The sequence below is a fragment of the Leifsonia sp. 71-9 genome (assembly GCF_001898805.1).
Classification (GTDB): domain Bacteria; phylum Actinomycetota; class Actinomycetes; order Actinomycetales; family Microbacteriaceae; genus Leifsonia.
On the sequence record NZ_MKVJ01000020.1, the window covers coordinates 213,077 to 269,738 of the forward strand.

A 56,662-nucleotide genomic window follows, 5' to 3' on the forward strand; every position below is an offset into this window, starting at 1 on the left:
CCGGCACCGACATCTACCTCGACGCCGCCGGCGTCGGCTCCATCCCGCAGGCCGTCGCCGGCTTCGCCAAGCACGGCGCGACGCTCGGCATCGTCGCCGTGCACAAGCGCCCGGTCGAGCTCGACTTCGGCGGCATCCTGCCGACCGAGCTGACGATCGTCTGGTCGATGGGCTACCCGACCGAGATCTTCGAGGTCACCGACGACCTCATCGCGAACTGGCAGAAGTACGCGCTGATCATCAGCGACCGCCTCCCGTTCGAGAAGGCCCTCGACGCCCTCGCCCTGGCGGCGACCCCCGGTGCCGCGGACAAGGTGACGGTGGTCTTCGACTGAGGTGGGCGCGGGGTGCGCAAAAGGGGCGCCGCGCTCGCAACTGCGAGCGCGGCGCCCCCATCGCGGCTACGCGTATCGACGGACGGCCGCGCGGATGTCGTCGGCGAACCGGTAGATCTCATCCAGCGAGGCCAGCTCATGCTTCGTCTCGTTCTTGTCCTCGTCGAAGAGGCCGATGTGCTTCTTGGACTTGCCGTTGAAATGCAGGCGAGCGATCGGCTTCCGGTTGTTGTCATCGAGGAGGATCGCGAAGTACGACTTCGAATCGCGCTGAGCGATTCTCAGCGGCTTGACCTCGCTGCAGGCGATGGCCTTGACGATCTGATAGCCCTCCAGCTCCTCGAGCGTCGTCTCGATCTCGGTGTCGCGGTCCAGATCGCTCTCCGCGGGGGGCTGGCTCGTGAGTGCTTCCGGCTCGGAGGGGCTCGCCGAATACGTCGAACTGCCGAGAGCGGTTTTGAGGCGATCGTTCACCTGGTCGTTCAGGAACTGGCTCGTCGCCTTCCGCACCAAAGGGGTGAACTGGTCGCGCACCCGTTGGGTGATCGGCCCGTCGTAGACACGGCTCGTGAAGAAGCGGACCCATTCCTCGTCGGGCTCCCGGAACTCGCTGGCGAGAGCCCGCTTGATCTGACCGATGTACTTCAACTCGCCTGCGGCGTTGATGATCGAGTCGAGGTCGAACGCATCCTTGGTCAGCTTCCGCAGCTCCGGGATCAGCGTCTCGTCGATGTCGAGCAGGTCGAGAACGAGGAACGGCTTGTCGTCCATCCGGTTCGGCGCGTCAAGGTCGGTGTAGAAGTGGTAAACCTCTCCGTTGGTCAGCACCGCGACGCGAGCGTTCGTCACGGCGAAGTAGCGGAACAGCTGTGACGCGTTCTCGATCGTGAGTGACTCGTTCGACTTCTTGCATTCGATCAGCATCTGGACTTCACCGTCCCGCATGATCGCGTAGTCGATCTTCTCGCCCTTCTTGATCCCCACATCGGCGGTGAATTCCGGCACGACCTCTAGAGGGTTGAAGACGTCGTAACCGAGGACGTTCGAGATGAACGGCATCACGAAGGCGTTCTTCGTTGCTTCCTCAGTGTGGATGGCGTCGCGCTGATTCGCGACTTTCACTGCGATGGCGGCGAGCACCTCTGCAAAATCCATGGGTCTCCTTTGGGGTGGATCGTGATCCAAAGATACTGAAGAGTAGGTATCTAGACGTGACTCATTTCGGTCAACCCACCCGGAATGGGGGTGCGGGCGGACGGTAGCGCCGGAGCCCCTTTCCTGTACATCTCCAAACCTCCCTTCACCTCGCACCGACCGATTCCACAGCCCGGCTTGGAAGCGTAGACGGGTGTCTACTCACGATCCGAACCGTCCGCCGCTGATCGACCGCATCCTGGCGCCGGTCCAGCGGCTGGAGCCGCGCATGCCGCGCACCCGGGGCCGCGCGATCTGGCAGTTCCTGGGCTTCACGCTCGTCGCAGCGGTGCTCAGCTCGCTGTTCGTTCTTCCGGGTTTCCTGGGAACGGGCGTCGCGGCGGCCGCGGGCATCTCCGACTTCAACGCGCTGCCCGCGAACCTGCAGATCCAGCAGTTCGCGCAGAACTCGACCGTGTACGCGAAGCAGGGCGGTCAGGACGTGCCGATCGCCACGTTCTACGCGCAGAACCGGCAGGACGTGTCCTGGGATGCGGTGTCGCAGAACGTGAAGGACGCGGTGGTCGCCGCCGAGGACCCGCGGTTCTACTCCGAGGGCGCGGTGGATGTGCTCGGCACCGTGCGCGGTGCGCTCGCGACCGTGGTCGGCGGGGACGTGCAGGGCGGGTCGTCGATCACGCAGCAGTACGTCAAGAACGTCGAGGTCGAGAAGTGCGAGGCGCTGACCGACGCGAAGAAGGTGCAGGCCTGCTACGACGACGCGGCCGGGCAGACCCTCCAGCGCAAGGTGCAGGAGATGCGCTACGCGGTGGGGCTGGAGAAGAAGTACAGCAAGAAGGACATCCTGATGGGGTACCTGAACGTCGTCGGCTTCGGCGGTCAGGTGTACGGCATCCAGTCGGCGGCGCACTACTACTTCGGCGTCGACGCCAACAACCTGACGCTGGCGCAGGCCGCGACGCTGGTCGCGATCGTGAACAATCCGGCGAACCTCCGCATCGACGAGCCGGACAGCAAGACGAACGGCGCCGCCAACGGGTACGCGCTGACGAAGGCGCGCCGCGACTACGTGCTCGACCGGATGTACGTGAACCACAAGATCACGGCGGCCGACCGCGACGCGGCGAAGAAGACGCCGGTCACGCCGGCCGTCACGCCGACGACCTCGGGATGCGCGGCGGCGCAGCAGTACAACGCGGCGTTCTTCTGCGATTACGTGCGCGACACCATCCTGAACGACCCCGCCTACGGCAAGACCAGCGACGACCGCTGGGCGACCCTCAACCGCGGCGGGCTGAAGATCTACACGACGCTGAACCTCGACCTCCAGTCGGTCGCGCAGCAGTCGCTGAGCAACTACATCCCCGCGTCGAAGGCCGGCATCGACCTCGGGGCGTCGAACGTCTCGGTCGAGCTCGGCACGGGCCGCATCGTCACGATGGTGCAGAACCGCGCCTTCAACAACACGGACCAACCCGTGGACGGCACGACGGCGGTGAACTACAACACCGACGAGGCGTACGGAGGCTCGTCGGGCTTCCAGACGGGCTCGACGTTCAAGGCGTTCGACCTGGCGGCGTGGCTGGAGGCGGGGCACAGCCTGTACGAGAACATCAACGCCTCCCAGCACACCTTCCCGATGTCCGACTTCACGAGCACCTGCGGCGACATCTCCGGCCCCTCCTGGCAGGTGGCCAACGACGAGGGATCGGCGAGCCGGCTCTCCGTGATGTCGGCGACGGCGGAGTCGGTGAACACGGCCTTCGCGATGATGGCGACGAAGGTGGACCTCTGCTCCATCCTGAACGCGGCGAAATCGCTCGGCATCCACACCGCCGCGACCGGCGGCACGCTCAACTCGTACCCGTCGATGATCCTCGGCACCAACGAGGTCGCCCCGCTCACCATGGCGACGGCCTACGCGGGCATCGCCAACGGCGGCACCGTGTGCACGCCGATCGCGATCGACAAGGTCCTGAACGCCGACGGCAGCGCACACAAGGTGAGCGCCACCACCTGCACCCAGGGCCTCGACAAGAACGTCGCCGCCGGCGTGACCTACGCGCTCGAAGGCGTGATGACCGACGGCACGGCCACCAGCGCCAACCCGTGGGACGGTACCCCGATCATGGGCAAGACGGGCACCACCGACGACTCGCTGCAAAACTGGCTGATCACCTCCACCACCAAGGTCGCGCAGGCGACGTGGGTGGGCAACGTTTCCGGCCAGACGCCGCTGCGCAGCCTCAGCTTCGACGGCGTGGGCGGCGGCAATGTGAAGTTCTCGATCGTGAAGCCGATCCAGAAGGCGCTCGACCAGCTCTACGGCGGCGACGACTTCCCGAAGCCGGAGAGCACCTCGCTGTACGGCAGCAAGGTGACGGTCCCCGACGTGGCCGGCAAGACCCCCGACCAGGCGCAGAAGCTGCTCGAAGCGCTCGGCCTCGACGTCACGGTGGACCAGACGCCGGTCGCGAGCACCGAGCCGGCCGGGACCGCCGCAGACACCGACCCCGCCGCGGGATCGGCGGTCGAGGGAGGCGCGAGCATCACCATCCAGCTCAGCAGCGGACAAGCCTCCACGACCCCCACACCGAGCACCGGACCCAAATCGACGAGTCCCCCCGCACCGACCCCGGGCCCCGACAACAACAACGGCTGACCCGCCCGCGAGCACAGGAAAAGTGCGCCGAATCCGCCTGGATCGGCGCACTTTTCCTGTGCTCGGCGGCTAGGGGCTGGGTGGGTGCGGCGTCAGCGCAGGGCGAGTTCGGAGAGGAGCGCGCGGAGGGCGTGCTCGTCGTCGGCCAGCGTGGTGACGCGCTGCGGGGCGGCCAGGAGTTCGCGGGTGGCGGCGTCGGCGTCCGGGACGCTGCCGAGGGCCTCGGCGATCGTCTCGGGGAACTTCTGCGGCTTCGCCGTCTCGAGCACCAGCATCGGCACGCCGGGCTCGACGTGCTCGCGCGCGATCTTCACGCCGTCGGCGGTGTGCGGGTCCAGGATGACGCCGCAGCGGTCGGAGACGGCGCGGATCGTGGCCAGCCGGTCGGCGTGGGTGCTCGTGCCGCTCACGATCCCGAACTCAGCGCTGAACCGATCGAGCTCGGGGGAGAGGTCGAACTCGTCCTGGGCGTCCAACTCCCGCCACGCGGCCGCGGTCTGCTCCGCGGAGCGGCCGAGCAGGTCGAAGACGAACCGTTCGAGGTTCGACGCGCGCGACACATCCATCGAGGGGCTCGACGTCACGAAGGTGCGCGCGGCGGGCCGCGGGCGGTAGTGGCCGCTGCGGAAGAAGTCGTCGAGCACGTTGTTCTCATTGGTGGCCAGCACGAGCTTGCGCACCGGCAGCCCCATGCTGCGGGCGTAGTGCCCCGAGAGGATGTTGCCGAAGTTGCCCGACGGCACCGCGAACGACACCTCGAAGCCCTCGCGCTCGGCCGCGGGGAGAGCGTCGGTGATCCGCAGCCACGCCCAGATGTAGTAGGCGATCTGCGCCGAGATGCGGCCGAAGTTGATCGAGTTGACGGCGCCGAGGCGGTGCTCGCGCTTGAAGGCGCCGTCCTCCGCGATGCGCTTCACGAGGCGCTGGCAGTCGTCGAAGGTGCCGTCGACGACGATGTTGTGCACGTTGTCGTCCAGCAGCGAGTACATCTGGGCGCGCTGGAAGGCGCTCATGCGGCCCTGCGGCGAGAGCATGAACACGGAGAGCCGGTCCCGGCCCCGCAGCGCGTACTCGGCGGCCGAACCGGTGTCGCCGGAGGTGGCGCCGAGGATGTTGAGGACCTCGCCCGACTGGCCGAGCACGAAGTCGAGCGCCTCGCCGAGGAACCGCATCGCCATGTCCTTGAAGGCGAGCGTCGGGCCTTCCGAGAGGCCGACCAGCGTGATGCCGTCGTCGAGCGCGTGCAGCGGGACGACCTCCCGCGACGCGAAGGCCTCGGGCCGGTACGCCGCGTGGCAGAGCCGGCTGAGGTCGTCGCGGGGGATGTCCGTCGCGAACAGTCCGATCACCTCGGTGGCGAGGCCGGCGTAGTCCAGCGGACGCCACTGCTCCAGCAGGGCGGCGCTGAGCCGCGGCAGCTCCTCGGGGACCGCGAGTCCGCCGTCGGGCGCCAGCCCTTCGACGAGGATGTCGCAATACGATCCGAGCCGGCCGCCGCGTGTGGAGATGTACTGCACGTGTCGTTCCCTCGTCCTTCGGGTGTGGTGTCGTTTCAGCCTAGGCGACGCGGAGGCCCGCGATCGTCTCGGACGGGCCGCGGCTACGCGGCCGCGGCGGCGCTCTCGCCGAGCCAGGCGGCGAGCACCTCGCGGCGCAGCACGTTCGCGCGCTCGGCGAAGCCGCGCTGCCGGCGCACGTACTCCGCCTTGCCCTCGGGCGTCTCGATCGCGACCGGCTCGGCGCCCCACGGCCGCATGTCGTACGGCGACGCCTGCATGTCGAGCCAGCGGATGTCGCGGGCCAGCTCGAACGCGTCCAGCAGCAGCTCGCCCGGCACGAGCGGGCCGAGCTTCATCGCCCACTTGTAGACGTCCATCCCCGCGTGGAGGCAGCCGGGCTGCTCCAGCGCGGGCTGCGTCTCCCGGGTGGGCGCGAAGCGGTTGCGGGGCACCGCGTCGGGCGTGAAGAAGCGGAAGGCGTCGATGTGGGTGCAGCGCAGGTCGTGCGCCTCCACGACCGCGTCGGTGCCGGGGCCGCCGAGCCGCAGCGGCACCTCGTGGCGCGTCTCGTCCTGCCGGTAGACCATGGCCCACTCGTGCAGCCCGAAGCAGCCGAACTGGCCGGGGCGCGCGGCGGTCGAGCGGAGGATGCGCTCGATGCCCCGCAGCAGCGACGTCTTCTCGGCCTCGAACGCGGTGCGGTCCACCACGAGCGCGCCCGGCGTCGTGCCGGGTGCGTACCAGCGCCAGGAGGCGCGCGGATCGTCGGCGGCCTCCGCCAGCTCGATGCCCGGCCCGGGATGCCACCGGCGCAGCACCCGGGGCGCGTACGAGTAGTAGGTGAAGAGGAAGTCCTCCACCGGGTGCTTCTCGCCCCGGCCCGACCGCTCCCGGTGCCCGGCCGTGAGCGCGTCGGCGCGCGCGGCGTGGGCCGCCTCGCGGGCGCGCCAGTCGGCGGGATCGAGCAGTGTGGTCACCCCTCGAGGATAGGTCAGGCGGGCGCCGCCGGGTCAGGCCGGCGACTCCAGCGGGTTCGCGGCCAGCTTCGCGCGCACGCCGCCGAGCACCAGCCGGTGCGCCTGGGTGTCGGGCTTGCGCTGCGCCTGATCGGCGACGCGCGCGCCGAACTCCGCGGCCAGGTCGAGCCTCGGGTACGCGGCGACGACCTCCCGGCGCAGTTCGAGCGGGACGTCGTCGGCGCGCGCGCCCGAGATGTCCAGCCCCGTGGCGGTCTCGAGCAGGTAGCCCTCCTCGTCGAACGCCGGGTCGACGGACGGCCAGTTGTGCCGCACGATCACCTCGTGCGCGCGGGTGCGTCGGGCGGTCTCCCAGCCGGCGCCCGCCGTGAGCGCGACCGCGACGTGGCCGCCCGCGTCCTCGTACGAGAGGGTCACGTTGTCGAACTCCGGCACGATCCCGATGTCGTGGAGCAGCGCCGAGACGTACAGCAGCTCGTGGTCGATGCCCGTGCGCCCCTCCACCTGCGCGAACGCCTCGGCCCACAGCCACGAGCGCACCACGTGGTTGAGCAGCGCGGGCGAGTGGTAGGCCGTGGCGAGCTCGCGCGCGGCGCGCGCCGCCTGCGTGTCGGGTGCGGAGGGGAGGTCGGAGAGCAGCATCCCCCCCATCCTGCCAAGGCGCCCGGACTCGCGCCGCTCAGATCCAGCCGGAGGCGGGGGAGATCGCGCCAGATGGCGCGAGCTCAGTCACGGGTCGGGTCGAGCACGGCGATGCCGACGGGCGGAGCGGAGGCGGCGGCGGGGAGCAGGAGGGCGGCCTCGGCGAGGCCGACGTGGGAGCCGACGAGCGCCCGCGGCGAGACGGCGCCCGACGCGACGAGGTCGAGCATCCCGGCGTAGTCGGCGGCGGCCATCCCGTGGCTGCCGAGCACGTCGAGCTCCCAGCCGATCACGCGGTCGAGGGGGAGCACCGGGCCACCGCCGGGCAGCAGCCCGATCTGCACGTGCCGACCGCGTCGCCGCAGCGAGTGCAGGGCCGCCCCGGCCGTCGCGGGCGAGCCCACGGCGTCGACGGACACGTGCGCGCCGCCTCCGGTCAGCTCGGCGATCGCCGACGGAGTCGCGTCGTCCGCCTCCAGCGTGTGCTCGGCCCCGAACGCGCGCGCCAGGTCGAGCGCGGCCGGGGATCGGTCGACGGCGATCGGGCGCGCCCCCAGGGCGGCGGCGATCATGACGGCGCTGAGCCCGACGCCGCCGGCGCCGTAGACCGCGATCCACTCGCCCGGCCGGGTGCGCGCCCGCGCCGTGACGGCCCGGTACGCCGTCGCGAACCGGCAGCCGAGGCTGGCGGCCGCGGCGTCGTCGATGTCGTCCGGCAGGGCGACGAGGTTGAGATCCGCGGCGCGCACGGCGACCAGCTCGGCGTGCGAGCCCCAGTGCGTGAAGCCGGGCTGCGTCTGGTCGGGGCAGACCTGAGCCTGCCCGCTGCGGCACCACTCGCAGCGCCCGCAGCCGTTGACGAACGGCGCCGTCACCCGGTCTCCCGGCCGCCACCGCTCCACACCCGCGCCGACGGACTCCACCACACCGGCGAACTCGTGGCCCGGCACCTGCGGCAGGTGGACGCTGTCGTCGTGCCCGGCCCAGGCGTGCCAGTCGCTGCGGCAGAGTCCGGAGGCCGCGACGCGGACGATCGCGCCGCCGTCGGGGGCGACGGGATCGGCGACCTCCGCCACCCGGACGGGTCCGGCGAACGTGTCGTACAGCAGGGCTCTCATGGGGCTCCCGGGGTCAGCGCCGCACGGCGCGGCAGGCGAGGTGGACGGCGAGGCGGGTCTCCGGGTCGCCGAGGTCGAGCCCGAGCAGTTCCTGCGCGCGGGCGACGCGGGTGGAGACGGTGTTGCGGTGGAGGCCGAGGGCGTCGGCGGTCGCGGCGATGCCGGACTCGTGGTCGAGGTAGGCGGTGAGCGTCTCGACGAGCTCGGGCCCGCGGGCGATCAGCGGCGCGAGCAGGGACTCCGCGGCCGGGACGAAGGTGTCGCTCTCGGTCCAGGAGAGCAGCAGCTGCTCGAGGCCGAGGGCGTCGATGCGGACGAAGTGCCCGGTCGCGGAGCGGTCGGCGGCGATCCGCGCGGCGTCGGCCGCCCCGTCGATGGTCGCGACCAGTCCGGCCGACCCGCTCTCCAGCGTGCCGACGCCGGTCGCGACGTTGAACACGCGGCGTGCGGCGGTGTGCAGCGCGTGCAGGGCGCGCACGTTCTCCTCCACCCGGCTCGGCGCGGGAGGCGCGGTGAAGCTGAGCCAGCCGGTCACTCCGCGTCCGCTCGTCGCGGCGTGCGAGTCGATCGGCAGGCCGGTCAGCTCGCGCGTCACGAAGCGGAGCAGCTGGAGGGTGTCGACGCGGGAGCGCCCGATCAGCCGGAACCCGAGGTGGTAGCCCGTCGTGCGCCAGCCGCGCTCCAGCATCCGCTGCTCGAGCTCGGCGTCGCGGCTGTCGCGCAGCTCCAGGAAGTCGCGCAGCAGCCCGGAGGAGACGGCGGCGTCGTTGACGTCCGCGACCTCGTCGATGAGGATGCGCGCCGCGACCGCGGGCATCGCCACCTCAGCGGCGACCGCGAGGGCGCTGAGCTGCTGCTGCCCGAGGCCGCGCCCGAAGACGGCCAGCCGCAGCCCGGCGCGGCTCGGGGAGTCCACGCGCACGGAGGCCGCCGCACCCTCGGGCAGCGAGACGGTGTCGATCCAGGGGCCGAAGTCGATCGCGGCGTGGACCGGGGCAGGCAGTGACTCTCCGGCCTCCAGGAGCACGCCTTCGCTGTCGATCAGGGCGACGCCGTGGCCGACGCTCGCCGAGAGGTGCCGCAGCAGGTCGGCGAGGTTGGCGGCGTGGTATTCGATGGACTGCGCGACCCGGCGCACATAGCCGAGGGTGAGGGCGTCCCGGCCCTCCAGCAGCTCCCAGCCGGCCCGGGCGAGCGCCATCGGCTCCCCGGTGTCGAGCAGGGCGAGGCCGAGGCGTTCGGCGAGCGCCCGGGTGCCCGCGCCGAACGCCTCCGCGCCGGGCAGCGCCAGCCCGCGGTAGCCGCGGTCGCGCACCCGGCGTACCAGCGCATCCTGCTGCCACGGGGTCGTGGGCGGGGCGACGGTGAGCACGGCGAGGGCGCCGTCGCCCTCGGGAGCGAGTTCCGCCTCGGCCGAGGCGACGACCAGATCGCGCCACACGACGGCGGGATCCGCGCCGGCGATGGCGCGCAGTCCGCCGTTCGCGGGATGCGCGAAGAGCGCGGCGAGGTCCAGCTGGTCGTTCACGCCGCCACCTCCAGCCCGGCCAGCCCGAAGCCGGCGGGCGTCACGTGGCGCAGGCGGTCGGCCGTCGCCGTCCACCACGCGGGAGCCGGGAGGGCGAGCACCGTCACATGCCGCGCGAGCGTGACCCCGTCCACCTGCAGGATGTCGCGGGAGATGGAGTCGACGGCCACGATGATCTCGGGGCTGGCGGCGGTGGTCTCGCCGTCGCGTACGACCGCGAGCAGCTCGGAGCGGGCGACGAGCCGAAGCAGTGCGCCGTCGTCGGCGTCGACCTGGATGGCGCTGACGTACGGGTCGTCCGGCAGGGGGACGATCGCGCTCACCCGTCCCGAGCCCAGCAGGCGGCCTCCGGTCGCCCCGGCCAGCTCGCCGGGGGAGAGGGCGCGGTCGGCGCTGGCGTCGCCGAGGGCGAGCGCCCGCTCGAACGTGCCCAGGACGGCGTGCTCGGCCAGGTCGCCGACCGTGAAGCCCGCGACGAGCACCGCACCGCCTCCGCCGGCCTGCACGATGGCGGAGCGCACCTGGCTCTCGACGTCGGCGGGGCGCTGCGTGTCGATCACGACGACTCCGCCCCCCGTGTCGCAGACCGTGATGACGCCGGGGACCGCGTCGACCAGGAGCGAGACCTGGTCCAGGCGGGGGAGGGCACGGCCCATCAGGTCGGCGTCGACCAGTGCGAGGCGGTCGGCCAGCAGCAACGGGGTCAGCCCGTTCATCCCGGCGCCCTCGAGCGCGCACACGGCCGCGGCGCGCACGCCGGTCCAGCGCTCGGCGGCGTCGACCAGCGGACCGAACACATCGGCGCCAGGGAGGCGCTCGGCGAGCAGGTACGTGGAGCCGGCGAAGGCGACCGCCACGCACGGCGTCGCGGGATCGAACTCGGCCGGGGTGCGCGAGGTGAGGGGCCAGGCGGGGGCGTCCTGCACCATCAGCTCGAGCATCGTCGTCCCGCCGCCTCCACCGGAGCCGAGCAGCGAGAAGCCCCTGGCGAGCGCGGGCAGGCGCTCCGGCCCGAGGGTTCTCATGCCCTCCAGGGTAGGCGGTGCGGGCGCCCGCCTGCGCGAGCGCCCGCGAGCCGTGGTGCTGCTCAGACCAGCGCCGAGGTCTCGACCGGGACGAACTCCTCGGTCAGCCCGAACGCGCGCGGGCCGAACGCCGCGAGCGCTTCGGGCGTGCGCATCATCTCCGGCGTGGAGATGCCGAGCACGCGCACCCGCTGGCCGTAGCGCAGGCCCTCGGTCGTGATCGGCTCACCCGACTCGATGTCGGTGACGCAGATGAGGTCGGGCACGATCGCGACGAGCTCGCCGTCGCGCAGGGCGATGAGGTTCTCGTTCTGGAAGCGGATCTCCAGCGTCTCGGAGGCGCCCGCATCCAGCGACGAGATCGTGGCGCGGCCCTTGGCGAAGCCCTCGGTCGTGCGCCGCTCGACATCCGTCACCTTGCCGGAGAAGAGCTCGCGAACCTCCGAGTAGAGGGTCGTGGAGAGGGTCTGCGCGATCGCCTCGAACGGCGAGCGGTGCTGCTCCCGCGCCTCCCGGATCGCCCGGCCCAGCGCGAGCGCCATCGAGAGCGTGCGGGGGACGGCCGTGCGCTTCACGTCCGCGCCGGTCATCGCGTACTCGGCGATGTGCCCGACGCCGCCGAGACGGATGGTCACGCCGCGCGCGAGCCACTCCATCTGCCGGTCGTCGTCGCCGGTGTCGATCACGACGGTCTCGCCGCGCTCGCCCGCGAGGGCCAGCGGGGAGCCGTGCACGCCGTAGACCGCGAACGTCTCCATCGAGAGCTCCGGGAAGGCGCGGCCCATGCCGTCCGCGTCCACCACCGGCAGACCGGTCTCGGCCGCGACGATCAGCGGGATCATCGAGTTGATGCCGCCGCACTCGATCGGCATCGTGGCGTCGGCGGTGCGGCCGAGGTGCGCCTCCAGCGTGCGCAGCGCGAGGGTCGGCTCGGTGCCCGCGGGGATCTTCTCGATCATCACGGTCGGCGCGCCCATCTGGGCCGTGGGGATGACGAACAGGTCGTCGTCGAGCTCGTCCGGATCGAGGATGGTGATGCCGCGCTCGCCGGGACCCTTCTGATCCAGCACGCGCGCGACGAGCATCTGCCCGATGTAGGGGTCGCCGCCGCCTCCCGTGCCGAGCAGGGTGGCGCCGCGGGCGAGGTCGGGGAGGTCCGCGGCGGTCAGCGTCCAGCTCATGCGGCGGCCTCCTCGAGGGTGCGCTCGGCCGTGCCGTCGAAGCGATGCGAGGGGAGGTCGTAGCCGAAGTAGCCGGGGCCGACCATCGCGAGCGCCTCGGCGCTGTGCCAGCGCGGGTCACTGGGTGCGGCGATCACCCGCACGCGTTGACCGTAGCGGAGGGCCTCCGTCGTGATCGGCTCGCCGCTCTCGGCGTCGAGCACGATGATCAGGTCGGGAGTGGTCACGAAGACCTCGTCGCCCGCCTGGGCGATCAGGTGCTCGTTCTGGAACGACAGCGCGAGGGTCGAGTCGGCCGCCGACCCCGTCGCCGTGCCCTCGATGCGGGCGCGCCCGCGGGCGAAGCCGGCCGTCGTGCCGCGCTCGACGTCCACCACCTTGCCTCCGAAGAACTCGCGGCCGCCGAGCAGCGAGACGGTCGCCGCGACCGGGTCGGCCTTGGCGGTGCGCGCCTCCGCGATGCCGGATCCGATGGCGACGCAGTGCGCGAGGGAGCCGGGGACGAGCGCCTCGCGGGCGACCGTGCCGGTCATCGGGAAGCCCGAGATCATGATCGAGCAGCCCATCTCGACGCAGGCCACACGCGCGATGCGCTCCGTCCAGTTGTTGTCGACGGTCTGCAGCACGCCGACGTTGCCCTTCTCGTCCGCGAACGCGAGCGGGGAGGCGGTGACGCCGTACAGCGTCGGGAGCACCATCTGCAGCTCCGGGAACGCGCGGCCCATGCCGTCCGCGTCGATGAGGGGGAGGCCGAGCGCGGCGGCGGCGGCGACCGGGATGGTGGAGTTCACTCCGCCGACCTCGGCGCACGCCACGTGCGTGACCGGCCGGCCCAGGTACGTTCCCAGCGCGGTCACGGGCGCGATGACCTCGTCGAGGCTGGGCAGCTTCTCGACCATGACGGTCGGGGCGCCCATCATCGCCACCGTGAGCACGAGGGCGTCGTCGGGCACCTCGTCGAGTCCGACGACGGTGACCGGTCCGTGCTCGGCCAGCGCCTGCTTCGCCAGCAGCGAGCCGATGTAGGGGTCGCCTCCGCCGCCCGTGCCGAGTACCGCGGCGCCGCGCGAGAGGTCGCCGATCGCGTCGGCGGTGAGCGTCCAGCTCATACCCGCACCTCCATCGCCAGATCGCCGACGGCCTTCACGCGGATGCGCGTCGCGTTGCCGGGCAGGTACGGGATGGGGACCTCGTCGAAATCGACGATCGCGACCGACGAGGGGGAGGCGCCGGCCGCGATCGCCTTGTCCACCGCCTCCGCCCGAACGGCGGCGATGGCCTCGTCGCGACGGCCGGGCTCGACGGCGTACACCTTGTCGATCTCGCCCCCGACCTGTGCGATGGAGGCGCCGATCGCGTTCGCGACGGCGTAGTTCTCCGGCCGGTGCACGGCGCCGAAGATCGGCAGCTCGTCCGGCAGGAGGATGGACCCGCCGCCGACGGCGACGACGGGGATGGGGTCGGGGGAGGTGCGCATCCGGTCGACGGCCTCGGCGACGCGCTCGGCGATCCGGTCGAGCACGCGCTGCACGAAGGCGGGGTCGAGGTGCGCGACCTTCGCGGGGTCGCCCACCTGCGCGCGTCCGGCGGCGACGGCGATGTCCGTCGCGGTGAGGGTCGAGCCGCCGAACACCAGCGCCTCGGTCGTCAGCCGGTAGCCGACCGACTCCGGGCCCACCTCGGCGGTCTCGGTGTCGACGATGGAGCCGCCGCCGATGCCGAGCGAGAGCACGTCCGGCATCCGGAAGTTGGTGCGGACGCCCGCCACCTTGACCTCGTTCGCCGTCTCGCGCGGGAACCCGTTGACCAGGAGGCCGATGTCGGCCGTGGTGCCGCCGATGTCGACGACCGCGCAGGTCTCGAGCCCGCTGGTGAGGGCGGCGCCGCGCATCGAGTTGGTCGGGCCGGAGGCGAAGGTGGCGACGGGGTAGAGGCGCACGTAGTCCTCGTCCATCAGCGTGCCGTCGTTCTGGCTGAGGAAGATCGGCGCCTCGATGCCCTGGGCGCGCACCGCGGAGGTCAGACCGTCGACGATCTCGCTCGCCAGCTCGCGCAGCGCCGCGTTGATGATCGTGGCGTTCTCGCGCTCCAGCAGCCCGATGCGCCCGATCTCGTGCGACAGCGAGATGGCGACCCCGTCGCCGAGCTCGTCGGCCAGGATGGCGGCCGCGCGGGTCTCGACGTCGTGGTTCACCGGGGAGAAGACGGACGAGATCGCGACCGACCGCACACCGTGCGCGGCCATGTCGGCGGCGATGCCCTTGAGCTCCGCCACATCGAGCGGCGAGATCGGGCGGCCGTCGAACTCGTAGCCGCCGTGCGCCAGGTAGCTGCGGGCGTCGATCGCCTCGATCAGCGCCTCCGGCCAGTCGACCAGCGGCGGGAGGGCCTTGGTTGCCGGGAGCCCCAGGCGCAGCGCGGCGGTCGGCGCGAGCCGCTTCGCCTGCACGAGCGCGTTGATGAAGTGCGTCGTCCCGATCATCACCGCGTGGATCTCGGAGCCCTCGAACGAGCGCGCCTCGCGCAGCGCCTCGATGGCGCTGACGATGCCGGCGGTCACGTCCGGGCTGGTCGAGTTCTTGACGCCGGCGAGAGGGGTCCGGCCGTCCATGAGCACTGCGTCGGTGTTCGTTCCGCCGACGTCGATGCCGATATGCATGGTGTTTCGCTTTCTGCCGCGGTGACGGCGGGTGGGGCTGGTGGAGACGGGTCGAGCTGGTCAGTTGGAGGCGACGGCCTCCGGGCCCGGCGTGCTGCCCGCGGCGGTGCCGTCGGCGGCCTCCGGGGCGTCCTGGATGGTGCGGGCCCGGCCGACGCCGCGCACCCAGCCGAGCTTGCCCGCGATCGTGTACAGGATGATCGAGAGGAAGAGCGACCAGAGGGCAGGGATGCCCCAGGTGAAGAAGTAGCCGAACAGGGACGACACGAGCCAGACCACCAGGGTGGCCGGGACGATGCGCGGCGCGAACTCCGGCAGCCGGCCCGACGCGCGCGTCGCATCCAGCTCGCCGCGCCAGCGCCGCACGAAGAAGTACTCGGCGACGATGATGCCGGCGATCGGCGGGAACGCGACGCCGAGGATGATCAGGAAGCCCGAGAACTGCGACAGGATGCCGGCCGCGGCGAGCACCGAGCCCACGATGCCGAGCACGATCGTCGTGGTGACGCGGTTGAGGTTCTTCGCGAACGCGGTGGAGATAAAGTTCACCAGGCCGAGCGTCGAGGAGTACAGGTTCCAGTCGTTGATCTTCAGCGTGCCGGTGATCACGATGATGAGGCCGACGAAGCCGATCGACGAGGTGACGATCGCGACGATGTTGCCGGTCGCGGCGGCGTGGGCGAGCAGCACGCCCGCCAGGCCGATCACGAACTCGCCGAGGGACACGCCCACGACCGTCTGCTTGATGACGTCGGCGCGGCTCCGGTTGAACCGCGTCATGTCGGCGGTGATGATCGCGCCGACGATCAGGCCGCCCGCGACGATGCCAGTCCCCGCCCAGACCGACATCGTCGGGCCCGGCGCCGGGGAGGTGAGGAGGTCGCCGATGGAGTGCTTGCTGAGCTCGCTGATCACGGACCAGCCGACCAGGATGAGGAAGAGGGGGACGGTGATGTTGGCCAGCCACTGCATCCCGACGAAGCCGTAGGCCACGATCGCGGTCACGGCCAGGCCGAACAGCAGGCTCCAGACCCAGATCGGCAGCACACCGGGCATCAGCGCGTCGAGCGACTCGGCCGAGATGGCCGACTGGATGCCGAACCAGCCGATCAGGCTGATGCCGATCGCCAGGCCCACGAGGGCCGCGCCGACTTCGCCGAAGCCGGTCCACCGGGCCAGGAGGGCGGTGTTGAGCCCCTCCTTCTGCCCGATGATGCCGACGATGCACATGATCACCTCGAGGATGATCGAGCCGAGGAGCAGGGCCAGGGCGGCCTCGCCGAACGTCATGCTGTAGCCCAGAGTCGCTCCGAGCAGGAACTGCGAGAGGGCCGAGACCTGACCGAACCGCTGGACGGCGATCCCGAACCACGGTTTGCGTGCGCCGGGGGTCACACGGGAGAGGGCGAAGTCATCGGCAGGAGCTGTGCGTGCCATGAGGGGGAGTCCTTCTGACGGGGACGGGTGTGGGGGTTCCGAACACCGTAAACCGGCCGCCGACGACGGGGAATGTGCGATCTGCACGAAGTTGGGATGGTTCTGTGCGGTGTGCACATCCTTACGCGCCGGTCGTGTCAGCGTTCGCCGAGCACCCGCACCACCGGCCGGTCGGCGTCCGCCCAGTCCAGCGTGTCGAGGTCACCGGATTCGACCCAGCGCAGGAGGTCGTGGTCGGTGCTGCTCTCGGGCACCGCGCCCGTGAGGGCCGCGGCGTAGCAGGCGAGGTCGATCGCGCGCGTGCCGACGACCGTGGTCGTGCGGTCGAGCAGGGCGCCGACCCGGATGGGCACGCCGAGCTCCTCCCGGATCTCCCGTTCCAGCGCCTCCTCGGGCGTCTCGCCCGCCTCCACTTTGCCGCCGGGGAACTCCCAGCGGCCCGCGGCGTCCTTTCCCGGCGCGCGGCGGCAGGCGAGCACGCGGGAGCCGTCGGCGATCACGGCGGCGACCACGCGCAGCGGCTCGGCGTCGGCAGGGGAGGGAGGCATGGCTCCATCCTTGCCCGGATCCGGGCCGCGCGGGCACTAGCATCCAGGTATGTCGGCTCCCGTCGGCGCGCGGCGTGCGCCCCTCGTGATCGGGTTCGTCCTGAGCCTGCTCGTGCAGCTCGCGATGATCGTCGTGGGCGTCTGGCTCGTGCTCCTCGCGGAGGACGACGACTCCACCCTCCTGCTGCTCGCCCTGTGGTGCACCATCGGCACCCTGTACGAAGTCGTGGTGCTGATCGTGCTCGGGCGTGCCGCCCGTCGGCCGCCGGTGGAGGGGGACCGGCCCTCCCGGTTCGAGGTGGGGCGCGTGGCGCGGCTCGTGTCGATGACCGCGACCATCCTGGCCAGCCTCATCGGCTTCACCGCGGCGGTGCAGGTGCTCGGCCTCCACAACGACCCGGAGGTGGGGTCGATCACCGACATCGTCGGCGTCTGGTCGATGCTGCTCGCGTGGGGGTTCCTGCACTGGGGCTTCTCGCAGATCTACTACCAGCGGTACTACTCGAGCGACGTGCCGATCCTGCGGTTCCCGGCGACCGAGCATCCCCGGTTCGTGGAGTTCGTGTACTTCGCGTACACGCTCGGCACCTCCTTCGCCGCGTCCGACGTGGAGGTGCTCACCACCCGCCTGCGCTGGACCGTGCTCTGGCACTCGGTGCTCAGCTTCTTCTTCAACGGCCTCATCATCGTGCTGGCGCTCAACACGATCACCTCCTTCAACGCGTAGGAGCCCCGCCGCGGGCGGTGCGGGGCGGTGGTGGCGGCTGGCAGGATGGTCGGGTGAGCGCATCCATCCCGTCCGTCCTGCTCGTGATCGACCTGCAGAAGGGGGTGCTGCCCGGCTGCTGGGACGCCGACGGCGTCGTCGCCCGCGCGGCGGGTCTCGTGGACCGTGCCCGCGCGGCAGGCACTCCGGTCGTCTGGGTGCAGCACGAGGCCGACGACCTCCCCGCCGGCAGCGACGAATGGGCGTTGGCCGACGGGCTGGACCCGGCCACCGGCGAACCCGTGGTGCACAAGCGCTACCGCGACGCCTTCGCAGACACCGATCTCGACGAGGTGCTCGAGGGCCTCGACGCCGCCCGCCTGGTCTTCGCCGGCGCGCAGAGCGACTACTGCATCCGCACCACCACGCAGAGCGCGGCGGTGCGCGGTTACGACGTCACCCTCGTCGAGGACGCCCACACCACGACCGACGCGGAATGGGACGACGTCGAGATCACCGGGCGGCAGATCGTCGCCCACACCAACCGCTACTTCTCCGGCCTGCGCTACCCCGACCAGCAGTTCGCGGTCGAGCGCGCCGCAGAGGTCGAGTTCGGGTAACCGCCGGGCGGGGGACGGAACGACGGGGGACGGGGACGGCATGACGGGACGACGACGCGGTCGTCTCAGGCTCCTCGCCGGCGCGGCGCTGGCGGGGTACGTCGTCGCGGCGCTCGCCGGATGCGCGCCGGCGCAGGACCGGCCGCAGTTCTGGTCGCCGTACGGGCCGCCCGGGTTCCGCCAGCCGGGAGCGCCGATGCCGTTCGTGCCCTCGCCCGAGCCGTCTCCGGAGGGGGAGGAGGGAGTCGCCGATCCGGTCGATCCGGACATGCTCCTCACCCACACGTTCGTCCTCTCCGACGGCACGGCGGTGACCTGCACCCTCCAGCTGGCCGCGGCTCCGGACGACGTCGTCGACGACGGCGGCGCGGCGGCCGAACTCGCCGCGAAGACGCTGCGGACGACCGACTGGGAGACCGTGATCTCCGGCCCGAGCTCGCTGCCCTCCTTCACACCGGAACAGGCTTCGGTGCAGTCCGAGGCGTATCAGCGCTCGGACGAGGCGCTCGGCCGCATCGTCACCGAGCTCTTCGATCGCGTCCCCGCGCGTGGATACTCGGTGATGGGGCAGAGCTCCTGCGGGTGAGTCCGGAATCCGGCGACCTGACCCGGCGCGCCGCCTGAAACGCCGGAACTCCGGAGGTCGGCGCCGTCAGGGGCGGGAGCTCCGGAGTTCCGGGGTCGTGCGGGGTGCGGGTGCGGTCAGACCTGCGCCCCGAGCTTGAAGCCCTTCTCCTCGTCGCCCGCGCGGGTGTACGAGAAGCCGTCGGCGCCGATGGTGACCTCCATCTCGGAGTCGTCGGTGCGGGCGGTCAGCGGCTGGGGGTTGCCGTCGAGGTCGAGCACCAGGGAGGCCTCCGTGTACCAGGAGGGGACGACCGGGTTGCCCCACCAGTCGCGGCGCTGGTTGTCGTGCACGTCCCAGGTGACGACCGGGTTGTCGGGATCGCCGGTGTAGTAGTCCTGGGTGTAGATCTCGACGCGGTGGCCGTCGGGGTCGCGCAGGTAGAGGTAGAAGGCGTTGGAGACGCCGTGGCGGCCGGGGCCGCGCTCGATGCGGTCCGAGAGGCGCAGGGCGCCGAGCTTGTCGCAGATGGCGATGATGTTGTGCTTCTCGTGCGTGGCGAACGCGACGTGGTGCATGCGCGGGCCGTCGCCGCCGGTCATGGCGGTGTCGTGCACGGTCGGCTTGCGGCGCATCCACGCGGCGTAGGTGGTGCCCTCCTCGTCCTGGATGTCCTCGGTCACGCGGAAGCCGAGGTCCTCCATGTACGCGACGGCGCGGGGGACGTCCGGGGTGACCTGGTTGAAGTGGTCGAGGCGGACGAGCGCGCCGGGCGTGTAGAGGTCGTAGCGCCAGGCGAGGCGCTCGACGTGCTGCACGTCGTAGAAGAACTCGTACGGGAAGCCGAGCGGGTCCTCCACGCGCACGCTGTCGCCGATGCCCTTCGTGAACCCCTCGGACCGGCGCTCGATGCGGCAGCCGAGCTCGGTGTAGAAGGCGACGGCACGATCCAGGTCCTCCGGGGTGCGCACGCGGTACGAGAAGGCGGCGACGGCGGCGACCGGACCCTTGCGCAGCACGAGGTTGTGGTGGATGAACTCCTCGAAGCTGCGCAGGTAGACGGCGTTCTCGTCCTCCTCCGTCACGACCAGGTCGAGCACGTCGACGTAGAAGTCGCGGCTGGCCTGCAGGTCGGTGACGACCAGCTCCATGTAGGCGCAGCGCAGGATGTCCGGCGGGGCGGCCTGCGGGGTCGGGATGCGGTTCGCGGGAGCGGGGATGGGGCTGCTCATGGTGGTTCTTTCTCTTCGTCGAGTGGATGCGTGGGTCAGTGGGCGCCGAACGTGGGCGTGTGCACCGGGCCGAGCGTGATGTGGACGGCTTGCTGGTCGGTGTAGAAGTCGATGGAGCGGTAGCCGCCCTCGTGGCCGAGCCCGGAGGCCTTCACGCCGCCGAACGGGGTGCGCAGGTCGCGGACGTTGTGCGAGTTGAGCCACACCATCCCGGCCTCCACGTTCTGCGAGAAGGTGTGCGCGCGCTCGAGGTCGTTGGTCCAGATGTAGGCGGCGAGGCCGTAGCGCACGCCGTTGGCGAGCTCCAGCGCCTCCTCGTCGGAGTCGAACGGGGTGATGGCGACGACGGGGCCGAAGATCTCCTCCTGGAAGATGCGCGCGTCCGGCTTCACGTCCGCGAACACGGTCGGGGCGACGTAGTTGCCGTGGTCGAGGCCCTCGGGGCGGCCGCCGCCGGCGAGGAGCCGGCCCTCCTGCTTGCCGAGCTCGACGTAGCTCATCACCTTGTCGTAGTGCTCGGGGTGCACGAGCGCGCCGACCTCGGTCTTCGGGTCGTGCGGGTCGCCGACGACGATGTTCTTCGCGCGGGCGGCGTAGCGCTCGCAGAACTCGTCGTACACGGCGCGCTCGACGAGGATGCGGGATCCGGCGGTGCAGCGCTCGCCGTTCAGCGAGAAGACGCCGAACAGGGTGGAGTCGATGGCGGCGTCCAGATCGGCGTCGGCGAACACGACGGCGGGGGACTTGCCGCCCAGCTCCATCGAGAGGCCCTTGAGGAAGGGCGCGGCGTTGCCGAAGATGAGCTGGCCGGTGCGGCTCTCGCCGGTGAACGAGATGAGCGGCACGTCCGGGTGCTTGACGAGCGCGTCGCCCGCCTCCTCGCCGAGACCGTTGACCAGGTTGAACACGCCGTCGGGCAGGCCGGCGTCGCGGAAGATCTCGGCCCACAGGCTCGCCGACAGCGGCGTGAACTCGGCCGGCTTGAGCACGACGGTGTTGCCGGTCGCGAGCGCCGGCGCGAGCTTCCAGCTCTCCAGCATGAAGGGCGTGTTCCAGGGCGTGATGAGCCCGGCGACGCCGATCGGCTTGCGGTTCACGTAGTTGAGCTGGCTGCCCGGCACCTTGTACGCGTCGTCGCGCTGGGCCACGATCAGGTCGGCGAAGAAGCGGAAGTTCTCGGCCGCGCGCCGCGCCTGCCCGAGGGCCTGGGTGATCGGGAGGCCGGTGTCGAAGGTCTCGAGCTCGGCGAGCCGGGCATCCTGCGCCTCCACGGCGTCGGCGATGCGGTTCAGCACGCGGGTGCGCTCGCGGGGCTTCATGCGCGGCCAGGGGCCGTCGGTGAACGCGCGGCGGGCGGCGGCGACGGCGAGGTCGATGTCCTCCTTCTGACCCGCGGCGGCGGTGACGTAGGTCTCGTTCGACACCGGGTCGAGCACGTCGAACGTCTTTCCCGAGACGCTGTCGACGAACTGCCCGTCGATGAAGTGCTGGATCTTCCCGGGAAGGTTCTCGGGGACGTAGTGCTGCGCCATGCGCGTGCTCTCCTTCAGGGTGGGGTGGTCAGTGGGTGTGCTTGTGCTCGCTCTGGTACGCCTGGAAGGCGTCCAGGGTCGCCAGGCGGTGCCGCCGGGCGGCGAGCTCGATCTCGAGCGGGTCGGCGCCGCTCTCGATCAGGGTCAGGATCTGCTCGTGCTCGTCGACCGACTCGCGGGCGCGGCCGGGCACGAAGCCGAAGGTGGAGTCGCGCAGCACGGTCAGGCGGTTCCAGCCGCGGTGCACGAGGTCGAGGATGTGCGGGTTGGGGCACTCCTCGAACAGCACCGAGTGGAAGCTCTGGTTGAGCTGCGTGAAGCGGTGCGGGACGAAATGCTCCAGGCTGGCGATCATCTCGGCGTTGACCGCACGCGCCCGCTCGATGTGGTCGGCCGTGAGCAGGGGAGCGGAGAGCTGGGTCGCCGCCCCCTCCACGAGCGCGAGGGTCTGCATCGTGTAGGCGTACTCGGTGTCCTGCAGCAGGGCGACCTGGGCGCCGACGTTCTTCTCGAACGTGACGAGACCCTCCGCCTCCAGCCGCCGGATCGCCTCGCGCACGGGGACGACGCTGATGTCGAGCTCACCGGCGATCTGCCCGAGCACGAGCCGGAAGCCGGAGACGTAGCGGCCGTCGTCGATGCGCGCGCGAAGGAACTCGTAGGCGAGCTGGGACTTGCTCGGCGCCGTGGCCGCGGACTTCACCGCTGCGTCAGCCATGCGCGGTACCGTTCCTTCCATTCCGCGTTCATCGGGAACAGGCCGTCCACCGGGTGCCCGGCCGCGACCTGCTCGGCGATGTACTCCTCCTCGCGCTCCTGCTCGATCGCATCGGCGACGACCTCGGCCACCAGCGCGGGCGGGATGACGAGGAGGCCGTCCGCGTCGCCCACGATCACGTCGCCCGGCTGCACGGCCGCGCCGCCGCAGGCGATCGTGACGTCGGCCTCCCACGGCACGTGCTTGCGGCCGAGGACGGCCGGGTGCGGGCCGCCGTGATAGGTCGGGATGTCGAGGGCGGCGACCACCGCGAGGTCGCGTACGCCGCCGTCGGTGACGATGCCGGCCGCGCCGTTCACCTGTGCGCGCAGGGCCAGCACGTCGCCGACGGTCCCGCTGCCGCGCTCGCCGCGGGCCTCGATGACGAGCACCTCGCCCGAGCCGACCGCGTCGAAGGCGCGCTTCTGGGCGTTGTACCCGCCGCCGTGGCTCGCGAAGAGGTCCTCGCGGTTCGGGATGTAGCGGAGCGTCTTCGCCGTGCCGATCAGTCGGGCGTCGGGCCGGGTCGAGGCCAGGCCGTCGATGGAGACGTTGTTCAGGCCGCGCTTGCGCAGCTGGGAGCTGAGGGTGGCGGTGGCGACGCTCGCGAGCGCGGCGCGCAGCTCGTCGGTCAGGACGAACGTCGGTTCGGCCGGCGCCGGGGGCGTGCCCCAGGCCTCCGCGCGCTGGTGGTCGTCGACGCTCGGCTTGGTGCCGAAGTCGCCGAACGGGACGCGGCCCTCCGTGATCCGGGTGACGAGCCGGCCGCTGGTCGGGGCTCCGGGCGCGCTCGGCGCATCCACCTCCACCTCGACGGTGTCGCCGGGCTGCGTGACCGACGAACCGGCGGGGGTGCCGGTGAGGATGACGTCGCCCGGCTCCAGCGTCATCAGCTGGGAGAGGTCGGCGACGAGACGTCCGAACGGGAAGAGCAGGTCGTCGGTGGTGCCCTCCTGCACGAGCTCGCCGTTGAGCCAGGTGCGCACGCGCAGCGCGTCCGGGTTCACGTCGGCCGCCGGGATGACGTCCGGGCCGAGCGGCGTGAAGCCGTCGCCGCCCTTGGAGCGCACGTTCGATCCCTTGTCGGCCGCGCGGAGGTCGTAGAGGCCGAAGTCGTTCGCCGCCGTGACGCCGGAGACGGCGGCCCAGCCGTCCTCGGGGGAGACCCGGCGGGCGGTGCTGCCGATGATCAGCGCGATCTCGCCCTCGAAGGCGAGCAGCTCGGTGCCGGCGGGACGCTCCAGCTCGCCGCCGGTCGCGGCGACGGAGGAGGCCGGCTTGAAGAAGTACGAGGGCTGGGCCGGGGTGCGCCCGCGCTGGGCGGCGCGCGACCGGTAGTTCAGGTGCACCGCGATGATCTTGCCGGGGCGGGCGAGCTGGCTCACGGGGTGGTTCTCCTCGTCGTCGGGGATGGTGGTGCCGGTGGGTGCCGCTGCGTGCGACTCAGACCGTATTCGAGATTGTATACGATCCGTGGAGGTCGTTCAAGGACGAGTGTGGGGAACGGAGGGGATGCGGGCTCGGCCGCGGCTGGAAGGCGGGGTGCGGAGGAGATCGGGGGAGCGGGGGCCGCGATCTCCTCCGTTGCCGACGCGGCGCGCACGCGCGGCCAACGGAGGAGGTGCGGGCCGATTTCCGCACGAACTCCTCCCGAGCCTGCGCTGCGAGCCGACCACGAGCGGATCCCCTCCGTTGCCGACGTCAGTAGCTCGCGGGAGCCGTGCCGTCGGAGCCGGCGTCCGGCACGAACCGTTCGGCCAGGGTCTCGGAGGCGCGCGCGAGCAGGGTGACGTCGGAGCCGACCAGCAGGTAGGCGGCGCCGGCCTCGGCGTACCGGTCGGCGGTGGCGGGGTCGAACGCGTTGACGCCGACCGGTGTGCCCGCTGCACGGCCGGCGGCGATGACGGACTCGACGGCGGCCACCACGTCGGGGTGGTTCTGCCTGCCGAGCAGGCCCATGGAGGCGGCGAGGTCGGCGGGACCGACGAGGAGTGCATCCACGCCCTCCACGGCGGCGATGTCCGCGGCGACCGCGACGGCTTCGGCGGTCTCGATCTGGACCGTGAGCGAGACGAGGTCGTTCGCGCGCGCCAGGTAGTCCGGGATGCGGCTCCACCGCGACGACCGCGCCAGCGCACTCCCGACGCCGCGCACGCCGTGGGGCGGGTAGCGGACGGCGCGGACCATCGCGGCCGCCTGCTCGGCGGTGTCGACCATCGGCACGAGGATGTTCTGCGCGCCGAGGTCGAGCAGCTGCTTCAGGATGACGGGGTCGCCGATCGGGGCGCGCACCACCGGGGTCACCGGGTAGGCGGCGACGGCCTGCAGGATGGCGAGCACGGACTCCAGCCCGATGGGGGAGTGCTCGCCGTCGATCACGACGATGTCGGTGCCGCTGCCGGCGACGATATCGGCGACCAGCGGGCTGCCGGAGCACACCCACTGCCCGTACAGGACGCGGTCGGCGGACCCCAACCGGTCGGCGAAGGTCGGAGTGGCGGTCAGACGAATCGGCATGTCACGGCTCCCAGGGTTCCGTAGTCGGCGTGGACGGTGTCGCCGCGCTCGACCCACATCGGGCGGGTGAAGGAGCCGGCGAGCACGATGTCCCCGGCCTCCAGGCGCGAGCCGTGCTGGGCGAGCTTGTTCGCCAGCCAGACGACGCCGTTGGCGGGATGGTCGAGCACGGCCGCGGCGACCCCGGACTCCTCGATGGTCTCGTTGCGGTAGAGCAGGGCGCCGACCCAGCGCAGGTCGACCGCGTCGACCGGGACGGGACGGCCGCCGACCACCATGCCGCCCATCGCGGCGTTGTCGGAGATCGTGTCGACGATCGTGCGGCCCTGCATCTCGATCCGGGAGGAGAGGATCTCGAGCGCCGGGACCACGTACTTCGTCGCGTCGAGCACGTCGTACAGCGTGACGTTCGGGCCCTCGAGGGGCGCGCCGAGCACGAAGGCGAGCTCGACCTCGATGCGCACGTTCGAGTACTGGTCGAAGGGGATGACCGAGCCGGTCTCGTAGACCATGTCGGCGAAGATCGCGCCGTAGTCGGGCTCGGTGATCCCCGTCGCCTGCTGCATCACCTTGGAGGTCAGGCCGATCTTGCGGCCCACCAGGCGGCGGCCGGAGGCGAGCCCGCGCTCGACCCACACCTTCTGCACGGCGTAGGAGTCCTCCACCGTCATGTCGGGGTGCCGGGCGGTGAGCAGCGGCACCGTCGTGCGGTCGCGCTCGGCGGCCGCGAGCTCGTCGGCGATGGCCTGGATGGTCGTGGTGTCGAGCACCGCGGGGCTCCCTTCGACGTCGGAGGAGGGCCGATCAGACCCTGCTGGGATCGTATATCATCCGGTACACCCTGGCCATGGGCCGTGCGCGATCCGGCAACGGGAATGCGTGGATTTCCTGTTCCGCGCCGCGCCGTGTCAGGCTTCTCCCGTTGTTTTTCTCCACTGGTTGCCTTTCTTGTCAACAACTGTAGAATTACCGCCACGACACAGCGGAGTGTCAGCCGTACCCCGGTCGACGACCGTCTCCACTGTGCTGTTTCGAGTTCCACACCCGCCTTGCGAACCGAGAGAAGACAAGATGAAGAAGGCACTGATCGCGGTGGCCCTGGCCGCCGCGACCGCACTGGCGCTGAGCGCCTGCGGCTCCGGGGGAAGCGACACGAAATCGACCACCGGCGCCGCCGGCGGACCGCTCAACATCGGCAACTTCGCCGACGTCACCAGCTGGGATCCCTCCCTGGCCGACATCGGCTTCGACGGACCGTACCTGTCCGCCGTCTACGACCCGCTGATCGCCTCCGACGGCGACGGCAAGCCCGTCCCGGCCCTCGCCACAGCATGGAAGGTCTCGGACGACTTCAAGAAGGTCACCCTCACGCTCCGCACCGGGGTGAAGTTCTCCGACGGCGAGAAGTTCGACGCCGACGCGGCCGTGAAGAGCCTCGACTACCTCAAGCAGGGCGCGCGCAGCGGCGAGGCCTACGAGAACGTCGAGAAGTTCGTCGCGGTCGATCCCACCACCGTCGAGATCGACCTGACGCAGCGCGACGACACCCTCCTGTACTTCATGGGCATCGGCCGCAGCTACATGATGGCGCCGAAGGCGATCGCCGCCGGCACCCTCGCGAAGGAGCCGGTCGGCTCCGGCCCGTACACGCTCGCCTCCTCGAGCGTCGCCGGCTCCGAGTACCACTTCACCAAGGTCGCGAACCACTGGGACGCCAAGCAGTTCCCGTTCGACCCGCTCGCGATCTACCCGATCCAGGATGCGACCGCCCGCGACAACGCGATGCTCTCCGGCCAGATCAACGTCAACTACGCCGACGACACCGCGCTCAAGCAGGCGTCGGCGAACAGCTGGAACGTGGCCGCGAAGGTCTCCGGCTGGGTCGGCCTGCAGTTCACCGACCGCACCGGCTCGAAGTTCAAGCCGCTCGGCGACATCAAGGTGCGCCAGGCGCTCAACTACGCGTTCGACGGCGCGAACATCCTGAAGTCGGTCGGCAACGGCGCGGGCAAGGTCTCGAACCAGGTCTTCCCTGCCGGTCTGCCCGGCAACCTGACCTCGCTGGACGACATGTACAAGTCCAACATCAGCAAGGCGAAGTCGCTCCTGGCCGAGGCCGGCTACGCGAACGGCTTCGAGCTGCACATGCCGATGTCGCAGGTCTTCCAGGTCTGGCAGCCCGTGGCCGACCAGGTCTTCAAGGAGCTCGGGATCACCGTCACCTGGGACGACATGCAGTACATGGACTACCAGAAGAACGCCCCGACCTACCCGATGTTCGTCGCCTTCCTCTCGATGGACGCCAACCCGGTCGCGACCGTGCAGCGCCAGATCAACCTGCCGCAGTGGTACAACCCGACCCCGCAGGTCGACCAGTTCCCGGACGTGCAGGCCGCCGTGCAGAAGGTGCTCACGGCCGACCCGGCCGACCAGGAGAAGCAGATCGAGGCGCTCAACACGCTCGTGACGCAGAAGGCGTGGTACTCGGTCTGGTACCAGGCGAACAACAGCTACGTCAGCACCTCCGGCATCCAGGTGACCCCGGTCGTCGGGATGATGTTCCCCACCCTGCGGCAGATCGCCGTCAAGGGCTAGTGGAGCGGCGGGTCGCGCCACCAGCGCGGCCCGCCCTCCCTCCCGTCCCCCCCCGCCATCGACCGCCACCGGCATCGACAGGAACCCCGCACATGATCAGATTCACGGTCAAGAGGCTCGTCTCGGGCGTGATCCTCCTGGTCGCCGTCTCCGTCGGCACCTTCTTCCTCGCCCATCTCGCGATCGGCGACCCCACCGCCGGCCTGCTCGGCAGCGCGGCCACGCCCGCCCAGCAGGCGGCCCTCGCGGCCAAGATCGGCACGGACCGCCCGCTGCTCGTGCAGTTCTGGGACTGGGCGAGCCACGCCGCCGTCGGCGACTTCGGCACCTCCTGGCGCAACTTCCAGCCGGTCGGCGCCCAGATCGCCCTCAAGCTGCCGGTCACGCTCTCCGTCGTGACGGCGGCGACGCTGCTCTCCGCCGTGTTCGGCGCCCTCTTCGGGGTGGCGGCGGGCCTCCGCCCGGGCAGCATCCTGGACAAGGTCGTCAAGGCCGCGTCCGTCATCCTGTTCGCGCTCCCCGGCTTCTGGGTGAGCCTCGTGCTGGTGATCTGGTTCGCGGTCGACCTCAAGTGGTTCCCCGCCGTCGGCTACGTGCAGCCGGCGCTGAGCGTGGAGGGCTGGCTGCGGTCGATCACCCTCCCGGCCATCGCGCTGTCGCTCGGTGCGATCGTGATGATCGCCGAGCAGCTGCGCAACGCGATCATCTCCGCGAACAGCCAGGACTACGTGCGCACCCTGCGCAGCCGCGGCCTCTCGCAGCCGCGCGTGGTCGTGCACCTCGTGCGCAACGCGGCCCCGGCCGCCCTCACCGTGCTCGCCCTGATGTTCGTCGGCCTACTGGGCGGCGCGATCGTGGTGGAGCAGATCTTCTCCCTGCCGGGGATCGGCGCCCTCACCTCGGGCTCCTCCCAGAACGGCGACATCCCCATCCTGCTCGGCATCACGGTCGTCACGGTCATCTTCGTGGTGATCGTGAACTTCCTCCTCGACGTGGTGCTCGGCTGGATCAACCCGAAGGCGCGTGTGCAATGACGGCGACCGAAGTGATCATCGACCCGCGGGACTCCGCGAAGGCGGCGGCCACCCCGCGCCGCGGCTCCACGTTCGTGCGATTCCTGAAGCGCCCCGCCGGCGCGGTGTCGTTCGGGATCCTCGTGCTCGTGCTCCTCGTCGCGTTCTTCGCCCCGCTGCTGTCGCCGCACGACCCGAACTTCGTCGATCTCGCCCTCACCAAGGCGGCGCCGAGCGCGGCCCATCCGCTCGGTGGGGACAGCTCGGGCCGGGATGTGCTGAGCCGGCTGATCTGGGGCACCCAGTCCACCCTCTGGGGCGCGTTCGTGACCATCGTCGTCGCGCTCCTGGTCGGCGTGCCCGCCGGACTCGCGGCCGGATACTACGGCCGCGCCTTCGACCGCACCGCCACCTGGGTGAGCGACGCGCTCCAGGCCGTCCCCGGCATGATCATCCTGCTGATCGTCGCCGCGGGCACCCGCAACGACTTCACCGTGCTGATGGCGACGCTCGGCGTGTTCATGGCGCCCGGCTACTTCCGCCTCACCCGGTCGACCGTGCTGGCCGTGCGCAACGAGCCGTACGTGGATGCGGCGCGCGTCTCCGGCCTCGGCGACCTGCGGATCATGTCGCGCCACATCGTCAAGGCGGTCTACGCGCCCGTCATCATCCAGACCGCGCTGACCGCCGGGCTCGCGATGGGCATGCAGGCCGGTCTGCAGTTCCTCGGCATCGGCGGCGGCAAGACGCCCGGCTGGGGCGCGATGATGAACGAGGGCTTCCGCACCATGCTGACCAGCCCGCTGCTGCTGCTCTGGCCGTCGCTGGCGCTGGGCATCACGATCGCGGCGCTCGCGGTGCTCGGCTCGACGCTCGCCGACGTGGTCACGGTGAAGACCCCCGTCGCGCGTCGCCGGCGGCTGCGGCGGACATCCGGCGCGGAGCCGGCGGCCGTCACCACCTCCACCGGCGCGGTCGCCCACAAGTCCGTCGACTCGGCCGTGCAGATCACCGACCTGCGCGTCTCGTACGCGAAACCGGACGGCGGCGAGGTGGAGGTCGTGCACGGCATCACCCTCGACGTCGCGCCGGGCGAGGTGCTCGGCATCGTGGGGGAGTCCGGCTCCGGCAAGTCGCAGACCGTCTTCAGCATCCTGGACCTGCTGCCGGCCGGCGGCGCGTGCACGGCCGACGCCATCTGGATCGGCGGGCGCGACGTCACGCGGCTGGACCATCGCGACCGGCAGCGGCTGCTCGGCCACGAGGTCGGCTACATCCCGCAGGAGCCGATGTCGAACCTCGACCCGTCGTTCACCATCGGCTCGCAGCTGATGGAGCCGCTGCGCACCGTGCACAAGCTCTCCCGCGCCGAGGCCCGCGCCCGCGCGCTGGAGATGCTCGAGAAGGTCGGCATCGTCGATCCGCCGCGGGTCATGAAGTCGTACCCGCACCAGCTCTCCGGCGGCATGGCCCAGCGGGTGCTGATCGCCGGCGCCATCGCGGGCAAGCCGTCGGTGCTCGTGGCCGACGAGCCGACCACCGCACTCGACGTGACGGTGCAGGCGGAGGTGCTCGAGCTGCTGCGCGAGCTGCAGCAGGAGTACCAGATGGCGCTCGTCATCGTCACCCACAACTTCGGCGTCGTCGCCGACATCTGCGATCGCGTCGTGGTGATGCGCGACGGCGCGATCGTGGAGATCGGCGCCGTCGACCGGATCTTCGCCCAGCCCACCAGCGACTACACCCGCGAGCTCATCGCGGCCTCCCTCGACGGGGCCGAGAGCCGCGCCCAGCTGGATGCCGCTCAGGCGTCCGCGGGCACCTCCGACACGCGAAAGGCGGTGCTGGCATGACCGCCGCATCCACTCCGGCACACGGCACTCCACTGCTCCGGGCCGAGAACGTCGTCGTCGACTACGGTCAGCGGCGCGGCTCCTTCCGGGCACTCAAAGAGGTGTCGATCGAGGTCGGCGCGGGCGAGTGCGTCGGTCTGGTGGGGGAGTCGGGCTCGGGCAAGTCGACCCTCGGCAAGGCGATCCTCGGGCTCGTCCCGGTCACGAGCGGCACGATCGCGTTCGACGGGCGCGACATCACCCGGCTGAAGGGCGCCAAGCGGCGCGAGCTGGCGTCGAGCATCCAGGTCGTGTTCCAGGATCCGTACGGGTCGCTGAACCCGGCCATGACGATCGGGGAGATCCTCGCCGAGCCGCTGACGACCGCGGGCGCCGGGCGCAAGGAGGCCCGCGCGACCGTGCAGGAGATGCTCGACCGGGTGAAGCTGCCGGCGGCCGTCGTCGACCGGTACCCGAAGGAGTTCTCCGGCGGCCAGCGCCAGCGCATCGCGATCGCCCGGGCGCTCGTGCGCAAGCCGCGCCTGATCGTCTGCGACGAGCCGGTCAGCGCGCTCGACCTCACGACGCAGGCCACGATCATCGATCTGTTCATCGAGCTGCAGCGCGACACCGGCGTCTCCTATCTGTTCGTCTCGCACGACCTCGGCGTCGTGCGCCGCATCTGCCACCGTGTTGCGGTCATGTACCACGGCGAGATCGTGGAGACCGGCGACGGCGAGCAGATCACCCGCGAACCGCAGCATCCCTATTCGCGTCGGCTGCTCACCGCCTCGCCCATCGCCGATCCGGCGAAGCAGGCGGAGCGCCGGGCGGCCTGGCTGCGGCTGCGCGAGAGCGCGGCGTGATCTCCGAACGAGTGCCGGAAGGGCGATCACCGGGCCGCTAGGCTGTGCGGTGAGCGCCGCCTCCCGGGCGTGTCCTTCTCGCTGGGCCGCCGGGAGCCGCCGCCTCCCACCAGACCCGCCTCGCCCGACCCGAAGGATCCCCGTGCGTCGACGCCGCCTCCTCCCCGCCACCCTGTCCGTCCTCGGTGCCGCCGCGACCGCCGCGCTGCTGGCCGTCGCGCCGACCGCGGCCGTCGGGGCGCCCGCCTCGGTCTGCCTCACGGACTGCAGCGTCACGTTCGACACCCCCTCCACCGGCATCGTGGCGATCCCGGTCGGCGTCGCATCCGTGTCGGTGACCGTGGCCGGAGGCGCGGGTGCGCCCGTGGCCGCGCAGATCAGCCCCGATCCCGCCGGTGTCGGCGGCGCCGGAGGCAGCGCGACCATCGACCTGGGCGCGGCCTACGCCGGAAAGACCCTCGGCTACACGGTCGGCGGCGTCGGCGGCGGCAGTTCGATCTCCGCCGACGGCAGCACGCTCGCCATCGCCGGTGGTGGCGGCGGCGCGGGCTACGCGGGCCTCCTCACCCTGCCCGACCAGGTGTTCGCCTCCTACGCGGGAGGCGCGGGCGGCGCACCCGCCACGGCCGGCGTCACGCCCGGCGGTTCCGGCGCGGCCTTCGGCACCCTCCCGGCCAACGGGATCGGTGGCAGCACCGTCGGCGGCGCGGGAGGAACCGGTGTCGCTCCCGGAACCGCGGGACAGTCGCCCGCGGGCGGCCTCCCCGTGGCCGGCGGCACCGGCAGCACGATCGCGATCGGCGCCGTCGACCGCACCGGCGGCGCAGGCGGCGCCGGATACGCCGGAGGCGGTGCGGGCGGTGTCATGCGCAACGTGTCCAACGGCGATCTCGACATCGACGTCGTGGCCCCGGGAGGCGGCGGCTCCGGCTACCTCGCTCCCGGTCTGACCGCGACCGCGAACCCCGGCAACCCGGGCATCGCCGAGGTCACCGTCACCTGGTCGTACGCACCCGCCGCGACGACCACCTCGTCCGTCGTCGCATCCGTGCTGCCCGGCGCCACCGTCCCCGTGTCGGTGACGGGCCTGCCCGCCGGGGTCGCGTTCACCGCGACCTTCGACGGCACCACGGTGTTCTCCGGGACCTCCGACGCGAACGGCGCCGCCGCCTTCTCCTTCGTCCTGGCAAGCACGCAGCGCGCCGGCTCGTTCCCAGTGCAGATCGTCGTCGGCAGCGCCGTCGCCGCGAGCACCGCCCCGGTGACGGTCGCGGCGGTCGCGGCGACCGCCGTCGACCCGGCCGCTCCGGGAGCGGCGACCCTGGCGGCGACCGGCTCGAGCGTCCCGTGGATCATCGTCGTCGTGGCGGTCGTGCTGCTCGCGGGTGGCGCGGTGCTGCTGGTGATCCGGGCGCGCCGCGGACGCGACGCGGAGTAGCGGGCCCGGCCGTCGTCGGCCGTTCCGTGCATGCATTACCCGGCGTAGAAACCGTGGACCACGGTTCGGGCGGCGCTTATGATATTCGACTAACACATGTCGAATGTCAGAGACTCCACCCGCGCCGGCGGACGCAGCGCCAACCGCGTGGTGAAGTTTCTCGCTGAACTCCTCCGCTCCGAGGACTGGCGGCGCGCCCCCGCCCTCGTCACGTATCCCTTCGCCGCGTTCGTCGCTGTCGCGCTGCTGACCGTGGTCGTCCTGATCCTGCTCGGCTGGCCGGCTCCGGTCTGGCGTGGCGGCCTCGCCGTCCTGCTCGGCTGCACCGCGAGCGGGCTCGTCCGAGCAGCTCTGAAACGCCGCGTCGAGCCGCCGGGCCGCACCCCGCCTCCAGAGGCCGTGTGCGTCGGATTCGGCGGCACCGGGATTCCGTTCAGCCGCACATGCCCCCGGTGCTCTACCGCCCCACCGCCAGCAGCGGCCGCGCCGCCGAGAACGCACACACCCCGGCGATGGTCGCGGCGATCGCGATGGTGAGCGCCATGCTGAGGGCGGTCGTGCCGCCGAGCGCGGCGAACGGCCCGACGATGGGGCCGACGGTGAAGGTCACGGTGCCGAGCACGGCGGCGGCGGTGCCCGCGCGCATCCCGTGCCCGTTGAGCGCCAGCGCCGTGCCGTTCGGGCCGCCGACGCCGGAGGCGAAGAGGAAGCAGGCGAGGGCGGCCAGCACGCCCGCGACGCCCCAGCCGAGCAGCACCCCGGCCAGCAGCAGGAGGGCGGCCGCGACGGTGGAGACCTGCCCGATCAGGTACAGCCGGGCCGGCCCGAGGCGGCGGACGAGCACCCGGCTGAGTTGAGCGCCCGCCAGGTTGGCCAGGGCGTTGAGGGCGAAGAAGAGGCTGAACTGCTGCGGGCTGAGGCCGAACCCGTCCTGCAGCACGAAGCTCGACATCGAGAGGTACCCGAAGAACGCGGCGCCGCCGGCCGCCGCGGCGATGACGATGACGAGGAAGAGGCCGTCTCGCGAGAGGGCGCGGAAGTCGGCGGCCGTCCGACGCAGACCACCGCCGTGCCGCAGCCCCGGCGGCAGGGTCTCGCGCAGGCCCGTGAGCGCGAGGACGAACAGCGCGGCGCCGATCCCGGCGAGCACACCGAAGATCCCGCGCCAGTCGAGCACGAGCGCGAGCGCACCGCCGATGACGGGCGCGATGATCGGGGTGGAGGCGCTGACGAGCGCCAGCAGCGACAGCATCCTGGACAGCTCGACGCCGCTGTACATGTCGCGTGCGACCGCCATCGTGATGACGAGGCCGGCCGACCCCGCGAGTCCTTGAAGCAGACGGGCGACCAGGAGCACCTGGATGGTCGGGGCGAGGGCGCACACCAGCGACAGGATCGCGAACAGCGCGACCCCGACCAGCAGGGGTCGACGCCGCCCGAACCGGTCGGAGAGGGGACCGGCGACCAGCTGGCCGACGCCGAGGCCGACCATGCACACCGACATCGTGGCCTGGGCCAGGGCGTCGCTCGTGCCGAGACTGCCGGCGAGCTGGGGGAGCTGCGGGAGGTAGAGGTCCATCGAGAGCGGGCCGAACGCCTCCAGCACGCCGAGCACGAGGATGCTGCGTCGCACGCTCATCACGGGCCCGGCGGCACCGCCCGCACCGGCCCCACCGGCCCCGGAGCCGGCTCCCGCGGCGACGCCCGGCAGCCCGCTCACGGCAGCCGCAGCACGCGCCGCACCCAGCTGTCGCGGGCGTCGAGCGCGGCGCGGGACACGATCGCGTCCGGCGAGAAGCCGGAGAAGCCGTGGTACGCGCCCGACCAGACGTGCAGCTCGGCCTCGCCGCCCGTCGCCCAGATGCGGCTCGCGTAGTCGATCGACTCGTCCCGGAACACCTCGGCGGCGCCGACCTCGACGTACGCGGGCGGCAGGCCGGAGAGGTTCACGGCGCGCGCTGGAGCGGAGTACGGCGAGACCCGGTCGGTGAAGCGGTCGGAGCCGAGGATGGCGTCCCACGCGGTGTCGTTGTTGTTGCGGTCCCACGCGCCGATGCCGTCGTACTGACGGCTCGACGGCGTGCGGTTGCGGTCGTCGAGCATCGGGCAGTTCAGCAGCTGCCCGGCCAGAGCGGGGCCGCCGCGGTCGCGCGCCATCAGCGCGACGGCCGCGGAGAGTCCGCCGCCCGCGCTCGCTCCGGAGACGAGGAGGCGGGCGGGGTCGATGCCGAGCTCGTCGGCGTGCTCCGCCATCCACACCAGCGCCGCATAGCAGTCCTCGCCCGCGGCGGTTCCGGGATGCTCGGGGGAGAGCCGGTACTCGACGGCGACGCCCACGACGCCGTGCCGCACGGCCAGGTCGATGAGCTCGCCCGTCCCGAAGAAGCGCGTGCCGAGCACCTGCCCGCCGCCGTGGATGCCGAGCACGCCGGGTGCGCCGGCTGCGGCCTCCACGGGCCGGACGATCGTGACGGCCACGTCGGGTGCGCCCGTGGGACCGGGGACGACACGGTCCTCCCACGTGACGGGGACGCCGGCGACCTGCTGCTCGATGGGCGGGATGATCGTGGCGAAGTGCGCCCGGTTCGCCAGGATCGTGTCCTCCCGCAGCGGGATGCGCTCGACCAGGTCGAGGAAGGCGGCCAGCCCGGGCTCGAGCTCCCGGTCGTACGGCACGGGAGGCGGCGCGGTCGTCATCAGAGGCCCAGCACTCGGCGCAGCCACGAGAAGCGCGCGTCGAGCGCGGCCCGGGTCAGCTCGCTCGCGGGGGCGTACATGTCGAAGCCGTGGAAGCCTCCCGACCACACGTGCAGCTCGGCCGCGCCGCCGACCGCCCAGATGCGGGAGGCGTACTCCACGTCCTCGTCGCGGAACGGCTCGGCCGCGCCCACCTCGATGTAGGCGTGCGGGAGGCCGGAGAGGTCGTCCGCGCGGGTCGGCGCGGCGTAGGCGGGCGCGTCGGCGCTGAACGCCAGCTGCTCGCCCAGCACGCACTCCCACGCGAGCAGGTTCGCCTCCCGCGTCCAGGTGCCGATCCCGGCGTACTGCCGGCTGGAGACGGTCGTGTTGGTGTTGTCGATCATCGGGCACAGGAGCAGCTGGCCCGCGAGCGCAGGGCCGCCGCGGTCGCGGGCGAGCAGCGAGATCGCGGCGGCGAACCCGCCTCCCGCGCTGCCGCCCATGACGACAATACGGTCGGGATCCGCGCCGAGCTCGCGGGCGTTCGCGGCGAGCCAGACCAGCCCGGCGTAGCAGTCCTCCACACCCGCCGGGTACGGGTCCTCGGGGGCGAGGCGGTACTCGACGTTCACGGCGATCACCCCGAGCTCGTCGACGAGCTGCACCAGGCGGCCCGTCTCCCAGCTGCGGTGCCCGACGATCATGCCGCCGCCGTGGATGTTGTAGAGCACGGGCAGCGCCGGCTTCGTCGCGTCGTGGCCGCGCGGCGTCAGCACCGTGATCTCGAGGTCGGGCGCACCGGCGGGGCCGGGGATGACGCGGTCGTGCGCGTCGATCGGGAGGTCGCCGATGACCTCCTCCGCGCTCGGGAAGGCCGTGGCCGCCCCGTCGCGGGTGAGGGGGATGGTCTCGCGGCTGAGCGCGGGCTGCGGGTCGGCGGCCATCGCGTCGAGCACGGGGGCGATGTCGGGGTCGAACGGGACGGGGATCATCGGGGACTCCTCAGCGGTGGTGGGTGGATGGAGGGTGGGGAGCGGTCGTCTCGCGGCCTCAGGGGCCTTCGGGGTCGACCGCATCCTTGTCGGCCCAGAACGGCGCCACCCGCTCGCGGATGACGTCGGCGCCGATCGTCTCGAGCAGCGCGACGGCCTCGAGGTTCGCCTGCACCTGCTCCAGCCGGCTCGCGCCGAACAGGGTGGTGGCCGTGGCGGGATGCGTGAGGGTGAACGCGACGGCGAGCTGCGCCGGGGTCGTCCCCAGCTCGTCCGCCAGCGCGACGAAGGCGGGAACGTCGGCGACGATGCGCTCGCGTACCGCTCCCGGGTCGCGGCCGACCTCTCGGCCCGGCGTGGTGTTGCCGGCCAGGATGCCGCCCTCCATCACGTCCGACGCCTGCATCGAGAGGCCCTGCTCCCAGAGCCGGGCGAAGGGGGCGCCGTCGGGAATGGAGCGGCGTGCGACGCTGTACTTGAGCTGCGCCAGCTGCGGCCCGGGAACGCCCTCGGCCGCCGCGATGTCGATGAGCGCCTGGATGTTCGCCGCCGACCAGTTGTTGACGCCCCAGGCGCGGATGAGCCCGGCCTCGGCGAGCTGCGCCAGGTCGAGCACGAGGTCGCGCAGCTCGAGGTCGTCGCGCCGCAGGTCGCCGAGGATGACGAGATCCGCGTGCTCGCTGCCGACGCGGAAGAGGGCGTGCTCCAGCTGCGGTCGGAAGCCTCCCTCGCCGAAGCCCTCGAGCCAGAGCTTCTCCGAGAGCAGGTAGCGCTCGCGGGGGATGCCGGCGGCGCGCACGATCGCCGAGAACAGCACGTCGGTGAAGACGGGCGGCTGCATGCCGCGGAAGCCGTAGACGCCGACGTCGAACAGGTTCACGCCGTGCTCGACCGCGAACGAGACCATGTCGACGGCGTCGGCGAAGTCCATCCGGTCGTAGGTGTGCCAGGAGCCGAGCGCGAGCACGCTCGCCTCCAGGCCGGAGGTGCCGATGGGGCGGGTTGGGATGCGGGAGGTCACGCTGCTGCTCCTTCTGCGCTCAGCCGAGGCGCGGGTCGATGACGGCTTTGATCTCGCCGAGGGCGGCCATGGTCGCGATGCGGTCGGACGCCTCGGCGAGGCCGACCGGGGCGCTGAACAGGTCGTCCCACGGCATCCGGTCGGCGAAGACGCGGAAGAAGTCGACGGCGCGGGCGTAGTCGCCGATGTCGCCGTTGAGGGAGCCGACGACGGTGAGCTCCTTGCCCATGATCGCGCTGAGCGCGACGGGGTCGCCGACCGGTCCGGTCGAGCCGACGACGACGAAGGTGCCGCGGGTGGCGGCCATCGCGACGGCCTCGGGCCCCACGCTGCGCGCCCCGGCGAAGTCGAGCACGAGGTCCGCCCCCGCGCCGTCGGTCAGCGCGAGGACGCGCTCGATGGTCGCCTCCGAGCCGCCGGCGATGTCGACGACCTCGTCGGCCCCGAAGCGGCGCGCCGCCGCGAGCCGGTCGGCCGGAGCGCCCACCGTGATGACCTGGCCCGCGCCCGAGAGGTGCGCGACGGCCGTCGCGAAGATGCCGAGCGCCCCCGAGCCCTGCACGACCACGCGCGAACCGGGGCGCACGCCGCCGGCGCGGGAGAAGGCGCGCAGCACGGTCTTGGCCGCGCAGCCCGCCATCGACGCCCAGGTGTCCTTGACCTCGGGAGGCAGGAGCAGCTTGGCGGCGCCGGGCACGACGTAGGCGTGGTCGGCCAGCCCCGCGGTCGCGTAGGGCGGAACGTCGGAGCGCTGCAGGAACCCGTAGCCGCGGCGCGAGCAGTGGACCGGCTCGCGCAGCACGGTGCAGCCGAAGCACTCGCCGCAGGTCGACTCGGACCAGCCGATGCGGTCGCCGACGGCGATCGGGCGGCCGAGGGCGTCGCGCGTGCCCTCGCCGACGGCGACCACCTCGCCGACCATCTCGTGCCCGAGCACGAGCGGCAGCATCCCGGGGAAGGTCATCGCGCCCGACCAGATCTCGATGTCGGTGCCGCAGAGCGTGGCGCACGAGATGCGGACCAGCGCCGCACCGGGCTCGATCGTCTCCGGGAGGGGGAGGGTCTGCAGCGCGAGCGGCTCGCCGTGCGCGGTGAGGACGGCGGCGCGGGTGGTGCGCGGGACAGTCAGGGGGATCGTCATCGATTGCTCCGGATCTCGACGCGCGGATGTCGTCGGTGTGGGTTATTCTACATACGTTGACCAAAATCGGAAGAGGGCATCCCGCCTCCCTCCGGTCGTCTCGAGGAGGAGCCGTGCAGCCAGCAGCCACCCCCGACCGCAGCGCGGACCTCGTCCTGCGCGGCGGCGTCGTCCATGCGCTCGACGACGCGGGCACCACCGGCCAAGCCATCGCCGTGCGGCATGGCCGCGTGCTGCGCGTGGGCACCGACGCCGAGGTCGCCGAGACGATCGTCCGCGGCACGCGCGTCATCGACCTCGACGGCCGCGCCGTGCTCCCGGGCATCAACGACTCGCACCTGCACGCGGCCTGGCTCGGCGCGATGTGGCCGCAGACGGTGTTCGGGCCGGGCGCCGCGGCCGACGCGGACGCGCCCGGTGCGGCCGCTCCCGATGGGCACGACTCCGCCGGCATCGAAACGACCGGTGACCCGCACGACACCTCCGGCGCGTCCCCGCTGCTCACCACGCACGACGAGCGCCGCGCGGCGATCCTGCGCGCGGGCGAGCTGGTCGCCTCCCTCGGCATCACCAGCTACACCGAGCCCGGCCTCGGCCCCGGCGAGGACGACGGCCCGACCGGCTGCTTCGGCCAGGACGTCTTCGAGGCCTACGCCGAGCTGGAGGCCGAGCGCGCCCTCACCGCGCGCGTCACCGTCCTGGGGCTGTTCGGGGTGCTCGACGGCCCGAGCTCCCTGCGCGACGTGCTCGCCGGTCTGCCGGACCTGCGGCACGAGACCGCCCGGCCCAGCCGGCTGCGGATCGCCGGCGTCAAGATCTTCGCCGACGGCATCCCGCCGATGCACCAGGCGTGGACGCACCGGCGGTACCCCGACGGCACGCAGGGCGGCCTCCTCATCGACGGCGCCGACCCCGACGAGCGCGCCGCGGCCCTGCGCCGGATGATCCGGGAGGCCAACCGGCTCGGCCTGCAGGTCGGCGTGCACGCGACCGGCGACCGCACCATCGACACCGTCGTCGAGGCCGTCGAGGAGGCGCTCGCGCAGACCAGGACCGACCTCGGCCACTACATCATCCACGGCGACCTCGTGAGCCCCGACGCCCTCGCCCGCATGGCCCGCCTCGGCATGGGGCTCAACGTGCAGGCGGGGATCGCCGCGCACACCGCCTCCTGGGTCGCCGCCGTGCTCGGCGACGAGGTCGCGGCCTCCGCGTGGCCGATCCGGGCGGCGTGGGAGGCCGGGGTGCCGGTGTCGCTCAGCTCGGACGCGCCCATCCTCGCCCCCGACTGGCGGCAGGGGATCGCCGACGCCGACGCCTGGATCGGGGCACCCGCGCCCGGCGAGGAGCGCGACCGCATGCTCGCCCTCCTGCGGGCGTACACCACGGTGCCCGCGCTGCAGGACGGCGCCGCGGCCTGGAAGGGCTCGCTCGCGCCGCGCAAGGCGGCGGATCTCTGCGTGCTGGAGGCGGACCCGCTCACCCTCGCGCCGGCCGAGCTGCCCTCCGTCGGCGTCGACCTCACCGTGGTCGACGGCGATGTCGTGTTCGAGCGGGTGCCGGTCTCGTCGGTGTGAGCCGGGTCGAGGGGAGGGCCGCCCGGCCGAGCGGGCGGCCTCGCCTCAGACCAGCAGCTGCCCGCCGTCGACCGCGAGGCTGACTCCGGTGATGTGCGCCGCGTCCGCCCCGGCGAGGAACACCACGGCCGGGGCGATGTCGTCGACCTCCGCCAGGCGGCCGAGCGGGATGCGCGACGACCAGGCGGCGCGCTCCGGCGAGCCCTCGGGCATCCCGAGCTGCAGCATCGGCGTGAGCACCGGACCGGGCGCGACGGCGTTGACGCGGATCCCGTCGGAGGCCAGCTCGATCGCGGCCCAGCGCGTGAGGGAGTCGACGGCGGCCTTGCTCGACTCGTAGGCGCCCATGCCCGGGGTCGGCTGGCGGCCGCCGATCGACGAGATGTTGACGATGGAGCCGCGCGTGCCGGCGGCGGTCATGTGGCGCGCGACGGCCTGGGTCACGGTGAAGGTGCCGAGGATGTTGACGCGCACGATGAGGTCGTAGTCGCTCGCCGCGAGCTCGGTCAGGCGGCCGTGCACCGAGAGCACGCCGGCGTTGTTGACGAGCACGTCGACCGGACCGTGGTCGGCGGCGACCTGGTCGACCATCGCCGCGACGGCCTCCGGATCGGTGATGTCGACCGCCACCGCCGCGACACCGAGGTCGCTCGCGGCGGCGGCGACCGCGTCGGCGTCGACGTCGGCCAGCACGACGCGGTCGCCGAGCTCGGCGAACGCGCGGCCGATGCCGCGGCCGATGCCGCCGGCGCCGCCGGTGACGACGACGGTGCGGGCGGGGGAGGGGGATGCGGTCATGGTGGGGCCTCTCTGCTCCTGGCCGCGCGGTCGCGGCGCGTGGTTATATTATACGAGTGTAGAAAAACCGACATCGCCCGCTCGACGCAAGGAGGCCTCGTGCCCGAGACCGGAACCATCCCCACCCGCCCGCTCGGCCCGAACGGCCCCGAGGTTCCCGTGTTCTCCCTCGGCTCCTGGAACACCTGGGATCGCATGGAGCCGGACGACGCCGTCGTGCTCATCCACCGCGCCCACGAGGTCGGCGCCGCCTTCTTCGACGTCGCGCACTACAACATGGGGCCGCACGCCGAGAACGCCCGCACCGACCTGCTGTTCGGCGAGGCCGTGCGTGCCGCCGGGCTGGCGCGCGAGGACTACCTCCTCTGCGGCAAGCTCTGGCTCTGGGAGTACCCGCAGACCTCCTTCGCCGATCAGCTCGCCGTCTCCCTGGATCGCATCGGGGTGGACCGCGCCGATCTCGTCGTCGTCGGCGACTACTTCGGGGAGGTGGATGTGCGCCGGATCGTCCGCGACGTCGCCGCGGAGATCGCGAAGGGCCGCTTCGACTCCTGGGGCGTCAACAACTGGCTGATTGGGGATGTGCGCCTCGCTCTCGACGTCGCGGAGGAGGAGGGGCTCACCCCGCCGACCTTCGCGCAGCTCAAGTACGGCCTCGTCCGCCGCTCGATGGCGGAGGGGGACCCCTACGGCGCGCTCTTCGCCGACGGACGGCTGGCGCTGCAGGCGTCCGACGTCTTCGAGGGCGGCATCCTGGCCGGCAAGCTCGCCCCCGCCCGCAAGATCGGCGCCGACGTCGGCGGGATCCGCGAGCGCATCGTCGCCGCCTATCCCGAGGTGGAGCGCATCGCCGCCTCCCTCGGCGCCACGCCGACGCAGCTCGGCCTCGCGTTCGTGCTGACGCATCCCGCCGCCGCCAACGTGCTCTTCGGCGTCAGCCGGCTCGACCAGTTCGAGGACAATCTGGGCGCGCTGGCCCTGCTCGACCGTGTCGGCGCCGACGCCATCCGCGAGCGCACCGCGCACCTCTGGCTCGATCGCGACGTCGCCCCCGACGGCACCTGGGCCCCGTAGCCCCCGCGCGATTTGGCCCAAATGTCGCGAATAGGGGCGCTATTCACGACATTTGGGCCAAATCTGGGCGGGGTCAGGAGGCCTGGCCGAGCACCATCGCGCGGATGCGCTCGATCGGGGCCTTGGGTCGGCGGTCGTCGGTCACGAGACCGTTGGTCTCCTGGCCGGTGTCCGCGAGCTGGGTGTAGCAGAAGCCGGCGAGCACCGGGCTCGCGTGCGTCGCCGCCAGCAGCGCGCCCACGCGCTCGGCGAAGTCCTCCGGGCTCGACGCCGCCGAGTAGCCCCACGCCCCGTCCACGTCGTGCGCGCGGTCGACGAACGAGACGCCGCCGAACTCGGTGAGCATCACGGGAGCCTCGGGGTCGCGCGCGCCGCGCACGAGCATCCGGCGACCGGCGGGGCCGACGCCGTCGACGAGCGCGTCGATCGCCTCCGCCGACCCGTAGCGGGCCGCGACGACCTCCCCGGACGCCTCGTAGTCGTGGATCGACAGGATGTCGGAGTCGACGTGCTCCCAGCCGTCGTTCGAGATGACGGGACGGGACGGGTCGAGCGCCCTGGTCAGCGAGACGAGGGAGGCGGCGTACTCCTGCATCCGGGGGTCGTGGGCGATGTGCTGCACGCCCCAGCTCTCGTTCAGGGGCACCCAGGTGACGATCGAGGGATGCGAGAAGTCGCGGTCGACGATGTCGGTCCACTCGCGCACGGTGCGGTTCACGGCCGTCGGCGTGAACTCGTACGCGGCGGGGGACTCGCCCCAGATCAGGAGGCCCAGTGTGTCCGCGAAGAACAGGAACCGGGGGTCCTCGTACTTCTGGTGCAGGCGTGCGGCGTTGAAGCCGAGGTCTTTGATGAGCTGGGCCTCGGCCCGCAGGCCCTCGGCCGACGGCGCGGCGAGGTGCGACTCGGGCCAGTAGCCCTGGTTCAGCACCGACCGCACGTAGTACGGGCGGTCGTTGAGGAGGAACCGCCCGCGGGCCACGGCGGCGGAGCGCAGGCCGAGGTACGAGTGGACGGTGTCGGCCCCGAGCGTGACCACGGCGTCCAGGAGGCGCGGGTGCTCGGGCGACCAGAGCAGTTCCTCGTACCCCTGGCCGTTGCGCTGCTGGGGGAGCGGCACGGTCGCCTCCACCGCGCGTCCGGTCGCGGGCACGGTGACCGTGCCGAGCGGCCGGCCGTCGTAGCTCAGGGCGATGGCGAGCTCGGCGCCCTCCCGGGCCGGCCGGCTCAGGCGGATGCGCGCCGCCACGGTGCCGCCGACGAGGTCGGGGGTCCAGTGGATGCGCTCGATCGCCACCTCCGGGACGGCTTCGAGCCAGACCGGCTGCCAGATCCCCGTGGTGCGGTGGTACCAGATGGAGTGCGGTTCGCGGTGCCAGTCCTGCTTGCCCCGCGGTTGCGACAGGTCGGCGGGGTCGTCCTCCGCCCGCACCACGATCGGGATGCCCGACGGGTCTCCGTCGTGCTGCGCGGCGGCGAGGAGCTCGGTCACGTCGAACGAGAACGGCGACCCTCCGCCCTCGTGCTCGCCGGCGAACCGGCCGCCGACCCACACCATGGCGCGGTAGTCGACGGCGCCGAAGTGCAGGATCACGCGGGGCGCGTCGTCGCGCACGCCGATGGCCTCGAGATCGCCCGCGCCGATCGTGCGGCGGTACCAGACGACCGGGTGGAATCCGGTGTCCCCGATCCCGGACGACGGCGACTCCGGCGGGAACGGGACGACGATCTCGCGATCGAAGCGCTCCGCGGCGCCGGCGGTGTGCCAGGACTGCGCGAGGCCCTCGTCCGCGTCGTCGTACGCGAAAGCCCACACGCCGCCGAGGTCGGACCAGTGCTCGCGCACCAGCTGAGGGCGCGGGTAGGTTCCATCGAGCGTGCGTGCGGCGGGGAAAGTCATGGAGACCATGGTGCCCTAGAAATGCAGCGCTGTAAAACAGGAAAGCCGACGAGCGCCGATGGCGGTCATTCGCTCGGCGCGCTCTCCCGCGTCACGAGGCGGTGGGGGACCAGCACGTGCCTGCCCATCGAGCTCAGTCCGTCGATGCGCTCGACCAGCATCGCGATCGCCTGCGTCGCGAGGGCCGTGAGATCGGGGGCGACCGTCGTGATGCTGGGGAAGGTGACCGCCGTCATCAGCGTGTTGTCCCATCCCGTGATCGCCACATCCTCCGGCACGCGGAGTCCGCGCTCCTGCAGGGCGCGCAGCGCGCCGATGGCGGCGAGGTCGTCGCGGCACATGACCGCGTCGAACCGCAGCCCGGCGTCCAGCGCGGCGCCGATCGCCGCGGCGCCGTCCACCGGGGAGATGGCGTCGCTCGGGATCAGGAGGGACGGGTCCGGGATGACGCCGGCCTCCTCCAGCGCCGACTGATACCCCGCGATGCGCAGCTCCGACGTGCGCGACAGCCGGCCGGGCTCGTGCCCGGCGAAGGCGATCCGGCTGCGGCCGAGGCCGAGGAGGTGCGCCGTCGCCTCGCGGGCGGCGGCCACGTTGTCGATCATCACGCGGTCGATGCTGAGCGGCGCTGCGCCCTCGCCCAGGATGACCATGGGGAGCGAGCTCCTGGTCTGCGCGAGCTCGGCCGAGCTCATCACGCTCGGCTGGAAGATCATCCCGTCGACCATCCCCGCCTCGATGCCCGAGACGGCGGCCCGCTCGCCCTCCAGGGTGGAGTCCGTCTGCTCGAGCAGCACCCGGTAGCCCTGCTCCTCGGCGACGTCGGACACCCGGCGGGCCAGCTCGGCGAAGTAGGGGAGCGTCACGTCGGCGAACGCCAGCGCAAGCAGTCCCGTGCGCCCGGTGGCGAGGCGGCGCCCCAGGAGGTTGGGCCGGTAGCCCAGCTCGTCGATGGCCTTCTGGACGCGCTCCCGCATCCGCTCGCTGACGTGCGGGTACTCGTGGACGACGTTCGAGACGGTCTTCATCGACACGCCCGCCAGCTCCGCGACGTCCTGCAAGCGCACACCCGCCACCGCGACTCCTCTCGTCGGGAGAACTCTACTGCGTCCGGGTGCGGATCCCGGGCCGTCGGCTCCGGTCGCTTGACAGCAAATTTCTAGCGCTGTAAATTCAGTCGGACGCGGACTCGTCCGCCTCGCGCCTGTCACTCAAGGGAGAGAAATCACATGAAGAAGCGATCTGCAGTGCGGGTCCTGGCCGCCGCCGTGGCCTTGGGCGTCGGTGTCGCACTCACCGCCTGCGGCAGCTCCGGCGGATCGAGCGGAGAGGTGGCGTCCGGCGACTACTCCGGACCCCAGGTCACGATCACGTTCTGGAACGGCTGGACCGGCGGCGCCGCCCCGGTGCTGGTCCCCAAGCTCGTCGACAAGTTCAACTCCGAGCACAAGAACATCGTCGTCAAGAACGTCCCCATGGAGTGGGCGGACCTGGCGAAGAAGATGCCGCTCGCCGTCAAGGCCGGCAAGGGCCCGGACGTCGCGGTCGCGCACGGCGACGACGTCGCCACCTACGCCGCCCAGGGGCTGCTCCTCAAGAGCGACTCGATCGTGAAGTCCCTCGGCTACAGCGCCTCCGACTTCCCGGAGGGCCTGATGAAGGCGGGCGCGTACAAGGGCGCCCAGTACGGCATCCCGTGGAGCGTCACGCCGCTCGGGCTCTACGTCAACAAGGACGTGCTGACCCAGGCCGGCATCGACCCCACGACCATCCCCGCCGACAAGGCCTCGTACATGGATGCGCTGGCCAAGCTGAAGACGGCGGGCATCCAGGGCGAGTGGGTCGACGGCTACGTCTTCACCGGCACGTTCGAGTTCGAGTCGTTGCTCTGGCAGTTCGGCGGCGACCTCTTCAACGACGACGTCACGAAGGCCACCTTCAACTCCGACGCCGGGGTGCAGGCGCTGACCCACATGGTCGACCTCATCAAGGAGGGCTACAGCCCGGCCAACGTCGCGCAGGACGGCAACATCAACGCGCTGATCGCCGGCAAGACCGCCTTCAACTGGAACGGCGTCTGGCAGACCACGAACACCGCGTTCGACAAGCTCGACTGGACCGCGGTCGCCGTGCCCCAGATCGGCACCGAGAAGGCAGTGTGGTCCTCCTCCACCCACTGGATGTTCCTGAACAACAAGGGCCAGGACAAGAACAAGACGGCCGCCGCTGCCACCTTCGTCAAGTGGATGAACGACAACTCGGCCAGCTGGCCGGACACCGGCGAGCTGCCCGCGAGCAACAGCGTGCGCAACGACCCCGCGCTGGTGCAGAAGTACCCGAACCTGAAGCCGTTCCTCGACGAGCTCCCGTACGCGCACTACGAGACCTCCGCCCCCGGCATCACCAACGTCACGGCGACCGTCACCACGGCGCTGAACGAGGCGGTCACCGGCAAGAAGTCCCCGAAGGAGGCCCTCGACGACGCCGCCGCGAAGGCCGACACGCTGCTGAAGCAGAACAAGCAGACCTATGGCGAATGAGCTGGCGGTAGAGGTGGCATCCCGGCCCGGCGCCGGGGTGCCGCCTCGGCGCGCCCGGCGCAGCACCCTCGCTGCGCCGCGCCGGACGAAGACGGCCTACCTGTTCCTGGCGCCGTTCCTCCTCCTCTTCCTGGTCTTCGTGGCCGGCCCGGCGGTCTTCGGCCTCTGGATCAGCCTCACGAACTGGAGCCCGTTCCGCGACACGCAGGAGTTCATCGGGCTCAAGAACTACCTCGACCTGTTCACCCCGGGCTCGGCGACCTCCGGCGACTTCTGGCAGTCGATGGGCGCGACCGGCATCTTCACGCTGGCGAGCGTCCCCTTCCTCCTGGTCATCCCGCTGCTGATCGCCCAGCTGCTCAACCGCAAGATCCGCGGCGGCACCGTCTTCCGCGCCGTGTTCTTCGCGCCGTACGTGCTCGGCGTCGCCGTCATCGGCGTGATCTGGAAGTACCTGCTCGACACCCAGTCCGGCATCGTGAACCACGTGCTCGGGATGCTGGGGCTCCCCTCCGACATCCCGTGGACCGTCGACGTGCCGTGGGTGTGGGTCTCCCTGGTCGGCGTCACCGTGTGGTGGACCCTCGGGTTCAACACGGTGATCATCCTGGCCGGCCTCAAGGGCATCAACGCCGACCTGTACGAGGCGGCGGCCCTCGACGGCGCCGGCCCGATCCGCACGTTCTTCAGCGTCACGCTGCCGGGACTGCGCCAGGTCATGACGTTCGTCGTGACGGTGACCATCCTCGCGTCGGCCAACATGTTCGGCCAGTCGTACATCCTCACCAAGGGCGGGCCGGGCAACGAGACCCGCACCGCGATCATGTACATCTCCGACCAGGGGCTGTCGCAGAACAACATGGCCGCGGCGTCCGCGATGAGCTACGTGCTGTTCGTGTTCCTCGCGGTCATCAGCGTCGTCAACTTCCGCCTGCAGCGGGAGCGCACGGAAAGGACACCGCGTTGACATCCGTCACCTCCCAGAAGCCGGACGCGAGCGCGGAAGGCGCTGCGAGCGCGGCGCCCGCGCGTCCGCCCCGGCGCCGGTCGCCCCGGCGGACCGCGGGCCGGGTCGTCCTCTACGTCGTCCTCGGCCTGATCACCCTGCTCATCGTGCTGCCGCTGGTGTGGATCGTGCTCACGTCGTTCAAGACCGACGGCGACGCCATCCGCAACCCGTTCTCCCCGTTCCCGGCGCCGTGGGCGATCGACGCGTACGTCACGCTCGCCAGCGGGCAGCAGCCGATCTTCCGCTGGTTCCTCAACAGCCTGCTCGCGGCGACGCTGCAGACGGCGATCATCCTGGTGACCGCGTCCGCCGCCGCGTACGCCCTCGCGCGCCTGGAGTTCTGGGGCAAGAAGATCGTGTTCGGCGCGATCATCGCTACCCTGCTCGTGCCGCCGGTCATCTTCCTCATCCCGAACTACCTGATCGTGCAGAACCTCGGCTGGCTCGACACCATCTGGGCCATCTCGATCCCGGGGGCGGCGAGCGCGTTCGGCGTGTTCTTCCTCCGCCAGTTCTTCGTCGGGCTGCCGGTGGAGATCGAGGAGGCCGCACGCATCGACGGCGCCGGCGACCTCCGGATCTTCCTGCAGATCGTGATCCCGCTGGCTCGGCCCGCGCTGGCGACTCTCGCCGTGCTGAGCTTCCTCGCCAACTGGAACGACTTCCTGTGGCCGGTGTACGTGCTGCTCAGCCCGGAGAACCTGACGCTGCAGCCCGGTCTCGCCCAGCTCCAGGGCGCGTACTCGACGCACTTCGCGATCGTGATGGCGGGTGCGGTGATCGCCTCCATCCCGGTGCTGATCCTGTTCTCGCTCGCGCAGCGCCACATCGTGGACAGCGTCGCGAGCTCGGGAGTGAAGGGGTGAGGTCGGCCGCGGGTGCGCGCGTCGCGGGATCGGCGGCGGCTGTCGTCGTCGTGGTCGCGGCGCTGGCCGGGTGCTCGGGCGGTGCGGGAGCGCCGGACGCGTCGGCCGCGTCGCCCACCGACACGACGGAGGCTCCGGCGTTCGCGATCGATCAGGACTTCGCCGACCCGGACGTGCTCGTCCACGATGGGACGGCGTACGCGTTCGCGACCAACACGCCCGGCTTCCTGGTGCGCTCGGCGACCTCCACGAACATGCGCGACTGGACCGTCTCGGAGTCGGACGCGCTCGAGGCTCTTCCGGCGTGGGCGCAGCCCGGCCGCACCTGGGCGCCCGAGGTGGCCGAGGTCTCGCCCGGGGCGTTCGTGCTCTACCTGACGGCTCAGGATGCCGCGTCCGGTCGCCAGTGCATCGGCACCGCGACGTCGAGTTCGCCGGGAGGGCCGTTCGCCCCGGCCTCCGGCACCGCCCTCGTCTGCCCGGTGGAGGCGGGCGGCGCCATCGACGCGGCGACCTTCCGCGACGACGACGGCAGCCTCCACCTGCTCTGGAAGACCGACGGCAACTGCTGCGACCTCGACACCTGGATCGAGACGGCCCCGCTCTCCGCCGACGGGCTCAGCCTGACCGGGCCGCCGGTGCAGCTGCTGAAGCAGGACCGCGCGTGGGAGGGCGATCTCGTCGAGGCTCCCGACCTGGTGAAGCGGGACGGCGTCTACGTTCTGTTCTTCTCCGCCAACGACTACGGCGGCGACGACTACGCGATCGGCACGGCGACGGGGTCGTCGCTGTCGGCGCCGTTCACGTCGCAGGAGAAGCCGTTCCTGACCTCCGCGTCGAAGGCGGGGACGTTCCACGGCCCCGGAGGCCAGAACGTGGTCACCTTCGACAGTCGCGACTGGCTCGTGTTCCACAGCTGGGACGACGCGTACGCCTACCGCGGCATGCTCGTCCGCCCGCTCACCTGGGATGGCGCGACCCCCGTCCTCGGCTGACCTCCCCTCCCGATTTGGCCCAAATGTCGAGCATGGCGGCGCCATTCGCGACATTTGGGCCAAATGTGCGGGGGCTCAGGCGAGAAACGTCAGGGCGGCCTCGCGGAACTCGGGGGAGTGGAGGGCGCCGAGGTGGTCGCCGGGCACGCGGACGAGTCGCGCGTCGGGGATGACGGCGGTGAGCCCGTCGAGGCCCTGCGTCATCGGGTCGTCGCTGCCGGCGGCGAAGAGCGTCGGCACGTCGGGGCGGGAGGCTGCGGGCCCCTCGGGCGCGAACGGCTCCGACCCGAGGCCGGCGATCAGCGCGAGCAGCGAGTCGGTGTCGCGCCCCGCGCCCGACACCATCCCGGCCATCATGCCGGCGAACGGGTCGGCCGGCGGCTCGCCGTCGACGGCGCGCGCGACCGCGACGACGTCGACGCCCGCGAACGGCTCGAACGGGCTCAGTCCGCCGAGCACGAGGCGCCGCACGCGGCCGGTCGCGGCGGGGAGCTCCCAGGCGAGGCGGGCCCCGAGGGAGTAGCCGATCACATCCACGCGGTCGGCCCCGATCGAGCGGATCACGTCGGCGACGGCGGTCACGACGGCGCTCGTCCGCCCCGCGTCGGCGCCCGGGACCGCGGGGGAGTCGCCGTGGCCGGGGAGGTCGACCAGGTACGCCTCGCGGCCCGCGGCGGCGAGGGCGTCGGCCCAATCGCCGAAGTCGGCGGCGGCGGAGGAGGCGAAGCCGTGCAGCAGGAGCACCGGCGGCAGGCCGGTCGGCGAGGGAGGGGCGCCGCCGCTCGCGGGGGAGTCGCCGCTCGCGGGCAGGTGGCGGACCGCGAGCGGGGACAGGGGTGTGGGAGCGGGCATCGTCGTCCTCCGGGTGGATTGTTTTTCTATGATAGTAGAAAATAAACGTCTCCATCGGTAGAGTCATCCCGATCCCGCCGGACGCCGCGCGTCCGCCATTCAACAGAAAGAGCGTGAACGTGACAACGACCCGTCCAGTGACGCCCGAGGCCATCGTCGACATCGCGATCGGCTTCATGGGCGCGAAGCAGCTCTTCGCCGCCAGCCGCGTCGGCCTGTTCGCCGCCCTCACCGAGGGGCCGCTCGACGCCGACGCCCTCGCCGCCGCCACCGGGGTGCCGCCGCGCCAGGCGCGCGTGCTGGCCGACAGCATGGCCGCCCAGGGCCTCCTGACCCGCACCGAGGGCCGCTACGACCTGGAGCCCGACGCGCGCGCCTTCCTCACCGGGGAGAGCGCCGAGCTCGACCTCGCGCCGTTCCTCGCGTTCCTCGGCACCACGAGCTACACGCAGTGGCTGGGCTACGACTCCACCGTCGACACCGACGCCCCGGGCGTGCTGGAGCTGGACGAGTCGGGCTGGGGCGACTTCCTCGCCGGCGTCATGCGCTACAACGAGCTGCACGCCGCGATGCTGGGCGACGCGTTCGACTTCACCCCGTACCGCTCGGCGCTCGACCTCGGCGGCCTCAGCCCCGCCTTCGCCGTCGAGGGTCTGAAGGCCAACCCCGAGCTGCAGGTCCGCTTCGTCTTCGACCCGGCGTCCGTCGACTCGGTCCGGGAGGCCGTCGAGGCGGCCGGATACGCCGACCGCACCACGGTCGAAGGCGCCGACACCGCGACCGCGCAGCCCGGCGGCGAGCACGATCTCGTGCTCGTCAACCACGTCATCCACCGGTTCGACGACGCGCAGAACCGCGCGATCTTCGCCAACGCCCGCGCGGCGGCAGCGGAGGGGGCGACGCTCGTCGTGCTCGACTTCTTCCTCGACGACGACCCGCAGCAGCGCAAGATCGACGCGCTGCACGCCGGCGAGTACTACAACATCGACGGCACCGTCGTGTACCCCGAGGCCACCGTGCGCGCGTGGCTCGACGCAGCCGGCTGGCGTGCCGAGCGCACCGTCGCTCTGCCGGGCAGCCCGCGCATCCTGCTCGCGACGGCCGTCTGAGCTCGGCTAGCGTGAGGGCATGGCCGCCCTCGAGAGCATCCGATCCGACGTGCACCTGGTGCGCATCCCGATGCCCGGCGGCGGCCTGCCCTTCTCGCTCTGCTATCTGCTGCAGGATGCGGCGGGCGGCGTCCACCTGATCGACCCGGGTTCGCCCGGGCCGGAGGCCGTGACCCTCATCGAGGACGCGCTCCGCGGCATCGGCCGTCGGCTCGACGACGTCGCGTCGATCCTGGTCACGCACCTCCACTCCGACCACGCCGGTGCCGCGGCGGCGGTCCGGGAGGCGACGGGCGCCCGGGTGCTGATGCACGAGCGGGAGCGGGACGCCCTCGCCGGGGCGGCGACCTCCGGTGGGCCGGAGGCCGAGACCCTCGATGCCTGGGGCGTCCCCGTCGATCGGCGGCCCGAGCTGCTCGCGCTGCCCGCTCTCCCGATCGCCGGCGTCGCCGCGCCGGACGGGGTGCTGGCCGACGGCGAGCTCCTGGCCCTCCCAGGCCGCCGCATCCGCGCGCTCTGGACGCCCGGCCACACCACGGGGCACCTCTGCTTCGACGACGAGGACCACGGCCTCCTCTTCACCGGCGACCACGTGCTCCCGACGGTGAACCCCGGGCTCGGTCTCGGCGGCCCGGCCGACGACCCGATCGGCGACGATCTGCGCTCGTTGCGCCGCATCGCCGACCTCGACCGCCTGGCGCTGCCCGGCCACGAGGCCCCGTTCACGAACCTCCACGACCGCTGCGCCGCGCTCGCCGAGCACCACCTGCGCCGGGCGCGGGAGGTCCGGGATGCACTGCGCGCGCGACCGCAGGCGACGGTCTGGGAGGTCGCCCAGGGCCTGACGTGGACGGGCGGCTGGTCCGCCCTCGCCGGGTTCACGCTCGCGTCGGCCCTCGCGCAGACCGCGATGCACCGCGCCTTCGTGCGGTCGGGCGCGCCTATCGCGTGGTGAGGCGCTGGAAGAACGCCTCGATCTGAGCCTCCAGCAGCGCCGGGGTCGACAGATCGGGAGCGATCAGGCTCATGATGTTCGCGCCCGCGTTGATGAGCACGATCTCGTCGACCAGCTGCTCGTCCGGCGTGGCGGTGACGATGTCGCCGTCCGCGCGGCCCTGGGCGATGTAGGAGGCGAGGCCCGCGCGCCAGGACACGAGGTGGTCGCGGTACGCCTGGTGCAGCTCCTCGTTCGAGAGGGCGCGCTCCCAGAAGCTGAGGAGCACGCGCCCGGCGGTGATCGCCTCCGGGGTGGTCGGGGCGGAGGCCTCCACGATCGCGCGCAGCGCGTCGAGGCCGGTCTTGTCGCCGACCGCCTGCTCCACGCCCCCGCTCATCATGCCGAGGGCGCGCTCGTACGTGCCCTGGATGATCTCGTCCTTGCCGGGGAAGTAGTGCTTGAGCGCGCCATTGGCGAAGCCCGCCTCGCTGGCGATCTCGCGCATCGTCGCCGCCTCCAGGCCGCCCTTGACGATCAGCCCCCAGGTCACGTCGATGATGTCGGAGCGTCGCTGATCGTGGTCGATCACCTTGGGCATGGTCCTCCACTCGTGGGACGGCACGGCGTTGTTCGTCCACAAGTGTAGGGGAAAGGTGTCACTCCCGACGGTGCACGGCGCGCCCCGCGAAGTAGGTCGCGCGCGGGCGCAGTCCCACCAGCTCGTCGACCGGGAGCGCGAAGGGGTCGTCATCGAACACCGCGAAGTCGGCGGAGAGGCCGGGAGCGAGGGAGCCCGTCGTGTCGGCGAGACCCATCGCGCGGGCGCCGTTGACGGTGAAGACCTCGATCGCCTCCGCCAGCGTGATGGCCTGCTCCGGCCCGAGCGTGCCGGGGCGGCGCCCGGACGGGTCGGCCCGCGTCACCAGCCCCTGGATGCCCTCCCATGGGTTCGGCGTCTCGCTCACCGGCCAGTCGGACCCGCCGGCCACCAGGGCGCCGGAGTCGAGGAGGGAGCGGTTCGGCTGCAGGCCGGCGACCTCCTCGGCCGGGCGCACCGTGCTGAGAGCGTCGGCGATGACCCCGGGGAACCACAGGAAGGGGGAGATATCGGCCGCGACGCCCAGCTGCGCGAACCGGGGGAGGTCCTCCGGCGCGATGAACTGGCCGTGCGCGATCTGGTAGATCGGCTCCGTGTGGCCCTCCGCGCGGACGGCCTCCACCGCATCCAGCACCATCCGCACCGACGCGTCGCCGGTGCAGTGGATCTTCGCGGAGATGCCCAGGGCGGCGGTGCGGCGCAGCCAGCCGAGCAGCTCCTCGGCGGGCATGGTCGTGCCGCCGTGCCAGGGCGCGCTGTCGTGCTCGTCGGCCGGGAGGTACGGCTCCAGGAAGGCGCCGGTGCGGGCCGGCGGGGTCCCGTCGAGGAAGATCTTCACGAAGTCGGGACGGTGGTGCTCGCCGGCCAGCTCCTCCCGGTGCGCGATGAGGGCGTCGCCGAGCTCCTCGTAGCCGAAGATCTGGTCGTTGACCGTCATCGACGACACGACCCAGGCGTCGAGCTCGCCGCGGGCGTCGAGCGTCGCGAGGGCGCGCATCTGCGGTAGGGAGATCGCGGCGTCCTGAAAGGCGGTGATGCCGTACGTGTGCAGGATCTCGATCCCGCGTGCGGACGCGCGCACATCCTTCTCGGGCGTCAGGGCGACGGCGGGAGCCGCGACGGCCTCCACCAGCAGACCCGCCGCCTCCAGCAGCACGCCGCTCGGCTCCCCGGTCTCGGGATCGCGGAGGATCGACCCGGCGGCCGGGTCGGGCGTCGAGGCGTCGATCCCGGCGAGCTGGAGCGCGCGGGCGCTCGCCCATCGGTTGTGGTGGCTGTCGTCCGTCAGGAGCACGGGACGGCCCCCGGCCGCCGCGTCGAGCGCGTGTCGCGCCGTGGCGCGCCCGAGCGTGTCGAGGAGTCCCGTGCCCCAGCTGCTGCCGACGATCCACTCGTCGGGGCCGAGGGTCGCCGCCCGGTCGCGCACCGCCTCGACGATCTCGTCGAGGGAGGCCGTGTTCGGGAACGTCAGCTCGTAGAGCTCCGCGCGCCCGGCGTGCGCGTGGTGGTTGTGCACGTCCACGAGGCCCGGCATGGCGAAGCCGCCGGCGAGATCGACCGTCTGCGTGTCCGCGCCGCGGAAACGCTCGATCTCGGCGGCCGTCCCGACCGCCAGGATGCGGCCGTCCCGCACGGCGAACGCCTCGGCCCGGGAGCGCGCGGCATCGACCGGGTAGACGATGCCGCCGGTGACGATCAGGTCCGCGGTGCTCGTATCGACGGTACGAGGGTCGGCGGGGCTCATGCCGTCGCGGGGTCGTACTCGGCGGGGTGGACGGTGTTGCTCAGGAGGCGGCCGTGCGCTCCGAAGGTGAAGTGCGTCGGCACGTTCCCGCTCTCGTCGAGACCGAAGAGCACCCCGTGGGAGCGGAGGGCGCGCTGGTCGCGGTGGTCGGCGATCGTCACCGAAGCGCACGGGATGACCTTCTCGCGCCAGGTGAACACGAGGATGCCGGGCCGCACCTCCCACACCGAGCACTCGTCCGTGTCGGCGAGGCCGCGCTCGGGGCCGGCGAGGCACTGCCAGGTGTACCACTGCGGTCCGAGGTAGATGTGCTCGTACGCGTGCTCGGCGCTGTACTCCCACAGCACCCGCCGGCCCACGAGGGTCGTGGAGGGGGCGGGGGCCTCGCCGGTGGTCTCGAGCTCCTCGATCACCGACGGCACGAAGAGCTGCTTGACCGCGGTGTTGCCGGGGAGGTCCCCGCCGATCGCCTGGATGATCGAGAGCGCGCGCCCCGCGCGGAGGTCGAGGACGAGCGAGACCGCCTCCGACGGCTCGTACTCGTGGTGGAACTGCACGAAGTACAGGCCGTCGTCGACGAGGAACGCCTCGTAGTCGTCCGAGCTCGAGGTCTGCGGGATGGGGTCGCCCGCACCCGGGGTGTACTCCCACTCGACGCGGCGCTCGCTGAAGGTGTGCGCGATCCGCGTGCCGCGGTCGTCCACGAGCGTCACCGTCCGGCCGGACAGGTCGGTCGTGTGCGGCGCCTTGCTCGCGTCGAAGCCGGGGGCGAGGCCGTCGAGCGGCAGCCAGGTGGCGGTGTCGGTGAGGTCGTCGATGGGCATTGCGGGTTCCTTCCGTCGTCCGCCCAGTATCGGCAGCGTCCGACGCGAGGGGATAGCGCCCGGCGGAGGATGTGCGGCTGCGGTCAACCCTCGTTCCGCCGTCGCCAAGCCGACGCGGCCGCTCAGCGCAGTTCGGCCGCGATCGCCTGCGCGGCCTGGCGCAGCCGGTCGGCGACCGCCTCCACCTCGCGCCCGTTCGCCACGAACACCACGGCCACGGCCGCGGGTGCGCGGTCCGGGAGGACCAGCGGGACCGCGACCGAGGCGAGCCCCGGGATGACCTCGTCGTGGCTGGTCGCGAACCCGCGTTCGCGCGCCTGGGCGGCCTCGTCCCGCGGGTGCTCGTCGGGCAGGGCGCGCCACTGCGAACCGGTGAGCGCGGACTGGATCGCGATGCCCGGAGCGCCGGAGCCGAGCGGATGCCGGGTGCCCGGACGCTGCACCACCGTCGCGTGGGCGTGCGACGGCTCGACGCTCACCAGCGTGACGACCTCGTGCCGGTCGAGCACCGCGACGAACGCCGTCATCGACAGGTCGTTCGCGATGGCGGTCAGCTGCGGCAGCGACGCGGACTGCAGGTCGCGCGAGACCGATCGCGCAAGCGTGGCCATGCGCGGGCCGAGCTGCACGGCGCCGGCGGCGTCGCGGACGACGAGCCCGTGATCCTCCAGCGTGCGCAGGATGCGGTACGCGATCGAGCGGTGCACCCCGAGCGCGTCGGAGAGCGCCGCGATCGTCATCGGGTCCTCCGACTCGGCCAGGATCTCGAGCAGCCGGATGCCCCGCGAGAGCGTCTGCGAGTGCGGCGCGCTCTGCTCGCCCGGTCGGTCCATGAAGCCATTCTGTCCCATCCCGGAACGGCTACAGCAGCGTCTCGACCCCGAGCCGCACGCGGTCGCCGAGCCCGACGCCCTCGGCCTTCCTGATGTCGCCCTTGATCGACACGATGTACGCGCCCTCCGCGCTCTCCGGGAAGATCGACGTCGACCAGCGCGAGGAGCCCAGCGTCATCATCACCTTGACCGAGCCGAACCCGGCCGGGGGATGCGGCTGCAGCCGGATCTCCTCCGACACGTCGTCGGGCAGCCGCGCGAACACCCACAGGTCGCGCCGGGCCTCCCACCGGAACAGCTCGGCCTCGAACTCGTACCGCACTCCCGCCATGCCTCCACCCTGGCATGGACCACCGACATCCACCCCCTCCCGTTCCCCGCACCCCGGCCGGTAGGGTGACCGTGATCGGCTCGACACCGCGCCCGTTCCCCGAGGAGGCCCCCATGCCCGCCAAGCGCCCCGGCTCGGTGACGTTCGTCGCCGTGCTGACCTACATCAACGGCGTCCTGAACATCATCGGCGGCGTGGTCGTGCTGTTCACGCGCGAGTCGGCGCCCGGCGCGGAGACCGCGGGCGGTCTCGCCGGCATCACCACCTCGGCGATCGTCTCGATCGTGCTCGGCATCGTCACCCTGATCGTCGCCCGCGGCCTCCTCAACGGCAGCAAGGTGTCGCGCGCGCTCGTGACCCTCGTCATGATCCTGAACCTGATCAACGGCGTCCTGCTCCTCTT

General features: G+C 71.9%; 51 protein-coding genes (2 of these 51 cut by a window edge). 19 read left to right on the forward strand and 32 right to left on the reverse strand.

Annotation, left to right across the window (positions count from 1 at the left end; translation table 11 throughout):
- On the forward strand, window positions 1-335 hold the final stretch of the coding sequence (locus BGO91_RS16045; RefSeq protein WP_290473724.1) for a zinc-binding dehydrogenase. Its footprint begins 682 nt before the window's first position; only the last 335 of its 1,017 coding nucleotides appear in the window; the start codon falls outside the window, past its left edge; it ends in the stop codon at window positions 333-335.
- A gap of 66 nt (window positions 336-401) precedes the next feature.
- On the opposite strand, the gene BGO91_RS16050 is transcribed toward BGO91_RS16045, so the two are convergent.
- Window positions 402-1,490: a type I restriction endonuclease gene (locus BGO91_RS16050; protein ID WP_290473804.1), complete on the reverse strand. Its 1,089-nt coding sequence runs from the start codon at window positions 1,488-1,490 to the stop codon at window positions 402-404.
- A 193-nt stretch (window positions 1,491-1,683) separates the two neighbouring features.
- Between BGO91_RS16050 and BGO91_RS16055 the strand changes: the two genes are divergently transcribed.
- Window positions 1,684-4,152 carry a transglycosylase domain-containing protein gene (locus tag BGO91_RS16055; protein WP_290473725.1) on the forward strand — a complete coding sequence of 823 codons (2,469 nt, stop codon included), beginning with the start codon at window positions 1,684-1,686 and terminating at the stop codon, window positions 4,150-4,152.
- Between the two features lie 92 nt (window positions 4,153-4,244).
- Here the strand turns inward: BGO91_RS16055 and thrC are convergent, their stop codons facing one another.
- The 11 genes from thrC to BGO91_RS16110 form a co-directional block, all read right to left on the reverse strand.
- Window positions 4,245-5,669: a threonine synthase gene (gene thrC / locus BGO91_RS16060; protein WP_290473726.1), complete on the reverse strand. Its 1,425-nt coding sequence runs from the start codon at window positions 5,667-5,669 to the stop codon at window positions 4,245-4,247.
- Between the two features lie 83 nt (window positions 5,670-5,752).
- The gene (locus BGO91_RS16065) at window positions 5,753-6,628 is read right to left on the reverse strand and encodes a 3-methyladenine DNA glycosylase (protein ID WP_290473727.1); all 876 of its coding nucleotides are present in this window, start codon (window positions 6,626-6,628) and stop codon (window positions 5,753-5,755) included.
- 33 nt (window positions 6,629-6,661) lie between these two features.
- A complete protein-coding gene (locus BGO91_RS16070; protein ID WP_290473728.1) occupies window positions 6,662-7,270 on the reverse strand; it encodes an HD domain-containing protein in 609 nt (202 codons plus the stop codon).
- Between the two features lie 83 nt (window positions 7,271-7,353).
- On the reverse strand, window positions 7,354-8,388 hold the full coding sequence (locus tag BGO91_RS16075) for a zinc-binding dehydrogenase (RefSeq protein ID WP_290473729.1): 1,035 nt from the start codon (window positions 8,386-8,388) through the stop codon (window positions 7,354-7,356).
- Between the two features lie 13 nt (window positions 8,389-8,401).
- Window positions 8,402-9,916: a CdaR family transcriptional regulator gene (locus BGO91_RS16080; protein ID WP_290473730.1), complete on the reverse strand. Its 1,515-nt coding sequence runs from the start codon at window positions 9,914-9,916 to the stop codon at window positions 8,402-8,404.
- Window positions 9,913-10,941 (reverse strand): DUF917 family protein, encoded by a 1,029-nt coding sequence (locus BGO91_RS16085; protein ID WP_290473731.1) that lies wholly within the window; start codon window positions 10,939-10,941, stop codon window positions 9,913-9,915. The genes BGO91_RS16080 and BGO91_RS16085 overlap by 4 nt, the downstream gene beginning before the upstream one ends.
- A 62-nt stretch (window positions 10,942-11,003) precedes the next feature.
- Window positions 11,004-12,122, reverse strand: a complete 1,119-nt coding sequence (locus BGO91_RS16090; protein ID WP_021758072.1) for a DUF917 domain-containing protein — start codon at window positions 12,120-12,122, stop codon at window positions 11,004-11,006.
- The gene (locus BGO91_RS16095; RefSeq protein WP_290473732.1) at window positions 12,119-13,231 is read right to left on the reverse strand and encodes a DUF917 domain-containing protein; all 1,113 of its coding nucleotides are present in this window, start codon (window positions 13,229-13,231) and stop codon (window positions 12,119-12,121) included. Before BGO91_RS16095 ends, BGO91_RS16090 begins: the two co-directional genes overlap by 4 nt.
- Window positions 13,228-14,781, reverse strand: coding sequence for a hydantoinase/oxoprolinase family protein (locus BGO91_RS16100; protein WP_290473733.1), 1,554 nt, complete (start codon window positions 14,779-14,781; stop codon window positions 13,228-13,230). Before BGO91_RS16100 ends, BGO91_RS16095 begins: the two co-directional genes overlap by 4 nt.
- Window positions 14,782-14,841: 60 nt before the next feature.
- The gene (locus tag BGO91_RS16105) at window positions 14,842-16,218 is read right to left on the reverse strand and encodes a cytosine permease (RefSeq protein ID WP_290473734.1); all 1,377 of its coding nucleotides are present in this window, start codon (window positions 16,216-16,218) and stop codon (window positions 14,842-14,844) included.
- Between the two features lie 137 nt (window positions 16,219-16,355).
- Window positions 16,356-16,766 carry a (deoxy)nucleoside triphosphate pyrophosphohydrolase gene (locus tag BGO91_RS16110; protein ID WP_290473735.1) on the reverse strand — a complete coding sequence of 137 codons (411 nt, stop codon included), beginning with the start codon at window positions 16,764-16,766 and terminating at the stop codon, window positions 16,356-16,358.
- 49 nt (window positions 16,767-16,815) lie between these two features.
- On the opposite strand from BGO91_RS16110, the gene BGO91_RS16115 reads away from it, so the two are divergent.
- From BGO91_RS16115 to BGO91_RS16125, 3 genes are read left to right on the forward strand one after another with little or no spacing between them, the layout of a single operon-like run.
- The gene (locus BGO91_RS16115; protein WP_290473736.1) at window positions 16,816-17,493 is read left to right on the forward strand and encodes a DUF1345 domain-containing protein; all 678 of its coding nucleotides are present in this window, start codon (window positions 16,816-16,818) and stop codon (window positions 17,491-17,493) included.
- Between the two features lie 53 nt (window positions 17,494-17,546).
- On the forward strand, window positions 17,547-18,092 hold the full coding sequence (locus tag BGO91_RS16120; protein ID WP_290473737.1) for a cysteine hydrolase family protein: 546 nt from the start codon (window positions 17,547-17,549) through the stop codon (window positions 18,090-18,092).
- 40 nt (window positions 18,093-18,132) lie between these two features.
- Window positions 18,133-18,678 (forward strand): hypothetical protein, encoded by a 546-nt coding sequence (locus BGO91_RS16125; protein ID WP_290473738.1) that lies wholly within the window; start codon window positions 18,133-18,135, stop codon window positions 18,676-18,678.
- Window positions 18,679-18,794: 116 nt separating this feature from the next.
- Here the strand turns inward: BGO91_RS16125 and hpaD are convergent, their stop codons facing one another.
- The 6 genes from hpaD to hpaH all read right to left on the reverse strand — a co-directional run bounded on the left by hpaD (window position 18,795) and on the right by hpaH (window position 25,465).
- Window positions 18,795-19,889, reverse strand: coding sequence for a 3,4-dihydroxyphenylacetate 2,3-dioxygenase (hpaD, locus tag BGO91_RS16130; RefSeq protein ID WP_290473739.1), 1,095 nt, complete (start codon window positions 19,887-19,889; stop codon window positions 18,795-18,797).
- 35 nt (window positions 19,890-19,924) lie between these two features.
- The gene (gene hpaE / locus BGO91_RS16135) at window positions 19,925-21,421 is read right to left on the reverse strand and encodes a 5-carboxymethyl-2-hydroxymuconate semialdehyde dehydrogenase (protein WP_290473740.1); all 1,497 of its coding nucleotides are present in this window, start codon (window positions 21,419-21,421) and stop codon (window positions 19,925-19,927) included.
- Window positions 21,422-21,449: 28 nt separating this feature from the next.
- Entirely contained in the window at window positions 21,450-22,139 is a 690-nt protein-coding gene (locus BGO91_RS16140) for a GntR family transcriptional regulator (RefSeq protein WP_290473741.1), read from the reverse strand.
- Window positions 22,121-23,563, reverse strand: coding sequence for a fumarylacetoacetate hydrolase family protein (locus BGO91_RS16145; RefSeq protein WP_290473742.1), 1,443 nt, complete (start codon window positions 23,561-23,563; stop codon window positions 22,121-22,123). The genes BGO91_RS16140 and BGO91_RS16145 overlap by 19 nt, the downstream gene beginning before the upstream one ends.
- Before the next feature lie 316 nt (window positions 23,564-23,879).
- A complete protein-coding gene (locus tag BGO91_RS16150) occupies window positions 23,880-24,695 on the reverse strand; it encodes an aldolase/citrate lyase family protein (RefSeq protein ID WP_290473743.1) in 816 nt (271 codons plus the stop codon).
- Window positions 24,680-25,465: a 2-oxo-hept-4-ene-1,7-dioate hydratase gene (gene hpaH, locus BGO91_RS16155; RefSeq protein ID WP_290473744.1), complete on the reverse strand. Its 786-nt coding sequence runs from the start codon at window positions 25,463-25,465 to the stop codon at window positions 24,680-24,682. Before hpaH ends, BGO91_RS16150 begins: the two co-directional genes overlap by 16 nt.
- A 301-nt stretch (window positions 25,466-25,766) precedes the next feature.
- Here hpaH and BGO91_RS16160 point away from each other — a divergent pair, with 301 nt between their 5' ends.
- The 5 genes from BGO91_RS16160 to BGO91_RS16180 all read left to right on the forward strand — a co-directional run bounded on the left by BGO91_RS16160 (window position 25,767) and on the right by BGO91_RS16180 (window position 32,439).
- On the forward strand, window positions 25,767-27,290 hold the full coding sequence (locus BGO91_RS16160; RefSeq protein WP_290473745.1) for an ABC transporter substrate-binding protein: 1,524 nt from the start codon (window positions 25,767-25,769) through the stop codon (window positions 27,288-27,290).
- A 92-nt stretch (window positions 27,291-27,382) separates the two neighbouring features.
- Complete coding sequence (locus tag BGO91_RS16165; protein WP_290473746.1) at window positions 27,383-28,324, forward strand: ABC transporter permease; 942 nt, start codon at window positions 27,383-27,385, stop codon at window positions 28,322-28,324.
- Window positions 28,321-30,156, forward strand: coding sequence for a dipeptide/oligopeptide/nickel ABC transporter permease/ATP-binding protein (locus BGO91_RS16170; RefSeq protein WP_290473747.1), 1,836 nt, complete (start codon window positions 28,321-28,323; stop codon window positions 30,154-30,156). Before BGO91_RS16165 ends, BGO91_RS16170 begins: the two co-directional genes overlap by 4 nt.
- Entirely contained in the window at window positions 30,153-31,001 is an 849-nt protein-coding gene (locus BGO91_RS16175; RefSeq protein WP_290473748.1) for an ATP-binding cassette domain-containing protein, read from the forward strand. The genes BGO91_RS16170 and BGO91_RS16175 overlap by 4 nt, the downstream gene beginning before the upstream one ends.
- Before the next feature lie 142 nt (window positions 31,002-31,143).
- Window positions 31,144-32,439, forward strand: coding sequence for a hypothetical protein (locus tag BGO91_RS16180; RefSeq protein ID WP_290473749.1), 1,296 nt, complete (start codon window positions 31,144-31,146; stop codon window positions 32,437-32,439).
- Between the two features lie 457 nt (window positions 32,440-32,896).
- Here BGO91_RS16180 and BGO91_RS16185 read toward each other — a convergent pair whose 3' ends face one another.
- Genes BGO91_RS16185 through BGO91_RS16205 form a run of 5 tightly spaced genes read right to left on the reverse strand, consistent with a single transcriptional unit; the run spans window position 32,897 to window position 38,272 of the window.
- Window positions 32,897-34,159: a multidrug effflux MFS transporter gene (locus BGO91_RS16185; protein ID WP_290473750.1), complete on the reverse strand. Its 1,263-nt coding sequence runs from the start codon at window positions 34,157-34,159 to the stop codon at window positions 32,897-32,899.
- Entirely contained in the window at window positions 34,156-35,136 is a 981-nt protein-coding gene (locus BGO91_RS16190; RefSeq protein WP_290473751.1) for an alpha/beta hydrolase, read from the reverse strand. Before BGO91_RS16190 ends, BGO91_RS16185 begins: the two co-directional genes overlap by 4 nt.
- Window positions 35,136-36,110 carry an alpha/beta hydrolase gene (locus BGO91_RS16195; RefSeq protein WP_290473752.1) on the reverse strand — a complete coding sequence of 325 codons (975 nt, stop codon included), beginning with the start codon at window positions 36,108-36,110 and terminating at the stop codon, window positions 35,136-35,138. Before BGO91_RS16195 ends, BGO91_RS16190 begins: the two co-directional genes overlap by 1 nt.
- 58 nt (window positions 36,111-36,168) lie before the next feature.
- Window positions 36,169-37,131 (reverse strand): aldo/keto reductase, encoded by a 963-nt coding sequence (locus BGO91_RS16200; protein ID WP_290473753.1) that lies wholly within the window; start codon window positions 37,129-37,131, stop codon window positions 36,169-36,171.
- A gap of 19 nt (window positions 37,132-37,150) precedes the next feature.
- Window positions 37,151-38,272: a zinc-binding dehydrogenase gene (locus tag BGO91_RS16205; RefSeq protein WP_290473754.1), complete on the reverse strand. Its 1,122-nt coding sequence runs from the start codon at window positions 38,270-38,272 to the stop codon at window positions 37,151-37,153.
- Between the two features lie 113 nt (window positions 38,273-38,385).
- On the opposite strand from BGO91_RS16205, the gene BGO91_RS16210 reads away from it, so the two are divergent.
- The gene (locus BGO91_RS16210; RefSeq protein ID WP_290473755.1) at window positions 38,386-39,849 is read left to right on the forward strand and encodes an amidohydrolase family protein; all 1,464 of its coding nucleotides are present in this window, start codon (window positions 38,386-38,388) and stop codon (window positions 39,847-39,849) included.
- Window positions 39,850-39,894: 45 nt separating this feature from the next.
- Here the strand turns inward: BGO91_RS16210 and BGO91_RS16215 are convergent, their stop codons facing one another.
- Window positions 39,895-40,647: an SDR family NAD(P)-dependent oxidoreductase gene (locus BGO91_RS16215; protein ID WP_290473756.1), complete on the reverse strand. Its 753-nt coding sequence runs from the start codon at window positions 40,645-40,647 to the stop codon at window positions 39,895-39,897.
- Window positions 40,648-40,746: 99 nt separating this feature from the next.
- Between BGO91_RS16215 and BGO91_RS16220 the strand changes: the two genes are divergently transcribed.
- Window positions 40,747-41,721, forward strand: a complete 975-nt coding sequence (locus BGO91_RS16220; protein ID WP_290473757.1) for an aldo/keto reductase — start codon at window positions 40,747-40,749, stop codon at window positions 41,719-41,721.
- 73 nt (window positions 41,722-41,794) lie between these two features.
- Here the strand turns inward: BGO91_RS16220 and BGO91_RS16225 are convergent, their stop codons facing one another.
- Window positions 41,795-43,621 (reverse strand): glycoside hydrolase family 2 TIM barrel-domain containing protein, encoded by a 1,827-nt coding sequence (locus BGO91_RS16225; RefSeq protein ID WP_366925299.1) that lies wholly within the window; start codon window positions 43,619-43,621, stop codon window positions 41,795-41,797.
- A gap of 65 nt (window positions 43,622-43,686) precedes the next feature.
- Complete coding sequence (locus tag BGO91_RS16230) at window positions 43,687-44,697, reverse strand: LacI family DNA-binding transcriptional regulator (RefSeq protein WP_290473759.1); 1,011 nt, start codon at window positions 44,695-44,697, stop codon at window positions 43,687-43,689.
- A gap of 153 nt (window positions 44,698-44,850) precedes the next feature.
- On the opposite strand from BGO91_RS16230, the gene BGO91_RS16235 reads away from it, so the two are divergent.
- From BGO91_RS16235 to BGO91_RS16250, 4 genes are read left to right on the forward strand one after another with little or no spacing between them, the layout of a single operon-like run.
- On the forward strand, window positions 44,851-46,161 hold the full coding sequence (locus tag BGO91_RS16235) for an ABC transporter substrate-binding protein (RefSeq protein WP_290473760.1): 1,311 nt from the start codon (window positions 44,851-44,853) through the stop codon (window positions 46,159-46,161).
- Entirely contained in the window at window positions 46,151-47,128 is a 978-nt protein-coding gene (locus BGO91_RS16240) for a carbohydrate ABC transporter permease (protein WP_290473761.1), read from the forward strand. The genes BGO91_RS16235 and BGO91_RS16240 overlap by 11 nt, the downstream gene beginning before the upstream one ends.
- A complete protein-coding gene (locus BGO91_RS16245) occupies window positions 47,125-48,036 on the forward strand; it encodes a carbohydrate ABC transporter permease (protein ID WP_290473762.1) in 912 nt (303 codons plus the stop codon). The genes BGO91_RS16240 and BGO91_RS16245 overlap by 4 nt, the downstream gene beginning before the upstream one ends.
- Complete coding sequence (locus BGO91_RS16250; protein WP_290473763.1) at window positions 48,033-49,031, forward strand: glycoside hydrolase family 43 protein; 999 nt, start codon at window positions 48,033-48,035, stop codon at window positions 49,029-49,031. Before BGO91_RS16245 ends, BGO91_RS16250 begins: the two co-directional genes overlap by 4 nt.
- A gap of 75 nt (window positions 49,032-49,106) precedes the next feature.
- Here the strand turns inward: BGO91_RS16250 and BGO91_RS16255 are convergent, their stop codons facing one another.
- Window positions 49,107-49,883 carry an alpha/beta fold hydrolase gene (locus BGO91_RS16255; protein ID WP_290473764.1) on the reverse strand — a complete coding sequence of 259 codons (777 nt, stop codon included), beginning with the start codon at window positions 49,881-49,883 and terminating at the stop codon, window positions 49,107-49,109.
- Window positions 49,884-50,002: 119 nt separating this feature from the next.
- Here BGO91_RS16255 and BGO91_RS16260 point away from each other — a divergent pair, with 119 nt between their 5' ends.
- Window positions 50,003-50,992 carry a methyltransferase dimerization domain-containing protein gene (locus tag BGO91_RS16260; protein WP_290473765.1) on the forward strand — a complete coding sequence of 330 codons (990 nt, stop codon included), beginning with the start codon at window positions 50,003-50,005 and terminating at the stop codon, window positions 50,990-50,992.
- Window positions 50,993-51,011: 19 nt separating this feature from the next.
- Complete coding sequence (locus BGO91_RS16265; protein ID WP_290473766.1) at window positions 51,012-51,947, forward strand: MBL fold metallo-hydrolase; 936 nt, start codon at window positions 51,012-51,014, stop codon at window positions 51,945-51,947.
- Here the strand turns inward: BGO91_RS16265 and BGO91_RS16270 are convergent.
- The 5 genes from BGO91_RS16270 to BGO91_RS16290 form a co-directional block, all read right to left on the reverse strand.
- Window positions 51,934-52,527: a TetR/AcrR family transcriptional regulator gene (locus BGO91_RS16270; protein WP_290473767.1), complete on the reverse strand. Its 594-nt coding sequence runs from the start codon at window positions 52,525-52,527 to the stop codon at window positions 51,934-51,936. The genes BGO91_RS16265 and BGO91_RS16270 overlap by 14 nt on opposite strands.
- A 58-nt stretch (window positions 52,528-52,585) precedes the next feature.
- Window positions 52,586-54,271, reverse strand: a complete 1,686-nt coding sequence (locus tag BGO91_RS16275; protein ID WP_290473768.1) for an amidohydrolase — start codon at window positions 54,269-54,271, stop codon at window positions 52,586-52,588.
- On the reverse strand, window positions 54,268-55,095 hold the full coding sequence (locus BGO91_RS16280; RefSeq protein WP_290473769.1) for a molybdenum cofactor biosynthesis F family protein: 828 nt from the start codon (window positions 55,093-55,095) through the stop codon (window positions 54,268-54,270). Before BGO91_RS16280 ends, BGO91_RS16275 begins: the two co-directional genes overlap by 4 nt.
- Before the next feature lie 122 nt (window positions 55,096-55,217).
- Window positions 55,218-55,928, reverse strand: a complete 711-nt coding sequence (locus BGO91_RS16285; protein WP_290473770.1) for a helix-turn-helix domain-containing protein — start codon at window positions 55,926-55,928, stop codon at window positions 55,218-55,220.
- 28 nt (window positions 55,929-55,956) lie between these two features.
- Window positions 55,957-56,259, reverse strand: a complete 303-nt coding sequence (locus BGO91_RS16290; protein WP_290473771.1) for a DUF1905 domain-containing protein — start codon at window positions 56,257-56,259, stop codon at window positions 55,957-55,959.
- Window positions 56,260-56,372: 113 nt separating this feature from the next.
- Between BGO91_RS16290 and BGO91_RS16295 the strand changes: the two genes are divergently transcribed.
- Window positions 56,373-56,662, forward strand: the 5' portion of a protein-coding gene (locus tag BGO91_RS16295; RefSeq protein ID WP_290473772.1) for a hypothetical protein. It continues 109 nt past the right edge of the window; only the first 290 of its 399 coding nucleotides appear in the window; it begins with the start codon at window positions 56,373-56,375; its stop codon lies off the right edge, out of view.

What these genes read in the sequence shown, in the direction of transcription:
- BGO91_RS16050 (WP_290473804.1), bottom strand. Translation starts at nt 1,490, where the DNA reads ATGGATTTTGCAGAGGTGCTCGCCGCCATCGCAGTGAAAGTCGCGAAT.
- BGO91_RS16070 (WP_290473728.1), bottom strand. Translation starts at nt 7,270, where the DNA reads ATGCTGCTCTCCGACCTCCCCTCCGCACCCGACACGCAGGCGGCGCGC.
- BGO91_RS16075 (WP_290473729.1), bottom strand. Translation starts at nt 8,388, where the DNA reads ATGAGAGCCCTGCTGTACGACACGTTCGCCGGACCCGTCCGGGTGGCG.
- BGO91_RS16085 (WP_290473731.1), bottom strand. Translation starts at nt 10,941, where the DNA reads ATGAGAACCCTCGGGCCGGAGCGCCTGCCCGCGCTCGCCAGGGGCTTC.
- BGO91_RS16090 (WP_021758072.1), bottom strand. Translation starts at nt 12,122, where the DNA reads ATGAGCTGGACGCTGACCGCCGCGGACCTCCCCGACCTCGCCCGCGGC.
- BGO91_RS16095 (WP_290473732.1), bottom strand. Translation starts at nt 13,231, where the DNA reads ATGAGCTGGACGCTCACCGCCGACGCGATCGGCGACCTCTCGCGCGGC.
- BGO91_RS16100 (WP_290473733.1), bottom strand. Translation starts at nt 14,781, where the DNA reads ATGCATATCGGCATCGACGTCGGCGGAACGAACACCGACGCAGTGCTC.
- BGO91_RS16105 (WP_290473734.1), bottom strand. Translation starts at nt 16,218, where the DNA reads ATGGCACGCACAGCTCCTGCCGATGACTTCGCCCTCTCCCGTGTGACC.
- BGO91_RS16110 (WP_290473735.1), bottom strand. Translation starts at nt 16,766, where the DNA reads ATGCCTCCCTCCCCTGCCGACGCCGAGCCGCTGCGCGTGGTCGCCGCC.
- BGO91_RS16115 (WP_290473736.1), top strand. Translation starts at nt 16,816, where the DNA reads ATGTCGGCTCCCGTCGGCGCGCGGCGTGCGCCCCTCGTGATCGGGTTC.
- BGO91_RS16125 (WP_290473738.1), top strand. Translation starts at nt 18,133, where the DNA reads ATGACGGGACGACGACGCGGTCGTCTCAGGCTCCTCGCCGGCGCGGCG.
- hpaD (WP_290473739.1), bottom strand. Translation starts at nt 19,889, where the DNA reads ATGAGCAGCCCCATCCCCGCTCCCGCGAACCGCATCCCGACCCCGCAG.
- hpaE (WP_290473740.1), bottom strand. Translation starts at nt 21,421, where the DNA reads ATGGCGCAGCACTACGTCCCCGAGAACCTTCCCGGGAAGATCCAGCAC.
- BGO91_RS16140 (WP_290473741.1), bottom strand. Translation starts at nt 22,139, where the DNA reads ATGGCTGACGCAGCGGTGAAGTCCGCGGCCACGGCGCCGAGCAAGTCC.
- BGO91_RS16150 (WP_290473743.1), bottom strand. Translation starts at nt 24,695, where the DNA reads ATGCCGATTCGTCTGACCGCCACTCCGACCTTCGCCGACCGGTTGGGG.
- BGO91_RS16160 (WP_290473745.1), top strand. Translation starts at nt 25,767, where the DNA reads ATGAAGAAGGCACTGATCGCGGTGGCCCTGGCCGCCGCGACCGCACTG.
- BGO91_RS16165 (WP_290473746.1), top strand. Translation starts at nt 27,383, where the DNA reads ATGATCAGATTCACGGTCAAGAGGCTCGTCTCGGGCGTGATCCTCCTG.
- BGO91_RS16170 (WP_290473747.1), top strand. Translation starts at nt 28,321, where the DNA reads ATGACGGCGACCGAAGTGATCATCGACCCGCGGGACTCCGCGAAGGCG.
- BGO91_RS16175 (WP_290473748.1), top strand. Translation starts at nt 30,153, where the DNA reads ATGACCGCCGCATCCACTCCGGCACACGGCACTCCACTGCTCCGGGCC.
- BGO91_RS16190 (WP_290473751.1), bottom strand. Translation starts at nt 35,136, where the DNA reads ATGACGACCGCGCCGCCTCCCGTGCCGTACGACCGGGAGCTCGAGCCC.
- BGO91_RS16195 (WP_290473752.1), bottom strand. Translation starts at nt 36,110, where the DNA reads ATGATCCCCGTCCCGTTCGACCCCGACATCGCCCCCGTGCTCGACGCG.
- BGO91_RS16205 (WP_290473754.1), bottom strand. Translation starts at nt 38,272, where the DNA reads ATGACGATCCCCCTGACTGTCCCGCGCACCACCCGCGCCGCCGTCCTC.
- BGO91_RS16215 (WP_290473756.1), bottom strand. Translation starts at nt 40,647, where the DNA reads ATGACCGCATCCCCCTCCCCCGCCCGCACCGTCGTCGTCACCGGCGGC.
- BGO91_RS16225 (WP_366925299.1), bottom strand. Translation starts at nt 43,621, where the DNA reads ATGACTTTCCCCGCCGCACGCACGCTCGATGGAACCTACCCGCGCCCT.
- BGO91_RS16235 (WP_290473760.1), top strand. Translation starts at nt 44,851, where the DNA reads ATGAAGAAGCGATCTGCAGTGCGGGTCCTGGCCGCCGCCGTGGCCTTG.
- BGO91_RS16240 (WP_290473761.1), top strand. Translation starts at nt 46,151, where the DNA reads ATGGCGAATGAGCTGGCGGTAGAGGTGGCATCCCGGCCCGGCGCCGGG.
- BGO91_RS16255 (WP_290473764.1), bottom strand. Translation starts at nt 49,883, where the DNA reads ATGCCCGCTCCCACACCCCTGTCCCCGCTCGCGGTCCGCCACCTGCCC.
- BGO91_RS16265 (WP_290473766.1), top strand. Translation starts at nt 51,012, where the DNA reads ATGGCCGCCCTCGAGAGCATCCGATCCGACGTGCACCTGGTGCGCATC.
- BGO91_RS16270 (WP_290473767.1), bottom strand. Translation starts at nt 52,527, where the DNA reads ATGCCCAAGGTGATCGACCACGATCAGCGACGCTCCGACATCATCGAC.
- BGO91_RS16275 (WP_290473768.1), bottom strand. Translation starts at nt 54,271, where the DNA reads ATGAGCCCCGCCGACCCTCGTACCGTCGATACGAGCACCGCGGACCTG.
- BGO91_RS16280 (WP_290473769.1), bottom strand. Translation starts at nt 55,095, where the DNA reads ATGCCCATCGACGACCTCACCGACACCGCCACCTGGCTGCCGCTCGAC.
- BGO91_RS16285 (WP_290473770.1), bottom strand. Translation starts at nt 55,928, where the DNA reads ATGGACCGACCGGGCGAGCAGAGCGCGCCGCACTCGCAGACGCTCTCG.
- BGO91_RS16290 (WP_290473771.1), bottom strand. Translation starts at nt 56,259, where the DNA reads ATGGCGGGAGTGCGGTACGAGTTCGAGGCCGAGCTGTTCCGGTGGGAG.